Here is a 56,833-nt window from a genome sequence, read left to right as displayed (position 1 = left end):
GACCGTACGACGACCGACCGTACGACCCCGTCCGGCCGTTTCGCCGTGCCGGGCGCAACGTCACACCGCATCATCTGGGTGCGGTACGACGGTGGGAGGGGTTCATGCAGCTGTGGCCGGGGTCGCCCCATCCACTCGGCGCGACGTGGGACGGCGGCGGCACCAACTTCGCCCTCTTCTCCGAGCCGGCCGACATGATCGAGCTGTGCCTGTTCGACGAGGACGGAGTCGAGACCCGGGTGCCGTTGCCCGAGCGCGACGGGTTCGTCTGGCACGGCTACCTCCCGCGGGTGCGGCCCGGCACCCGCTACGGATACCGCGTCCACGGCCCCTACGATCCGGCGGCCGGGCTGCGGTGCAACCCGGCGAAGCTCCTGCTCGACCCGTACGCCATGGCGGTCGACGGCGAGATCACCTGGGACGAGGCGATGTTCGCGTACCGCTTCGGCGACCCCGACTCGCGCAACGACGCGGACTCCGCCCCGTTCGCGATGCGCTCGGTGGTCGCCGACCCGTACTTCGACTGGCAGGACGACCGTCCGCTGCGCATCCCGTACCACGAGACGGTGCTCTACGAGGCGCACGTCCGCGGGTTGACCATGACCAACCCGAAGGTGCCGCGCGACGTGCGGGGCACCTACGCGGGCATCGCGCACCCCGCGACGGTCGAGCACCTGCGCGGTCTCGGTGTCACCGCGCTCGAGCTCATGCCGGTGCACCAGTTCGTGCACGACTCGACCCTCGCCGACCGCGGCCTGCGCAACTACTGGGGTTACAACACCATCGGCTTCTTCGCCCCGCACAACGGCTACGCCGGCTTCGGCACCCGCGGCGAACAGGTGCAGGAGTTCAAGTCGATGGTCCGCACGCTGCACCGGGCGGGCATCGAGGTCATCCTCGACGTCGTCTACAACCACACCGCCGAGGGCAACCACCTCGGGCCGACGCTGTCGTTCCGCGGCATCGACAACCTCGCCTACTACCGCGTGGTACCGGGCGACCCGCGGCACTACTACGACACCACCGGCACCGGCAACAGCCTCAACGCCCGCCACCACGAGTCCCTGCGGCTGATCATGGACTCGCTGCGGTACTGGGTGACCGAGATGCACGTCGACGGCTTCCGCTTCGACCTGGCCTCCAGCTTGGCCAGGGAGTTCCACGAGGTGGACCGGCTCGCCGCGTTCTTCGACCTGGTCAACCAGGACCCGGTGGTGAGCCGCGTCAAGCTCATCGCCGAGCCGTGGGACGTCGGGGAGGGCGGGTACCAGGTCGGCGGCTTCCCACCGCTGTGGACGGAGTGGAACGGCCGCTACCGCGACACCGTGCGCGACTTCTGGCGCGGCGAGCCAGGCATGCTCCCGGAGCTCGCGAGCCGGTTCTCCGGGTCCTCGGACCTCTACGAGGCCGACGGCCGACGGCCCCACGCCTCGATCAACTTCGTCACCGCGCACGACGGCTTCACCCTCGCCGACCTGGTCTCCTACCACGAGAAGCGCAACGAGGCCAACGGCGAGGACAACCGCGACGGGGAGAGCCACAACCGGTCGTGGAACTGCGGCGCGGAGGGCCCGACCGACGACAGCGACGTCAACGTCCTGCGGGAACGCCAGAAGCGCAACCTGCTCACGACGCTGCTGCTGTCGCAGGGCGTCCCGATGATCTCCCACGGCGACGAGCTGGGGCGCACCCAGGGCGGCAACAACAACGCCTACTGCCAGGACTCGCCGCTGTCCTGGATCGACTGGGAGGCCGCCCGCGAGCACGAGGTGCTCACCGAGTTCGTCGCCGGGCTCGCACGGCTGCGCGCCGAGCATCCGGTGTTCCGCAGGCGCCGCTTCTTCCAGGGCCGCCCCATCCACGGCTCCGACGTCGCCGACGTCGCGTGGCTGCGGCCCGACGCGACCCCGATGTCCGACGCCGACTGGCACTCGCGCAGCAGCCTCGCGATCTTCCTCAACGGCCACGGCATCCCCGATCGCGACGACGTCGGCAGGACGATCGTCGACGACTCGTTCCTGCTGCTGGTCAACGCCGCGCCCCAGCACACGACGTTCACGCTGCCCGACGAGACCTACGGCAGGACGTGGCGGATCGTCGTCGACACCGCGGACCCGCTGCTGGCCACCGCGCGCCGGAGGCGGCCCGCGCCCGGGGCCCGGCTGCGTCTGCAGCCCTGGTCGACGACGGTCCTGCTGTCGCGGTACTGAGCGCGCCGTTCGCGGTACCGAGCGTGCTGCCGCGGTACCGGGCAGGGCGCGGTGTCGCGGCCGGCCGGCGGGGGTAGCCCGGGCACGTGGGCACCGATCTCGACGCACTGCGCGACGCCGTCACCCGCTGCACCGACTGCGAGCTCCACGCCGACGCGACGCACGCCGTGTTCGGCGCCGGACCGGCGTCGGCGTGGCTGATGCTCGTGGGGGAGCAGCCCGGTGACCGCGAGGACCGGGAGGGCGCACCGTTCGTCGGCCCGGCGGGCCGGTTGCTCGACACCGCGCTCGAGCGCGCCGGCGTCGACCGCGACGAGGTGTACGTGACCAACGTCGTCAAGCACTTCCGGTTCGAGCGCGAGGGCAAGCGGCGCCTCCACAAGACCCCCGCGGTGCGGCACGTGCGGGCCTGCCGGCACTGGTTCGACGACGAGCTGGCGGTCGTGGGGCCGCGTGTCGTGGTCACGCTGGGGGCGACGGCGGCGAAGGCGCTGGTCGGCCCGGACGTCCGGATCAGCGAGGAGCGCGGCGAGGTGCGGGAGTGGCAGGGCCGGTCGCTGGTGCCGACGATCCATCCGTCCGCGATCCTGCGCGGTTCACCCGAGGCCCGCGACGCCGCGCTCGACGCGTTCGTCGCGGACCTCGGGGTCGCCGCCGGTCTGCGGTCCTGACGGACCGTCAGCCGCGCGGCTCGTCGTCCGGGTCGGCCTCCTCGCGCAGCTGGTCGAGCACGTCGGCCTGGTCGGCCTCCGACAGCCGGTCGACGTCGGGCGGGACGACGATGCCGGCACCGCGGGGATCGGCACCGCGGGGATCGGCACCGGTCTCGGGGTCGGCAGCCTGCTCGACGACCTCGCGCTGCTGCTCGGCGGCGTCGGCCTCGGGGCGTTCTGCGCTGGTCACGGTTCCTCCCGTGCGGTCGGGGACGCTGACCGTCCCCGGCTACCCGCGGGCGCCCCTGGTCACGCCCGGGTCAGCGGGTCGCCGAGACGTTCCAGGTCAACCGGCCCGCGGTGCAGGACGTCGCCGGGATGGTGTGCACGATCTGGCCGGCCACGCTGCTCGCGGTCCACACGGTGTCGACGACGGTCGCGGCGCGCGCCGACAGCGTCAGCGTGAACGTCGCCGCGATCTGCTCGTCGTTGCAGGTGTACCCGTAGGGCGACACGAGCGCGCCGGTCGCGGTCCAGACCCCGCCGGTCCCGGCGGTGAGCGGGACCGCGCCGTCCCACTGGCCGTCGGGGGCGCGCACGGTGCAGGCCGAGCGGGTGCACTCGGAGATGATCACGGGGACCTCGAGCGTCGGGGTCTTCGAGCAGTCCGAGAGGTCGCACGCGGTCTGCGGTCCCTTCAGGACGAAGGCACCCTCCGGCGAGGCGGTCGCGGGAACGGCGTCGACGTCGTCGGGGCCCAGCGAGCCGGCCGGGCGGCGGAACGCGGCGTCGGCCGGGTCGGTCAGCCCGAACTCGCGGATGTTCTGCCCTGCGCCGGTGACCGCGACGGTCGCGCCGAGGTCGAAACCGGGCCAGGCCCCCGCGGGCGGCGTCGTGCCGGGCCGGAGCGCCTCCGGTGCGGTCAGCGGATTGCCCGACGCGCACCGCACGCGTGGGACGCCGTAGCCGTCGACCAGCACGGCGGTGCCGGCCTGCAGCACGGCCTGCGCGTCCTGCTCGGAGCCGTCGGACCAGCCGTGCTCGTGGACGCGGGTGTCGGCGCGCAGCAGCACCGGTGTCAGCTCGCGGACGAACGTGGCGAGGTCGCCGCTGGAGAGCACCGTGGGGGAGCGGCTCCAGCGCAGGCCGGGGTCGCTGCGCAGCGCCGAGACCCAGGCGGTGGCGAGGTCGGGACGCCCGCCGAGGAAGTCGGCGAGGCGGTCGCGGTCGCACGACGCGCTGCCCTTGACCCCGCGGTAGAGCCCGTCGGTGGCGCCGGGAACGGCGTCGCGGTTCGCGATCCCGCGCGGCAGCGACGAGGCGGTCACCGACCCGGGCGGTCCGGTCGTCGTCGCGAAGTCGGAGGTGAAGGCGCCCAACGTGCCGGGGCCGGAAGCGGCGTGCAGGACGAGCCCGTCGGACCGGGAGCCCAGCCACCACCACACCCCGCCGCCCGCGAGCAGCGCGACGACGCCGACCAGCGCCGCGACGAGCGGCCAGCGGCGGCGTGGCCGGTCGGCGGGTGGGCCGGTACCCCGGGGCGGCGCGGTCCCGGAGCCGCCCGGCGGCGGCGGTGCGGGCGCGGCGAACGCGGGCTGCGGGGTCCACCCGGTGTCGGCGGGAGGCGGTGGCGCGCTCCGGTTCCCGCCCGCCGCCGACGGCGGCTGCGGCGGGTTCGTCGCGGCCGTCCCGATCCCGGGCGGGCTCGGCCCGGGCGGGGTCGACCCGGGCGGCAGGGTCGTCGCGGGCGGACCGATCAGGGTCGGGGCCGGCGCCGGTCCGGCGTGCACGCCGGCAGGCCGCGGGGTGGCGAGCCCGCGCGCCGTGGCGACGGCCTCGGCCATGGACTGCGGCCGCGCGGCCGGGTCGACGGCGGCCATCCTGGTCAGCAACGCCGTTAGCTCGGGCGGGACGCCGGGCAGGATCGGCGTCGGCAGCGGACCGCGCAGGATGCGGGCGACCATCGGGGCCGGCCCGACGTCGGAGTCGTCACGGAACGGCGCCCGTCCGCACAGCAGCTCCCACACCGTCGTCGCGAGGGAGTAGACGTCGGAGACGACCGTCGGACGGGCGTTGTTGAGCACCTCGGGTGCCACGTGGTCGAGGCTGTATCCGCCCGCGACCGTCTGCGACCTGGCACTGACGGTGCCGCGGGCGACGCCGAAGTCGGTCAGCGCGGGCGACCCGTAGTCGGTGATCATGATGTTGGCGGGCTTGACGTCGCAGTGCAGCACGCCCTGGGCGTGTGCCGCGACGAGCGCCTCGCCGATGCGGATCAGCACGTCGAGCGCGTCGGCGGCCGGCATCGGCCCGTGCTCGCGCAGCGCCGCCGCGTAGGAACCGCGCGCACACAGCTGCAACGCCAGCCACGGGCTGTGGTCGACCACGCCCGCGTCGTAGAGCGCAACGATGTGCGGGTGCTGCGACAGCGCGGCCATCGCCTGCCGTTCGCGCTCGAACCGGCCACGGGCGTCGTCGTCGCGCAGGTCGACCTCGAGGAGCTTGAGGGCCACCGGCCGCCCGGTGGACAGTTGCGTGGCCTCCCACACCACGCTCGACGCGCCGCGCCCGACGACGCGGCGCAGCACGTACCCCGGTGGGACAGCGCCACCCCACGCGCCCGTCCCGTTCACCCCGGTTCCTCCTCGGCCGACGGCGTCGTCCCGTCTCCAGCGATGGCGTCGCGGTCGCGGGCCATCCGTTACGCGCAGTATTCCTATCGGCGCCCGATCCCCGAACCGGGCCCCCTGTCACCCGGCGAGACGACCCGCGCACGGTCGTCGTCCTGACACACTGCGTGGATGGCGAAGCCGACGGCGACCTCGAGCGAGGCGGAAGCTCCCCGCAAGCGCGTGCCGCGCAAGGCCTACGAGGGCGAGCTGCTGCGACTGCAGGGCGAGCTCGTGCAGCTGCAGGAATGGGTCCGCGACACCGGGTCGCGCATCGTGGTCGTCTTCGAGGGCCGCGACGCGGCGGGCAAGGGCGGTGCGATCAAGCGGGTCACCGAGCACCTCAACCCCCGCGTCGCGCGGATCGTCGCGCTGCCCGCGCCGACGGAGCGCCAGCGCACGCAGTGGTACTTCCAGCGCTACGTCGAGCACCTGCCCGCCGCGGGCGAGATCGTCCTGCTCGACCGCAGCTGGTACAACCGCGCCGGCGTCGAGCGCGTGATGGGCTTCTGCACGCCGGAGGAGTACCAGCGCTTCCTGCGGCAGTGCCCGATCTTCGAGAACCTGCTCGTCGAGGACGGGATCGTGCTGCGCAAGTACTGGTTCTCGGTGAGCGACCACGAGCAGGCCCGCCGCTTCGCCGAGCGCGCGTCCGACCCGCTGAAGCAGTGGAAGCTCTCCCCGATGGACCTCGAGTCGATCACCCGCTGGGACGCCTACTCCCAGGCGAAGGACGACATGCTGATCCACACCGACACCGAGATCGCGCCGTGGTGGGTCGTCGAGGCCGAGGACAAGCGGGCGGCGCGGCTCAACATGATCCACCACCTGCTGTCGTCGATCCCGTGGGAGCCGCGGGCACGTCCGCGGCTGGCGCTGCCCGATCGGCCGGCGTCGTCGGGCTACCAGCGGCCGCCGCGCGAGATCCAGCGCAGCGTGCCCGACCATGCCGCGACGCTGAGCTGACGCGCTCCGGGCGACTCAGCTCCAGATCGTCACGTAGACCGGCGGGCGGAACCGGGCGGGCGCGAGACCCTCGCCCGGCGCCCGCAGCAGCTTCATCGCCTCCGGGGTGCTGAGGAAGTGGCGCAACGACGACGCGGCCGCGGAGCGCCGGTCGACCGGCAGCGTCGACACGTGCCACACGACGTCGAGCGGGGTCCCGGGCAGCTCGACGACGGCGAGCTCGCGCCGCCGGACGTGGTGCACCGCGAGGTGCGCGATGCCGGGGGCCACACCCGCGCCGCGGGCGGCGGCGTCCCAGGCGGCGGTCTGCGTCGGGAACACCGACAGGCTCGACTCGGGGATGCGGGCGGCACGCAGCAGCCGGCCGACGTCGCTGTCCGGGTCGGTCGCCGACGTCTCGACGAGCCACGGCCAGCGCGTGGGCGGGCCGGTGAACCGGGCGTCGGGCGCGGCGAGCACGACCAGCCGGGCGCGGAAGATCGGCTCGCTGACCAGTCCCATCGACCGCTCGCCGCCCAGGTGCGGGCCGAGCGCGACGTCGGCGAGCCGCTGCGAGACGAGGGCCCCCATCTCGGCCGTCGTCGCGACGCCCGAGCTGATCTCGATCGTCCCCGACGACCGGGCGCCGAACGTCTCGCCGAGCGGACCGGCGACGAACTCCACGATCGGGCTGGGCGCCACCAGCCGCAGCTGCTCGGGCGCACCCTTGGCCGAGCGCACCGCCGACTCCGCCTCCGCGCCGAGTGCCACCATCTGCGCCGCGATCGCGAGCAGTCGGGTGCCGCCCGCCGTCATCGTCATGCCGTTGCCGCTGCGCACCAGTAGCGGGTCGCCGAGGTACTTGCGCAACGCGGCCAGGGCCTGGGAGACGGCGGGCTCGCTGACCGACAGTGCGTTGGCGGCCGCCTTGACCGACCCCAAGCGCGCCACGAGCACGAACGCGCTCAGCTGCGTCAGCGTCATGCCGGGCATTCTCGACCATCGGAGGCCGCGATCGGGGCCCCGTTAAGCGATCACTTAGGAGTACATCTCGCGCGGACGGTCGGTGCGCGAGATGCACGTGGCGGTCGTGCGGACCGCAGCCGAACGCGCTGGCACGCATCTCGGCCGTCCGCGACCCCGCGACAGAGAGCCCTGCAGGCGAGAAGCCGCCGCGATTTAAGCGAACGCTTAGCCGAGGGTGTCGCGCAGACGCCCCCGCCGCGAGACTCTGCCGAACGGCGGAGGGTGCTGCGGTGGCGCGCCGACCGGGCCACCATGAACCCTGAACCGCCGCAGGAGGAGGACGACGATGTCCGAGCGCGAGACACGTACCGATGACGCTCTGACCGTGCTGCGCGGAATCTGGTCGGCCACCGGCCAGACCAGCGCCGAGCTGGAGGAACGGTTCGGCCGCAGCCCCGGCAAGGTCTGCAAGAACATGAAGAACATCGGGTTCGGCGGAATGCCCGGCGACCCGATCGACGGCGACACCAACACCCCCGTCGACGAGGACGTCCGCGCCGCCTGGCGTCGCCGCCTCGCACGCGACGGCAAGCTGCATCCACGCGGCCGCAGCGTCGGCGAGACCCTCAACTCCTGTGAGCGGCAGTAGTCGCTATGGCGGCCATTTCCACTCACGAGCCCACTGTTGCGAGGAGATCGTTCCGTTGACCCGTCCCGGCTCGGTTGCCGAGCTCACCGATGCATTGCGCGCCACCGGCTATCTCGCCGACCGCGGCCTGGCCACCGCCGTCCACGTCGCCCTCGGCCTCGACCGGCCCGTCCTGCTGGAGGGCGAGGTCGGCGTCGGCAAGACGGAGCTGGCCAAGGCGCTCGCAGACGTGTTGGGGCGCACGCTGATCCGGCTGCAGTGCCACGAGGGGATCGACGCCGCGCAGGCCCTCTACGAGTGGGACCACGCCCGCCAGCTCATGCACATCCGCGCGCTGCAGGAAACGAACTCCTCGCCCGACGACGCCGTCGACGCCTTGTTCGGCCCGAAGTTCCTCCAGGAACGCCCGCTGCTCGCCGCCGTCCGCGCCGGTGCCGGAGCGGTGCTGCTCGTCGACGAGATCGACCGCGCCGACGACGAGTTCGAGGCGTTCCTGCTGGAGCTGCTGTCGGACTTCCAGGTGACGATCCCCGAGATCGGGACCGTCGTCGCTGATACGCCGCCGTTGGTGCTACTCACGTCGAACCGCACCCGCGAGCTGCACGACGCCCTCAAGCGCCGCTGCCTCTACCACTGGATCGGCTACCCGTCCGCCGCCCGCGAGGTCGCGATCGTCCGGTCGCGCCGGCCCGAGGTGTCCGAGGCGCTCGCCGAGTCGGTCGTCGCGGCCGTGCACCGGCTGCGCGCCATGGACCTCGCCAAGCCCCCCGGCGTCGCCGAGACCATCGACTGGGCCCGCACCCTCGACTTCCTGGGCGACGACCTCGACGCCGCCACCGCCGACCTCACCCTCGGCTCGGTCGTGAAGGACCACGACGACGAGGAGCTCGTCCGCACCCGGCTCGACGAGCTCACCCGCGGCTGAGATGGCCGATCTCGTCGGGCTCCTGGTCCGGTTCGCCCGCACCCTGCGCGCCGAGGGTGTCGCCATCGGGCCCGGCGACGTCCTCACCTACTGCGCATCCGTCGCCACCCTCGATCCCACCGACCTCGTCGACCTCTACTGGGGCGGACGGATCGCGCTCGTCACCCGGCACGAGGACGTCGAGACCTACGACCGGATCTTCGAGGAGTTCTTCCTCGGCACCGGGGTCGACGCCGGCTCCCTCCTGGAGCTGCTGCTGCGCGCCGAACCCGAGGCGGAGACGACGCTGGAGACCGTCGCGCCCGACCCCGGCGACGACGAGCGCCCCGACGAGGAGACGACGCTCGGGCTCATGGCGTCCGACGTCGAGACCCTCTCGTCGCGGGCATTTGCCGAATGCACCGACGACGAGTTGGAGACGTTGCGGCGCATCATGTCCGGCATCCGGCTCCGACCCCCGATGCGCCGCACCCGACGCACCCGCCCCGCCCGCCGCGGCCGGCGTCCCGACCTCCGCGCCACGGTCCGTCGCTCCCTGCGCACCCACGGCGAGCTCGTCGAGCTGCGCTACCGGCGCCGCCGCGTCCGGCCCCGCCCGCTCGTGCTGATCCTCGACATCTCCGGCTCCATGGCCGACTACTCCCGCGCCATGCTGCAGTTCGCGCACTCCGCCCAGCGCGGCGCCCGGTTCCGTGTCGAGGTGTTCTGCTTCGGCACCCGGCTCACCCACCTGACGCCGTCGCTGCGCACCCGCAGCCCGGACGAGGCGCTCGCGCGCGCCGCGGACCTCGTCGTCGACTGGGAGGGCGGGACCCGCATCGGGCAGGCGATCGACGAGTTCGTCCGACGCTGGGGGCGCCGCGGGATGGCGCGGGGCGGGATCGTCGTCGTGTGTTCCGACGGGCTCGACCGCGGTGATCCCGAGCTGCTCGAGTCGGCCATGCAGAAGCTCGCGCGGCTCTGCCACCGCGTGGTGTGGACCAACCCGCACGTCGTCGCCGGAGGCAGAGGGGTGCCGCGGACCGTCGGCATGCTCGTTGCCGAGCCGTACGTCGACGTGCTGCTGTCGGGGCGTGACCTCGGGAGTCTCGACGAGCTGGCGGCGCTGCTGCCGGAGCTGGGATAGGAGCGGGCGATGCGCTGGAGTGTGGGACTCGAGGCCCAGGGCGACCGGTTGGTCACCCACGACGAGATCGTCGAGCTCGCCGACGCCGTCGCCCCGCACGGCGGCATCGCCTCGGGCATCGGCACCGACCGTTACGGCGCGCAGATCATCGTCGACGCGTCGTCGCACGACGAGGCCGTCGAACGCGGGACCGCGACCTTCCGTGCGGCCGCCGCCACCGCCGGGCTACCGGAGTTCCCGATCGTCCGTGCGGAGGCGGTGAGCGAGGCGGACGACGACCTGGCCTGGGAGGCATGATCCGTCTCGGCTCGTTGGCGGGCTATGCCTTCTCCGGCCCGCGGCTGCTCGCCGGCTGGGCCCCGCCCGCGGAGCCGGGCGTCTACGCGATCCTCTACAAGCCCGAACCCGAGCGGGAGCGATACGCCGTCGTCTACGTCGGCCATGCCGACGACCTCACCGCCGAGGGCCTGCCCCTGCGCCACCCCCGCGCCCACTGCTGGACCCAGCGCGCCGGCGGAAAATGGCGCCTGCACGTCGCCACGTTGTCGATCCCGGGTGGCACCCGCGGCCACCGCGAGATGGTCGCCGAGGAACTGATCTCGATGTACACCCCCCACTGCAACGCCGAACGCTACGACGGCTCCTGGCGCGAGGAGTGGATCCTGTGACCTGAAGCCTGTGCGCGGCGATAGTCGCTACAGCGACCAGCGCCGCGCACGACCGCCTGTCCACATGCGGTCGCGTGCTCCACAGATCCCCCGACCGATCCCCGGAGGAGGCGATCCGCAGCCGATCGTCGTCGTATGACGATCATCGACACCCCCTCGTGGCCGGCGCTGCTCGAACGCCAGCACGGCATGGCCTCACTCGCACAGCTCCGGGATTGCGGCGTCAGCTGGAGCGCAGTCGTCGCTCGGACGAAGGCGGGTCGTTGGCGCCGCCACCTTCCCCGCGTCTACGCGACCTTCACCGGTCCGCCCCCTCGCGAGGCGAGAGTCAGCGGCGCGTTGCTGTACGGCGGGGCGAGGGCCGTGCTCAGCCATCGCACCGCTGCGGAGGAGTGGGGGCTGCTCCGCCATGAGGACGGGCCGATCCACCTCACGGTCCCGTACGGCACCTCGGCCGTCTCACAGCCCGGGCTCGTCGTAGTCCACCGCTCCCGCGCCTTCGGCCACATCGTGGTCGCCTCCGACCCACCGCGAACGAGCCTGGGCGACACGGTGATCGACCTCGCGGCGGCCGAGGGGGACGTGATGGAGGCGCGCCGGACCCTCGTCGCGCTGCTGACCACCGGTCGGGTCGGACCGGACCATCTCCGACAGCGCCTCCTCGAACGTCCGCCTCGGCGCCATCGCCGTGTGCTCGCCGATGCGGTCGCGTTGGTGCGCGACGGGGTCCACTCCGCCCTCGAGGAGCTGTACGCCTCCGATGTCGAGGCGGCACACGGGCTTCCCGCCGGCCGTCGGCAGACGCCGACGTCGGTCGACGGGTTCACGCTCTACGAGGATGTGACCTACGACCATGCCGGTGCCGACGTCACGATCCGCCTCGACGGTCGGACGCACCTCGCCGACGGGACGGCGTTCCGCGATCGCCGCCGCGACAACGCTGCGGAGCTGGCAGGCCGGGCCCGGCTCGTCTACGGCTGGAAGGACCTGTCGAGCGATCCGTGCGCGGCCGCCCGGGAGGTGGCGACGGTCCTGATCCGTCGTGGCTGGCCCGGGCGGCCGACGCGGTGCGCACGCTGCGCGTGAGGGTCGTGAGTGGCGATGGTCGCCATGGCGACCATCGCCACTCACAGGGTTTTCAGGCCCACCCCGTCGAAGAGGCGTGAGCGGCGGTGGCCCGAGGCGGGGACCGCCACCTCCGGGCGGGTCGGGTTGGGGGACGCCTTGCGCACGATCTGCTCCGCGAAGCCGTAGAGCAGGGGGAGGGCGCCGGCGACGGTGCCGCCCGAGCGGTTGATGTGCTCGACGCCCGGGCCGATGAGGGCGGCGTCCCGGTTGACCTGCTGGACGCTCTCCTCGCAGGTCTCCAGGTTCGTCGCGATCCCGGTGAGCAGCGTGCCCACCCAGAACAGGTAGAACGCCAGCCCCGCGATGAGCAGCGCGATCACCACGACGGTCAGGACGATCATCGTGACGCTCCGTTCGTAGCGGCGGCGGGGGTCGGGATCGACGGCAGCACCCGGCCCAGGAATAGGTGGTGCTGCAGGCCCTCGGCGAGGACGCGGTCGACGGCGTCGCCGGTGGGGTCGATCAGCGCGGTCGACGCCGTGTTGGCCGTGACCTGCTCCAGCGTCGACCTGATCTGACCGACACGGCGGTCGATGGTCTTCACCAGCTGCACGAGCACCTGCAGCAGGACTGCGACGACGATGACGACGACGAACCCGGCGATGATCGCGATCCACCAGGCGGTGGTGTCCGACATGTCAGCCTCCCAGCCTGGCGCGCCCGCGGGCGAGGCCCGCGGTGATGGTGTCGGCGAAGTCGATCGTCTCCGCCAGTGCGGCGAGCGGGCGGGTGTTGACCTCCGCCTTCTGCAGTCCCTCGTTGATCGACTGTGCCTGGCGGCCGATCCGCGCCGCGAGTACCAGGATCGGCACCACCAGCGCGACGACGACCAGCACGACGACGATGCCGATCGCGAACCCCACGATCCATCCTGTGCTCATCGGTCACACCCCCGCACAGAAGTCGCGGACCGGCTTCAGGTTCGCGTTCACCGAGGTCAGCCGTTCGGGGACGGGCGCGGTCGAGGCGACGATCGCACCGACCCCGCCGTCGAGGGCAGCCAGGGTCCGTGAGACGTGCCGCAGGTGCAGGATCACCCGCAGCAGCCCGATCCCGGCGATGGCGATGATGAGGGCGGCGATGACGATCGTCGCCCAGGCGGCGGCGGGCATCAGTGGGCACCTTCCTTCGGAGGCAGGAGGACCGCCACGCTGCCCGCATAGCGGACCGCGCCTGCGGACACCTGGGCGACGGTCGCGTCGGTCGTCGCGAGCATCGAGGGGACGGGGTCGAGCGCGCCGGCGAGCTCCACGCCGCCGGCGAGGATGTCGTCGGCCGCCCAGCGGATGCGCTCGACGGCGGCGAGCACCCGGTTGAGCAGGGCGATCACCACCGGGAGCACCACGAGCAGCAGGACGGCGTTGCCGATCCACCACAGCACCATGTCTTGTCGCCTCCTACGCGGGTCGGGTACTCGGGCCGAAGAAGCGGCGGACCACCCGTTTGAGCGCCATCAGCGCCGCGGACAGGCCGATCCGGAACCCGCTCGCGGGAGCGGCCCGGGTGATGGTGACCGTGCCGCCGCGTGATCGGGCCTCGGCATTGGCGGCGATGCAGTCGGTGAAGGCGCCCAGCAGGACGCTGGTGACGTCGGAGATCATGCCGCGCCCGTACTGGGCGGCGGCGCCGGAGATCTGCAGGTCCTGCACCACGTGCATCGACGTCGCACCCGCACCGGCCGGCGCCAGCGAGGCGGTCACCGACATCTCCGCGGTGCCCCGGCCGCGGGCCTCGGAGCCGGCCGCGTGCAGCACCATCGTGTGTGTCGACGGGTCGGACGAACGGATCTGCGCGACCCCGGTGAACCGCAGCGACACCGGACCCATGCTGACCTTCACCCCGCCGGTGAACGAGCCGTCGGGCTGCTCGCCGGTGAGCTCCGCGCCGGGCAGGCAGGGAGCCAGCGCGGGGACGTCCTGCAGGAACTCCCAGACGTCGTCGAGCGGTGCGGCGAGCCGGAAGTCGTTCTCGATGAGCATCGCTCACTCCGTCCGGAAGGGAGGGGCGCCGGACACGTCCTGGCCCGTGTGGGCGGCGTGCCAGACTCGGTCGGGCAGCAGCGGCATGTCGATGTTGCGCACACCCGTGGGCCGCAACGCGTCCATGACGGCGTTGACGTAGGCCGCCGGCCCGCCGACCGCCGCGCACTCACCGACGCCCTTGGCGCCGATCGGGTGGTGCGGCGACGGCGTGACGACCTCGTGCAGCTCGAAGCCCGGGGTCTCCCACGCTGTCGGCAGCAGGTAGTCCATGTAGTTGGCGCCCACCAGGTTTCCGTCGACGTCGTAGGTCTGGAACTGCATGTTCGAGATGGCGTAGGCCTCGGTGAGCCCGCCCATGATCTGGCCCTCGACGATCATCGGGTTGATCCGGACGCCGCAGTCGTCGACTCCGACGAACCGCAGCACGTCCCACACCCCGGTCTCGGGATCGACCTCGACCGTCGCGATGTAGCACGCGAACGGCCAGGTCAGGTTGGGTGGGTCGTAGTAGGCGTTGTTCTCCAGGCCGGGCTCCATGCCGTCGGGCATGTTGGAGTACGCGGCCATCGCGCACTCCTGGATCGTGACGCCGCGGCTCTCGGCGCCGCGTACGAAGAACCGGCCGAGCTCCCACTCGACGTCCTCCTCCGACACCTCCAGCAGGTGCGCGGCGAGCTTGCGCGCCTTGGCCCGGATCTTGCGAGCCACCATCGCGGTGGCCGCGCCGGCGACAGGGGTCGACCGGGAGGCGTAGGTGCCCATGCCGAACGGCGTGTGGTCGGTGTCGCCGTGCTCGACGACGATGTCGGTCGCCGGGATGCCGAGCTCGTGGGTGACGATCTGGGCGAACGTCGTCTCGTGGCCCTGGCCCTGTGTCTGCGCGCCGATCTTGAGCACGGCCTTGCCCGTCGGGTGCACCCGCAGCTCTGCGGAGTCGAACATCTTGATGCCGAGGATGTCGTACTCGCGGCTGTTGCCGGCTCCGAGCGGCTCGGTCATCGTCGAGATCCCGATGCCCAGCAGCCGGCCCTGCTTGCGGGCCTCGGCCTGCTCGACGAGGAAGTCGTCGTAGCCGATCGCGTCGAGCCCGACCTGCAGGCACTTGAGGTACTGCCCGGAGTCGGTGAGGAACCCGAACGGCGTCCGGTACGGGAACTGGTCGTCGCGGACGAGGTTACGGCGCCGGAACTCCGCCTGGTCCATGCCCAGGTCGTCGGCGGCGGCCTGCATCATCCGTTCCTGGAAGAACATCGCCTCGGTGACGCGGAACGAGCACCGGTAGGCGACGCCGCCCGGCGCCTTGTTCGTGTACATGCCCTGCGCCGTGATGTGCCCGACGGGCACGTCGTAGCAGGCGAACGACGAGTGCACGAGCCCGATCTTGAACTTGGTGGGCTGGGCGTCGGCGTAGAAGGCCCCCTGGTCGGTGGTGGCGTGGTAGCGGACGGCGAGGATCTTGCCGTCGTTCGTGAGTGCCATCTCCGAGTCGAGGTACATGTCGCGGCCGAACCCGGTCGATGACAGGTTGCCGGTGTTGTCCTCGATCCACTTGACCGGTTTCGCGGTGAGGATCGAACAGAGGATCGCGCACACGTAGCCGGGGTAGACGGGCACCTTGTTGCCGAACCCGCCACCGACGTCGGGGGAGATGATCCGGATCAGGTGCTCGGGCAGCTCGGCGATCAGCGCGACGGCCGCCCGCACGATGTGCGGGGCCTGGCTGGTCAGGTAGACGGTGAGTTTGCCGGTGGCGTTGTTGAAGTCCGCGACCGCGCCGCAGTTCTCGATCGGCGAGGGGTGGCTGCGCGGGTAGTGCAGGCGGAGTTTCGAGACGACGTCGGCCTGCGCGAACGCGGCGTCGGTCCCGTCCTTGTCACCCACCTCCCACTGGTAGGCGACGTTGTCGGCCTGGCCCGCCTTGTCGTCGCGGATCAGCGGTGCGCCCGGCGCGACGGCCTGCTCCGGGTTGACGATCGGGGGCAGGGCCTCGTACTCGACGACGATGGCGTCGCACGCGTCCTTGGCGATGTAGGGGTCCTCGGCGACGACGCACGCGACCTCCTGGCCCTGGAAGCGCACCTTGTCGGTGGCGAGGACGGCCTGGGTGTCGTAGGACAGCGTCGGCATCCAGGCCAGGTTGCGCTGCGCGGCCATCTCGCCGGTCAGCACCAGCTTGACACCCGGGATCGCCCACGCGGCACTGGTGTCGATCGACTTGATCCGGGCGTGCGCGAGGGGGCTGCGCAGGATCTCCATGTGCAGCATGCCCGGCAACGTCACGTCCTCGACGTAGTTGCCGCGGCCACGGATGAACCGGGCGTCCTCGACACGGGGCCGGCTCGACCCGAGCCCTCCGATCTTGACCTCGTCGAGCGCCTGGGAGCCGGTCGCCGGCTCAGCTGTCGCCGTCACTGGGCCTCCTTCTCGGCCGCCCACCGGACGGCCTTCACGATGTTCTGGTAGCCGGTGCAGCGGCACAGGTTGCCGGACAGACCCCAGCGGATCTCGTCCTCGGACGGGTCGGGGTTGCGATTCAGCAGGGCGCGGGCGGCCAGCATCATGCCGGGGGTGCAGAACCCGCACTGCAGCCCGTGTTCGGCGACGAAGCCCTCCTGCACCGGGTCGAGCTCGCTCGGCGTGCCCAGACCCTCGACGGTCGTGACCTCGTGGCCGTCGGCCTGGACGGCGAGCATCGTGCAGGACTTCACGGGCGCACCGTCGTAGAGGACGGTGCACGCGCCGCAGTTGGTGGTGTCGCACCCGACGTGGGTGCCGGTGAGGGCGAGGCCCTGGCGCAGCAGGTGCGCGAGCAGCAGCCGCGGCTCGACCTCCGCGACGCGGCGTTCGCCGTTGACGGTCACGGTGATGCGCCGGGTGGGCGCCCCGGTGTCGGATGCGGTGTCGACCGGTTCGGTGGCGGTCACGGGACTCCTCCTCAGGCCGCTGCGCCCGCGGGCGCGCGTTCGGCGGTCAGGATGCGGCGCACGAACGTCGCCACGACGTGGCGCTTGTAGTCGGCGGTGCCGCGGTGGTCGGTGCGGGGCCGGGCGACGGCGGCCGCGAGCTCGGCGGCTCGCTCGACGACGTCGGGCTCCAGCGACGACCCCAGGAGCGCCTGCTGGGCGTCGACCGCGGCGATCGTCGCGGGGCCGACGCCGGTGAGCGCGATGCCCGCGCGCACGACCCGTCCCCCGTCGGACTCGAGCGCGACGGCGACGCCCGCTGTGGCGAAGTCCCCGACGCGGCGCTCCAGCTTCAGGTACGAGCCCGACCGCGTGCCCTGAGCCGCGGGCACGACCGCCTCGACAGCGATCTCGTCCTGCTCCAGGGCGTTCTGGAACGTGCCGACGACGAACTCGCCGACCGGGATGGTGCGCAGTCCCCGCGGACTCGCCGCGACGACCGCGCCGTCGAGCGCGAGCATCACCGACGCCCAGTCGCCCTGGGGATCGGCGTGGCACAGCGACCCGACGAGCGTCCCGCGGGTGCGGACGATCGGGTCGGCGACGAGCGGTGCCGCGGCGGCCATCGTCGGCTGCGCGCCCGGCAGGATCGCCGAGTGCTCCAGGTCGACGTGGCGACACAGCGCGCCCACCCGCAGCCCGCCGCCCGGGACCTCCTGGTGGTAGGCCAGGCCCTGCACGCCGTTGATGTCGACGAGGACGCCCGGCGCGGCGAAGCGCAGTTTCATCATCGGGACGAGGCTCTGGCCGCCGGCCAGGATCTTGGCCTCGTCACCGTGCTCGGCGAGCAGCGCGAGCGCCTCGTCGAGGGTGCGGGGCGCTTCGTAACGGAACCGTGACGGATACATCAGGAATCCTCCAGCAGGTGCCGCGGGGCCGACTCCGGCGGCCGCGGCGGCTCGACGATCGCGACGGGGAGCGGCTCGTCGTCGGGGTCGGGACGAGGTTCCTGGTGGGGCGGCCACGGCCCGGCGACGGGCTTGCCCGCCGTGCGCAGCCAGCCGACCATGCCGGGGAACGCCCAGATCGTCGGGCTGCCGCTGTCCTTCGGCGCGTGCTCGAAGAGCTCGAACATCCGCCCGGTTCTCCCGCCGGGACTGCTCGGCGGAGGATCGTTGGTCATCATCGACTCACATTCCTCTTGGTCGCGGGCACGTGTGGGACATCACGGCCGCGTGGTGCCGGAATGCTCCACCTGTCGCAATGGAGGTGCACCCCTGCCCTAAGCGAAGCCTTAAGTGGGGTTTGGACGTATCGGCGCGGGGCGGCCACGATGGGGCGGACCACGACGGTCGGGAGAGGAGGTCGGTGGTGCAGGTACCGGCGTTCTTCGAGTACCAGCGTGCGACGAGCGTCGAGCACGTCGTCACGTTGCTCGAACGGTTCGGGCCCGAGGCCCGGATCGTGGCGGGCGGGCACAGCCTGATCCCGATGATGAAGCTGCGGCTCGCCCAGCCGGAGCTGCTCGTCGACGTCAACGACCTGCACGAGCTGGCGGGGATCACCGTCGACGGCTCGGTGGACGCCGGGCATCTGCGGATCGGTGCGCTGACCCGCCACGCCGAGCTGCTCGCCAGCTCCGTCGCGGGCGAGCACTTTCCGATCCTGCACGACGCCGAGCGGGTCATCGCCGATCCCGTTGTGCGCAACCGCGGCACGATCGGCGGCTCGGTGTGCCAGGCCGACCCGTCGGAGGACCTGTCCGGGGTGTTCACGGCGTTGCGCGCCGTCGCGGTGATCCGGGGGGCCGACGGCGATCGGACCGTCCCGATGCGGGAGTTCTTCCACGGTCCCTACGAGACCGCGGTGCGGCCCGCGGAGATCCTCGTCGAGCTGCGGGTGCCGCTGCGGACGGGCGCCGGCAGCGCCTACGTCAAGGTCGACCGGCGCGCGGGGGACTGGGCTGTCGCTGCGGCCGGGGCCGTCGTCTCGCTGGGGCCCGGCGGTGTCGTCGACGAGGTCGGCATCGGACTCACGGCCGTCGGCGACGCCGACTTCACCGCCGTCGAGGCCGAGGACCTGCTACGCGGCCGGGTCGCCGACGAGGACGCCTTCGCCGCGGCGGGGGCCGTCGCGGCAGAGCACTGCCGGCCGACGGCCGACCAGCGCGGGCCCGTCGACTACAAGCGCCACCTCGCGGGCGAGCTCACCGTCCGCGCACTGCGCGACGCTGTGGCCCGCGCCCGTCGCGGCAGGTCCGCCGGGTGAGGGTGGGGGTGACCGTGAACGGGGTGGAGCACGTGCGTGACGTCGAGCCGCGGCTGCTGCTCGTGCACCTGCTGCGTGACGAGCTGCGCCTCACCGGGACGCACTGGGGCTGCGACACGTCCAACTGCGGGGCCTGCACCGTCTGGATGGACGGGCTTCCGGTGAAGTCGTGCACCGTGCTGGCGGTGATGGCCGACGGCCGCAGCGTCCGCACCGTCGAGGACCTCGAAGGGCCGTTCGGGCTCGACCAGGTGCAGCAGTCGTTCATGGACTGCCACGGCCTGCAGTGCGGCTTCTGCACCCCCGGGATGCTCATGACCGCGCGCAAGCTGCTCGACGACAACCCCGACCCCACCGACACCGAGATCCGCGAGGCCATCTCCGGCCAGATCTGCCGGTGCACGGGCTACCGCAACATCGTCGCGGCCATCCGGCACGCCGCCGACGCCGAAGCCGCCGGCCGGGGGGACACGTGACCGGCACCCTCGACGCGTGCGCGGGGCCAGGCTTCGGCCCGGTCCCGCGCAAGGAGGACGGACGCTTCGTCCGCGGCCGCGGACGGTTCGTCGACGACATCGCACTGCCCGGCATGCTGCACGGCGCGGTCCTGCGGAGCCCCTACGCGCACGCGCGGATCCGGTCGGTCGACGTCACCGCGGCCGAGTCGCACCCGAAGGTCCGCGCCGTGATCACCGGCGAGACCCTCGCTGCGCGGGGCATGGCGTGGATGCCGACGTTCTCCCACGACGTCGCCGCCGTCCTGGCCACCGACAAGGTCCGCTACCAGGGCCAGGAGGTGGCGTTCGTCGTCGCCGAGGACCGCTACGCCGCCCGCGACGCCCTCGCGCTGATCGACGTCGACTACGAGCCGCTGCCACCGGTGGTGGACGCGCGCCTCGCCCTCGCCCTCGACGCCCCCGTGATCCGGGACGACCTCGCGGACCGGACCGACAATCACGTCTTCGACTGGGAGACCGGCGACCCGGATGCCACCGCGGCGCTGTTCGCCCGGGCCGCGCACGTCTCGGAGTGCGACCTCGTCTACCCCCGCGTGCATCCGGCGCCGCTGGAGACGTGCGGGACCGTGGCCGACTTCGACCGCATCTCCGGCAAGCTCACCGTCCACGCCACCGCGCAGGCCCCGCACGCCCACCGGATGCTCTACGCCCGGATCGCCGGGATCCCCGAGCACCACATCCGGATCATCGCCCCGGACATCGGCGGCGGTTTCGGCAACAAGGTCGGCATGTACCCCGGCTACCTGTGCGCCGTCGTCGGCTCGATCATGACCGGGGCGCCGGTGAAGTGGGTCGAGGACCGCTCCGAGAACCTGATGAGCACGTCGTTCGCGCGTGACTTCCACATGCACGGCGAGATCGCCGCCGACGCCGACGGCCACATTCTCGCCCTCCGCGTGTCCGTGCTCGCCGACCACGGCGCCTTCAACGCGACGGCCCAGCCGTCGAAGTTCCCGGCCGGGTTCTTCGGCGTCTTCACCGGCTCCTACGACATCGCCGCCGCGCACTGCCGGGTCACCGGCGTCTACACCAACAAGGCGCCCGGGGGAGTGGCCTACGCCTGCTCGTTCCGCGTCACCGAGGCCGTCTACCTGGTCGAACGCCTTGTCGACGTCCTCGCCCGCGACACCGGCCGCGACCCCGCCGAGCTGCGGATGGCCAACCTGCTCACCCCCGACCGGTTCCCGTTCCGCAGCGCGACCGGCTGGGAGTACGACTCCGGCGACTACCCGCGGGCACTGCGTACGGCGCTGGACATGGTCGACTACTCCGCGGTCCGCGCGGAACAGAAAGAGCGGCGCACCGAGTTCGAGCGCACCGGCCGCGGCCCGCTCACCGGCATCGGGATGAGCGTGTTCACCGAGGCCGTCGGGGCCGGACCGCGGCGGCTCATGGACATCATGGGCCTCGGCATGGCCGACGGCGCCGAGCTGCGCGTGCACCCCACCGGCAGTGCCGTGCTCCGGCTGTCGTGCATGAGCCAGGGCCAGGGCCACGAGACGACGTTCGCCCAGATCGTCTCCCACGAGCTCGGCCTGCCCGTCGACGCCGTCGAGGTGATCCAGGGCGACACCGACAACACCCCCTTCGGCCTGGGCACCTACGGCTCCCGGTCGACGCCCGTCTCCGGGGCTGCGGCGTCGGTCGCGGCGGGCAAGGTCCGCGAACAGGCCCGGCAGGTCGCGTCGGTCCTGCTGGAGGTGGCGGCCGACGACCTGAGCTGGGACGTCGGCACCGGCGGAGCCGAGGGCGGGAGCTTCTCCGTCAACGGCGTGCCAGGGGTGTCGGTGAGCCTGCGCGAGATCGCCATGGCCGCCCACGGCGGGCTCGACCTGCCCGACGGCATCGAGGGCCAGCTCGCGGCCTCCACCGTCTACAACCCGCCCAACCTCACGTTCCCCTTCGGCGCCTACGTCTGCGTCGTCGACGTCGACCCCGGCACCGGAGAGGTCGACGTGCGGCGGTTCGTCGCCGTCGACGACTGCGGCGTCCGGATCAACCCGATGATCGTCGAGGGACAGATCCACGGCGGCCTCGCCGACGGTATCGGCATGGCGCTCATGGAGCTCGTCGCGTTCGACGACGGCGGCAACCACCTCTCCGCGTCGTTCATGGACTACCTGCTGCCCACGGCCATGGAGTGCCCGCCGTGGGAGCTGGCCGCGACGGTCACCCCGTCGCCGCATCACCCCCTGGGCGCCAAGGGCGTCGGCGAGTCGGCGACCGTCGGGTCACCGCCCGCCGTTGTCAACGCCGTCCTCGACGCCATCGGCGTCCGCCACGCGGACATGCCTCTGACCCCCGCCCACGTCTGGCGCGCCCTGCAGGGCCGCCCGATCCGGCCCGACATCGCGATCAGGTGAGGCGATCATGACCACCACGGAGATCCGCGCGCACGCCGACCGGCTCCACCGCGACCGCGTTCCCTACGTCCTGGCGACGGTCGTCCGCGCCGAACGTCCCACCAGTGCCAAGCCGGGCGACAGCGCGCTCGTGCTGCCCGACGGCTCGATCGACGGGTTCGTCGGCGGGGTGTGCGCGGAGTCGACGGTGCGGCTGGAAGGCCTGCGGCTACTGGCGTCGGGGGAGTCGGAGCTGCTGCGGGTCACGCCGTCGGCGTCGGAAGCCGTTGCGCCCGAGGGGGTGCGGGTCGTCGAGAACCCGTGCCTGTCGGGCGGGACGTTGGAGATCTTCCTCGAGGCCGTCATCCCGCCGGTGCTGGTGCGGGTGTTCGGGGACTCGCCGATCGCGCGGGCCATCGCCCAGGTCGGGACGGCGCTCGACCTCGACGTGCAGAACGACATCGACGCACTCCGCGCCGTCGCTCCCGACACCACCGCGGTCGTCGTCGCCGCGCACGGCCGGGACGAGGTGCCCGTCCTGCGGACGGCGCTCGACGCGCAGGTGCCCTACGTCGCGCTGGTCGCGAGCCCGAAGCGGTCGGCCGCCGTGCTCACGGAGCTCGATGCCACCGACGACGAGCGCGCCCGCATCCACGCCCCCGCCGGACTCGACATCGGGGCGCGGACCCCGCACGAGATCGCACTGTCGATCTACGCCGAGATCGTGGCCCGCCGCCCGCGCGCCTCGTCGTCCGATGAGACTGCCGCGACCGCGCGCGTCGCGCCGGCCGAAGCTCTCGATCCGGTGTGCGGGATGACGGTCGCGGTCAGCCCGGCGAGCCTGTCCTTGGCGCACAAGGGCGTCGACTGGTACTTCTGCGGCTCCGGCTGCCGCGAGGCCTTCCGCGACGCTCCCGAGCGCTACCTCGCCTCGGTCGGCGCCTGACTCACCTCGACGCACCCCGAGGCAGCCCACCGACAACCGCGCGCAACCTCACGGTCGTTCCCGGGTGCCGGAACAGCAGTGAGGTTGCGCGCGGATTGGTTGTCAGGCCGCGGGGCGGTGGGGGATCGCGGACGCCAGGGCGAGGACGGTGCGACGCTCGTCCAGTGCACCGGGGGAGCCGCTGCTCAGCAGGGCGGCAGGCGGCGGCCGCACGCCTCCTCGAGCTGCTCCAGGTCGAGGGCCTCGGGGACCAGGGGGCTCGGGCCGTCGCGGCGGGTGCAGAGACCGTCGAGCACGATCCGCAGGTAGCGCCGCCACAGCTGCGGGTCGGCAGCCTCGGTGAACGTCGCGACCTGGGTGAGCATCACCTGCAGCGGGGCGAAGTCGGTGAGCGCGAAGTCGGGGCGCAGGACACCTGCCTCGACCGCACGGCACACACCCTGCTGCACGAGCGGCAGCAGCTCGGCGCGCCGCTCGCGGAAGCTCTCGTGGTCGCCGACCGCCCCGAAGATCACGTCCTTGAGGCCGCGGTCCTCGATCTGCATGGCGGTCAGCGACTCGAGCGCTGCGCACAGCCCCTCCCACGGGTCGGGGTGCGCGACGGCCTCCTTGATGGTGGCCACGACCTGGTCGAGACGTTCCTCGAACAGGGCCGTGACCAGCGCCGTCTTGTCGGGGAACCGTCGGTAGACGGTGCCGGTGCCGACGCCCGCGTGGCGGGCGATCTCGTCGAGACCGGCCTCCAGGCCGCGGCGCGCGAAGACCTCGCGCGCCGCGGCCAGGACCCGTTGCCGGTTGCGCTCGGCGTCCGCGCGCAGCGGCTTCTCGGAATGTTCGGTGGTCGTCATCGACTGCCGTTCCGGATCAGCGTCACGAGGTCAGTGCATCATGACCGGCGCGCCGGTGTCGGTCGCGTCGTCCTCCTCGAGCGGTTCCGGCTTGCGCTTGGGCAGCAGCACGAGGGCGACGACGAACGCGACGGCGACGAACGCGAGCGCCCACCAGAACGTCTGGCCGAACGCCGTGGCCTGGATCCCGAGGATCTGGGCCTGCACCTCGGGCGGCAGCGCGGCGAGCCCGGCGGGCGAGGAGCCCGCGCCGGCGGCCGGGCCGAAGGCCTCGGTGAGCTTGTTCGTCGCGATGACGTACAGGATGACCGTCATCAGCGCGGTGCCGATCGAGGCGCCGACCTGCTGGGTGATGTTCAGCGTCGTGCTCGCGTTGGCGATCGAGCGGCGGCGCAGCGTCTGCAGGGCGCCGGTGAACGTCGGCATCATCGTGAAGCCCATGCCGACACCCATCACGAACAGGGCGATGCCCAGGTGCCAGTACGACGTGTCGGCCTGCAGCCCCGTCAGCCACCAGAACGAGCCGCCGATGATCGCCAGGCCGACCGGGACGATGCGGCCGACACCGGTGCGGTCGGCCAGCTGGCCGGCGATCGGCATCGCGAGCATGGCGCCGATGCCCTGCGGCGCGAGCAGCAGGCCGGTGTCGAGCGCGGTCTCGAGGCGGACCGTCTGCAGGTAGATGGGCAGCAGCAGCATGCCGCCGAACACTGCGATGATCATCAGAATCATCGTGACGATCGAGGCCGAGAACACCTTGTTGGCGAACAGCCGCAGGTCGATCAGCGGCTGCGGGGTGCGCAGGGCGTGCCACACGAAGCCGACGAGCAGGACCGCGCCGACGGCCATCGGAGCGATGACCTGCGCGTGGCCGAAGCCGTGCTGCGAGCCGTACTCCGCGAAGCCGTAGATCAGCAGCGCGAGGCCGGGGGAGAGCAGCGCCAGCCCCAGGAGGTCGAGCTTGCCGGCGATGCCCTTGCCGTCGCGCGGCAGGATCCGCGCGGCCAGCAGCAGCCCGATGACACCGATCGGCAGGTTGATGAAGAAGATCCAGCGCCACGAGAAGCTGTCGACGAGCCAGCCGCCGAGGATCGGGCCGCAGATCGGGCCGAGCAGCATCGGCACGCCGATGATCGACATCACGCGGCCGACGCGGTGCGGGCCGGCGGCGCGGGTCAGGATCGTCATGCCGACGGGCATGAGCATGCCGCCGCCCAGACCCTGCAGGACGCGGAAGACCAGCAGCGACGTGATGTCCCACGCGAGGCCGGCGAGCACGGAGCCCGTGACGAACAGCGCGATCGAGATCATGTAGATCCGCTTGGTGCCGAACCGGTCGCCGGCCCAGGCCGTGAGCGGGATGACGGTGGCCAGCGCCAGGGTGTAGCCGGTGGCGATCCACTGGATCGTGGTCAGCTCGACGCCGAAGTCGCGCTGCAGCGTCGGGATGGCGACGCTGACCACGGTGACGTCGAGGATCGACATGATCGCGCCGATCACGACGACGGCGGCGATGGCGAGCACCCCGCGGTCGAGCTTGTCCGAACCCGCCTCCGGGGCGGCCGCGGGAGCCGCGGGAGTCGGGTCCTCGGGCAGTGCGCTCTGCCCGGAGTCAGGGGTGGTCGACATGGTCTCCTCTTAAGCGGAAGGACTCTCTCCGGATGGACCGTAGCGGGATCGGGTGATGCGCGGCCAACCGGTTTTCGGTGGCCTCGATCACGCTTCGACGATGCAGCCGTCGCGAGCGGGTACAGGATCGGGCTCGGGTGAGCCGGACGTGGCCGGCCGGTCACGCAGGGCGACTGCGGCGACGACGGCGATCAGCGCGGCGACGACGGCGGCGACGCCCGAGGTCAGCTGCAGTCCGGCCACGAACGAGGCACGCGCCGTCGCGAGCAGCGCCTCGGCCGTCGGTCCCGGCAGCCCGCCTGCCACGGCGACGGCGCCGCCGAGGGTGTCGCGGGCCGCGGCGGCGGCGTCGGCGGGCAGCCCCACCGGCAGCCCCGACGCCACGCCCGCACGGTAGAGGGCGGCACCGACACTTCCGAGGGCCGCGATGCCCAGCGCGCCGCCGAGCTCTGCCGCCGTCTCCGAGACCCCCGACGCCGCACCGGCCTTCTCCGCGGGCGCCGACCCGACGACCAGCTCCGTCGTCAGGCCGAAGACCGGACCCATGCCGACCGCCACGACCACCGAGGCCACGACGAGCACCGTCAGGCCGTGGTCGACGGCGACGAGGGTGAGCAGGCCCAGGCCCACGGCGGCACCCGCCAGGCCGACCGCGACGACCGTCGCGGGCCGGAACCGGGCGACGACGCGCGGCCCCGCCTGCGATGCGATCACGAACGCGACCGCCGACGGCAGCGACCACAGTCCCGCCACCAGCGGCGACAGCCCGACGACGAGCTGTAGGTACTGCCCGACGAACAGGAAGTAGCCGACCATCACGAAGATCGCCGTGAAGTTGACGACGAGGGCGCTGCGGAACGTGCGGATGCCGAACAACCGCACGTCGATCATCGGGTCGGCGAGGCGGCGCTGCCGCCGCGTCCACAGCACCCCGACGACCACGCCGCCGACGACCGCCGCCGCCGAGGTCACCGTCGCGCCGTCCTGGACGAGCTGCTTGACCCCGTAGACGACCGCGAGCAGCGCGGTGACCGACATGCCGACACTGAGCAGGTCCAGCCGGCCGGCGCCCGGGTCGCGGTACTCGGGCAGCACCTTCGGGCCGAGCACGAGCAGCGCGCCCATCACCGGAAGGGCCAGCAGGAACACCGCGCCCCACCAGAACCGCTCCAGCACGAGGCCGCCCAGTACCGGGCCGACGGCGCTGCCCGCGGAGAACGCGCCGATCCAGATGCCGACGGCCCGCGAGCGCTGCCGCGGGTCGGGGAACATCGCGAAGATCAGCGACAGCGTCGACGGCGCCACCGTCGCGCCCGTGAGGCCCAGCAGCGCGCGGCTGACGATCAGCATCTCCGGTGTCGTCGAGAACGCGGCGAGGACCGAGACGGCGCCGAACGCGGCGGCGCCGACGAGCAGCAGCCGGCGCCGGCCGATCCGGTCGCCGAGGGTGCCCATCGTGACGAGCGCACCGGCCACCATGAAGCCGTAGACGTCGATGATCCACAGCAGCTGGGTGCTGCTGGGGCGCAGGTCCTCGCTCAGCCGGGGCACCGCGAGGTGCAGCACGGTGAGGTCCATGACGTAGAGCAGGCAGGCCAGCGACAGCACCGCCAGGCCGATCCACTCGCGCCGGCCGGCGCGGCGCGGCGCTGTCGGGGCGTCCGGGGTGGTGTGCATGGCGGGGGTCCTTCGGAGCGGGCGACGGTGTCACCGGCTCTGACGCCCCCCGCCCCCGCAACTCATCGCCCCGGCCGGCACCGGTTCGCCGGCGCCCCGCGGTCAGTGGCCCCGCGCGGTGCGGCGCAACGTCAGCAGCTGCTCGTGGAAGCCGCCGATGCGGCGCTCCCGGTCGACGAGGTGCACCTCGAGGATCCAGTGGCACCGCCGGCCGGACCTGTCGGTGCGCCGCATGGGGTTCGGGTTGCCCGGAGCGATGTAGCTCTCGATCCGCGCACCGTCGACGAGCTCGTGCGGGAACTCGCCGACGAGGTGCCCGCTGTGCGCGCCGCCGAACTCCCAGCCGGCCTCGGTGGCCAGTTGGCAGACGTGCGCGTACAGCTCGGCCCCGGTGACGTCGGGACGGTCGTCGAACCACGCGGCCGCGGCGTCGAAGATCCGCGGGAGGTCGTCGCGCAGGCGGTGCTTCACGGGGTCGTCGCCGAGGACGTAGGTGCGGCCGAAGTCGGCCTCCCACTCGGCGAAGATCGGCCCGAGGTCGAGGAAGACGATGTCGTCGTCGGTGAGGGTGCGGTCCGGCGGGTTCGCCCGGTAGGGCGCCAACGTGTTCGGGCCCGAGCGCACGACGCGCTTGTGCCAGTGCCTGCCGACGCCGAACAGGTCGGCGGCGAGGTCGCGCACCCGGTCGCTCACGGCGGACTCCGCCACGCCGGGCTCGATCAGGCCGCGGCGGGCGACCTCGTCGAACAGCTGCTCGGCCTTGTCCTCCGCGGCGACCAGCTCGGCCGCGCGGACGTCCTCGTCGATCCCGCTCACGCCCCGGGTCTAGGGACGCGGGCCCGGTCCGCGGCTCACGCGGGCAGGTCCAGCAGGCCCGCGACGACGCCGTCGAGCTGCTGTGCCGTGACGTGCGGGGGCAGCACGGTGTCGGGTACCCGGCCCTCCAGGCGCAGCGCCAGCCCGCCGAGCAGGCCCGCTGACATCGCGCCGTGCACGTCCCACGAGTGCACCGCGACCAGCGCCGTCGCCGCGGGGTCCGAGCCGACCTGCGCGCACGCCCACTCGTACACCCGGGCGGGCGGCTTGAACGAGCCCAGCACCTCGCAGGAGTGCACCCCGGCGAGCAGGTCGCGGGCCCCGGCCGCGGTCAGCGCGCTCTCGGCCGCCGCGGCCGAGCCGTGGGTGAACGCGTGGGCGGGGACGCCGGCGTCGGCGAGCAGCCGCAGCGCGGGCAGCAGGTCGGGCTGGGCGGGCAGCGTCGCGAAGCCGTCGAGGACGTGCCCGACCTGCGCGTCGGTGAGATCGACCCCGGAGGTGCGGCGCAACATGTCCGCGGCGACCGCGCGGAACGGGGGCGCCCCGCCGGCGAGGGTCATCGCCATGCCCTGGTGGATCAGCCGCGCGAAGAAGAGGTCGACGTCCGAGGCCGGACGGCCGATCGCGGCGAACCGTTCCGCCAGTCCCTCGAGCTGCAGGCACGTCTCGAAGACGTCGAAGAGCACGAGCTCGGGGCGGCGCGCGGGTGCGGGTGAGGAGGTCATGCCCCGATCCTGCACCGCGCGCCGTCCACGGGTCGTGCGGTACCGCCGCGGTGCACGGGAGCGCTCCCATCACCGCGTGCGGACGCAGGCGCGCGCCGCGCCCGGCGGCGAGCATCGGGGGATGGAGCAACGATCGCAGGTCGTCCTCGTCACCGGCGCCGCGCGCGGGATCGGCCTCGCGCTCGCGCGCGGCTTCCTCGCGGCGGGCGACGCCGTCGTCGCGGCCGACCGGGACTGGGCCGGGGCGCCGGGGGCGGCGGCCGAGCTGGAGTCGGCGGGGAACGCGCTGGTCACCGGGATCGACATCACCGACGCCGTGACCGTCGACGCCGCCGTCGGTGCCGCGCTGGACCGGTACGGCCGGCTGGACGTGTGCGTCAACAACGTCGCGCTGCGCCAGCGCGACCTGTTCCCACCCGCCGGGCTGGCCGGTGTGCTGGAGGCCGCCGACGCCGACTGGGAGGCCATGTGGCGGGTGAACGTCATGGGCACCCTGACGGTGACCCGCCGTGCGGTCGCGGCGATCCGCGCGGGCGGTCGCGGGGGAGCGGTCGTCATGGTCTCGGCGGGCGGCGCGGCGACGACGCGGCAGCCCGACGGCAGCTGGCGGGCGGCCTCGGAGGTGCCGCGCAACCAGCCCTACGAGGCGTCGAAGGCGGCCGTCGACAGCATGGCGTTCACCCTCGCCGCGGACCTCGCGCCCGACCGGATCGCGGTCAACGTCGTCTTCCCGGGCCCGACGCGCACGACCGGGTCCGACGAGATGGCCACCGCCCGCGCGGCGACGGGGTTCGTCAACGAACCGATGCTGCGTCCCGAGCACGTCGTGCCGGCAACCGTGCACCTGGCTGCGTCCCGTCCGCCCAGCGGCGTCACCGGCTGCGCCGTGCTGGCCCCGGACTGGAACGCGCGCAACGGCTTCGGCGACGAGACCCGCTGGCTCGCCGCCGAGCCCGCCCGGGGTGACCGCAGCTAGACGACGCCCGCGGCCTTCAGCTGCGCGATCCGCTCGTCGGACATCCCGCCGAACGAGCGCAGCAGCATCTCGGTGTGCTCGCCCACCCGTGGCGCGACCCCGCGCGCGTCGGCCGGCGTGAGGCCCAGCTTGATCGGCGTGCCGAGCATCCGCAGCTCGCCGAGCCCCGGGTACTCCACGTCGACGATCATGTCGCGGGCCGCGGTGTGCGGGTCGGCGACGATCTCGTCGACGGTCTTGATCGCCGACAGCGGGACGTGGTCGGCGGCCATCTCCTCGAGCTCGGCCTTCGTCCGCCCGGCGAACCAGCCCCGCAGCAGCGGGTGCACGCGCTCCTCGTAGACCGTCGCGTCGAACCGCTTGGCCATGGTGTCGATCTCGGGGTCGTCCGCGAGCTCGGGCTGCCCGAACATCGCGCAGGTCAGCCGCCAGAACTTGTCGGTGTAGCCGCCGAAGAAGACGTACCCGTCGGCACACGGGTAGAGCTCGTAGGGCCGGACGAAGGGGTGCGCGTTGCCCAGCGGCGAGGCGATCTTCTTCTCGACGGTGTAGGACACCACCGAGCTCTCCGTCAGCGTCATGACCGAGTCCTGCTGGGAGACGTCGACGAGCTGGCCCTCACCGGTGTGCTCGGCGTGTCGCAGCGCGGCGAGGGTGCCGATCACGGCGTACATCGTCGCGGCCATGTCGCCGATGATCGTGCCGACCCGCACCGGCGGGCGGTCCGGGTAGCCGTTCTGCGCCCACAGCCCGCCGGTCGCCTGCGCGCTGTTGTCGTAGGCGGGCCGGCGCCGGTAGGGACCGGTCTGCCCGTAGCCGGAGATGGCGGTGTAGACCAGCCGCGGGTTGACCGCACGCAGGTTCGCCTCGCCGACACCGAGCTTGTCCATCACGCCCGCGCGGAAGTTCTCGACGAGGACGTCGGAGCGGGCGACGAGCTCGCGCAGCACCTCCTTGCCCTCCTCCGAGGACAGGTCGAGGGTCAGTCCGAGCTTGTGCCGGTTGTACTGCGCGAAGTAGGCGCTGAACCGGGAGTCCTCGTCGTCGGCGTTGCCGACGAACGGCGGGAAGTCCCGCGCGTAGTCGGGCTCCTTGGGGTTCTCGATCTTGATGACGGTGGCGCCGAGATCGGCCAGGATCATCGAGCAGAACGGACCCGCGACGACGCGCGTGATGTCGAGCACCACGACTCCCGACAACGGCCGGCGGCTGTTCGCCGAATCCGGATCGGTTGCGCTGCTGTCCATCCTGCCTCCGCTCAGCTCGTGATTTCCGACCTGACGACCGGGTCACCGTACGGGCGGGCGCGGAGCCGGGAGTATGGGTGATCCGCCCATAGCTCCACGCCTTCAGGTGGGTCCTCTGTGTCGCGGCGCACAGATGTGTGTCAGATTGAGGGCGGAACCACCGACCGCGCGGAGGCGACGTTGCCACTCTCGGGGACCGTCCGGCAGGCCGACCCGACGCAGCCCAGGCTGCCCGAACCGATCACCGGCCGCGACATCGCGGCCCGCCAACGGATGTCCGTCGACGGCGTACTGGCGCTGCTGCGCACGATCCGCGCCGACGCGGGCCCGGCCCGCGGCGTCGCGGGCCTGCTCGCCCACGAGGACCTGCGGGCCGACGTGCTGGCCCTGCTCGAGGACGAGGTCCTGCGGGTGCAGGCCACGGTCACCCGGCTGGCCCGGCGCGAGCACGAGCTCTCGGCCCTCTTCTCCTCCGCACGCGAGCTCGCCGAGGAGCGCGAACCCGCGCTGCTGCTGCGCCGGCTGGTGCAGCGGGCGTTCGACCTCATCGGCACCGACGTCGCCTACGTGGCCTCGTTCGAGCAGCCGAGCGGCGTGCTGATGATCCGCGAGGCGGTCGGTTCGGTGACGCCGGAGCTGATGGGCGTGCGCGTGCCGCCGGGCAAGGGCCTGGCGATGAAGGTCGCGCAGAGCCGCGCGGCGTTCCGCAGCACCCGCTACATGACCGATCACGGCATCGAGCACGACGACGAGGTCGACGCGGTGATCGCCGGCGAGGGCATCGTCTCGATGGTCGGGGTGCCGATGCTCGCGGGCGACGAGGTCCTGGGCGTGCTCGTCGCGGCGAACCGCTCGCTGCGCACGTTCACCACCGAGGAGATCGCGCTGCTGTCGGCCTTCGCCGACCACGCGTCGGTGGTGCTGCAGACGGCGCGGCGGCTCGACGAGGCCGTCGCCTCCGCCGCCGCGGCCGAGAGCGCCTGCGCGGAGCTGACCCGCCAGACCGCCGCGATGGAGCGCACCGCGGCCGTCCACTCCGAGCTGACCGCCGCGGTGCTGCGCGGTGGCAGCGCCGAGGAGGTCGCCGGGATCCTCGGTGGGGTGCTGCGCCGGCGCGTGCGCATCCTCGACCGCCGTGGCACCCCGCTGGCCGACTCCGCGGGCGCGGCCGTCGTCGACGAACCGGCCGAGGACGGCGACCGGCCGGGCTTCCCGGGTCCGATCGCCGCGGCGCTGCGGGAGAGCAGGCGGACCGGCCAGTGCGTCCCCGTGCACGAGCCCGGTTCGGGGCTCGCCGTCGCCGTCGTGGCGGGGGAGTCGCTGATGGGCGCGATCCTCGTCGACGACGGCGAGATCGCGCTGACCCCGGCCGACCGGCGGACCGTCGAACGGGCCAGCCAGATCGTCGCACTGCTGACGCTGCGCCAGGAGGCCGTGGCCGACGCCGAGGAACGGGTGCGCGGGGAGCTGGTGTCCGACCTGCTCGGCGCCCGCTCGGTCTACCGGCACGAGCTGCTGCTGCGGGCCCGCTCGCGCGGCATCCGGATCGACGACCTGCGCACGCCCGTCGTCGTCACCGTCGATCCCGAGTACCGCCGGGCCGCCCTGCGGGCGGCCCACGACATCGCCCCGGCGGCCCTCGCGGGCGAGCACGAGGGCAGCGTCGTCGTCCTGCTCCCCGACAACCCGTCCGAGGCGGCGGAGCTGGTCCGGGCCCGGATCGCGGCGACGCTGGGCGCCCCGGTGCTCGTCGTCGCGGGGCCCGCAGGCTCGCCCGAGTCGCTCGCCGACCGCTTCGACCTCGCCCGGCGCTGCGCGCGGCTGCTGGTGGGGCTGGGCCGCACCGACACCGCCGCCACGACCGACGGCTACGCGCCCTACCTGGCGCTGTTCGGGTCCGGCCGCGAGGACCTCGGCGCCTTCATAGAGCAGACGCTGGGGCCCGTCATCGCCTGGGACGCCGAGCGCGGCACCGAGCTCATCGCGACGCTGCTCGGCTTCATCGAGGCGAACGCGAGCCCGACGCGGACCGCGCGCAACCTCGGCCTGCACACGAACACCGTGCTGCAGCGGCTCGACCGGATCACGACGCTGCTCGGCGAGGCGTGGCGTGACCCCGAACCACTCTTCCGGATCTCCATCGCGGCGCGGCTCCACCAGCTCTCCGGCGCTGTGTGAACGACGATTCCCCTGGTGGGGGCGCACCATGGGGAATGAGCCCACTCATTCCGGCTCATCTGTGGTGGATCGGCCCATGGCCGGGTCGGACGCCGTCGCCATATGGTCCGGCTCACACGGCGTTCTGCCTGGCACGTGTCGTCTCTGCCGGGCCGGGGCTGCCGACGACAGAAGAGAACGACGACTCACCACGGAGTCGACAGGGTCGTACGACAACAGGAGGACGACGTGACAGACGGACCCACTCCGGCCCCCGGGCTCAGCGTCGAGCGCGAGGACGTCTCCGAGGAGGAGCTCCGTGAGCTGGGGGTCGACACCTCCGGGGCGCCCGCCTCGGACTTCAAGCGGTATCCCGTGCTCTCCGAGGGCGGCTGGTACATCGTCATCAAGAACCAGAAGACGATGGAGACCGTCCACAAGGAGAAGTGGACCCTGCTGGGCCCGGTCAAGCTGGTGACCGACGGCCTCCACATCGCCTGACGGCCACGACGAGAAGGAGCGACATCTCATGAGCATGATCGGAGTGGACGTCGGCGGTACCTTCACCGACGTCGTGGCCATCGAGGACGGCCAGATCAAGACCGTCAAGGTCTCGACCGACGTTCGCAACACCCACCTCGCGGTGCTCGAGGGCGCCCGCGAGGCCGGTGTCGAGAACGCCACCGTGTTCAACCACGCGAGCACCCACGGCCTCAACGCCGTCATCACCCGGCGGCTGCCCAAGATCGCCTTCCTGACGACGCTGGGCCACCGCGACATCCTCGACATCGGCTCGAGCTACCGGCCGCTGGACGCGCTGACCGACGCGAGCTGGCGCCGCGGCTTCGGTGACGCCATGCGCCCGCTCGTTCCCCGCTACCTGCGGCGCGGCATCCGCGAGCGGCTCAAGACCGACGGCAGCGCCCTGATCCCGCTCGACGAGGCACACGCCCGCGAGGAGCTCGCGGTCCTGCGCAAGTGCGGTGTCCAGGGCGTCTCGATCTGCCTGATCAACGCCTACGTCAACCCCGCCCACGAGCAGCGGCTGCGCGAGATCGTCCACGAGGAGCTCGGCGCCGACATCCCGGTGTCGATCTCCAGTGAGACCTCGCCGCTGGCCAAGGAGTGGGCACGCGCGTCGACCACGACGATCGACGTGTTCATGAAGCTCATCTACCACGACTACACCAAGAAGCTCGGCGACGGCCTGCGCGAGCAGGGCTTCACCGGCGACTTCAACTACGCCAACTGCGCCGCGCAGCTGCTCAACGCCGACATCGCGATGGAGCAGCCGTTCGAGATCGTGTTCGCGGGCCCCGCGGCGGGCACGATGGCCAGCGCGCACTTCGGCAAGCTGATCGACCGCGGCAACCTGCTCTGTGTCGACCTCGGCGGCACGTCCTGCGACATCTCCATGGTGTCGGGCGGCGACCCGTACGTGAACACGACGTTCCTGCTCGAGCACGACCTGATCGTCAACGCCCTCTCCAACGAGGTCGAGTCGATCGGTGCGGGCGGCGGCTCGCTCGTGACGATCTCGCCCAGCGGCGAGGTCCTGGTCGGCCCCGGTTCGGCCGGCGCGGACCCGGGCCCGGCGTGCTACGGCAAGGGCGGCACCCAGCCCGCGACGACCGACACCCTGATCATGATGGGTGTCATCGACCCGAAGACGTTCGCCGGTGGCCGGATGTCGCTGGACCCGGCGCTGTCGGAGCGGGCGTTCCACGACCTCGACGCCCCCCAGCTGTCGCTGCACCAGCGGGTCAACTACGCGTTCAACATCGGCATCAACAACATCGCCGAGGGCGTCACCAACATCGCGATCAAGCACGGCATCGACCCGCGCGACTACAGCCTCGTCGCGTTCGGTGCCGCCGGCCCGATGCTGCTGCCCGCCTGCCTCGACCTCGTGCACGCCCGCGACGTCATCGTGCCGCCGCACCCGGGCCTGTTCTCCGCGCTCGGCCTGGTCTCCTCCGACCAGGTCTACGGCGACAGCCGCAGCTCCTACGTGATGCTGACCCACGAGGCGGCCGACTCGATCAACACGATCTACGCGCAGATGGAGGCCAAGCTGCGCGAGCGCTTCGACGACACTGCGGCCAACGTCGAGTTCGTGCGCTCCATGGACGCCCGCCTCGCGGGTCAGACCTGGGAGACCCCGTTCGTCTCCGTGCCCTCCGGCGAGATCACCGCCGAGAAGGTCGACGAGATGATCGAGACCTTCCACCAGGTCTACGAGTCTCGTGCCGGCAACCGCTTCGACGGTCTGCCGGTGCAGGCGGTCACCTACCGGGTGGAGGCCGTCATCAAGGTCGACAAGGTCGACTACCCGCGGCTGGAGAAGGGCGACGGCGCGCTGCTCAAGCCCGAGTCCACGTTCGAGCTGCGGTACCTGACCGACGAGCCGGTCACCGCCGGGCGCTACCAGCGGGAGACGTTCAAGGCCGGCGACCGTATCGAGGGCCCCGCCGTGATCCACGAGGCGCTCTCCACGACGTTCATGCTGCCCGGCCAGGTTGCCGAGGTCGGCGAGTACGGCGAGCTGCGGATCACCAGGGCCTGAGGGAGGACCAGATGACCGATCTTGGAGTGGGAAAGACCCCGATCAAGGACCTCACCGACGCGGAGTTCGAGGCGCGGTACAACTGCGACCGCTACACCGCGACGGTGCTGTCGAACCGCATGCGCTACATCGTCGAGCACATGTGCACGAACCTGCTGCACCACGCGTTCTCGCTGATCCTGCGCGACTGGTACGACTTCGCCGCGACGATCTCGGGCCCGGCGTCGATGAACTACCCCATGTCGACGGTGTCGAACTCCCTGGTGCTGTTCTCCGGCGCCATGGAGCACGCCGTGCGCAACGCGGTGGAAGAGTACGGCCCGGAGAACCTCAAGCCGGGCGACGTGCTCATGGTCAACGACCCGTACCGGGCCGGTAACCACGTCAACGACATCTGCTTCATCCGGCCCGTCTTCCACAACGACGAGCTCGTCACGTTCATCGCCCTGCGGGCCCACCAGCTCGACATGGGCGGCATCGTGCCGGCCGGTTTCTCGGCGACGAAGAAGGACGTCTACGAGACGGGCCTGGTCATCCCGCCGATGCTGGCCTACGAGAACGACCAGCCGGTGCAGCACTCGTTCCACCTGATCTTCAACAACGCCCGGTACTGCGCGCTGCTGCTGCCGGACATGATCACGATCTACCAGAACCTGCTGCTCGGCGAGCGGCTGATGAAGGAGAGCCTCGAGCGCTACGGCGCCGACGCCTGGCTCGGCGCGATCAACTACAGCGTCGACGTGCCGGCCGAGTCGATGGCCTCGGCCATCAAGGCCCTGCCGGACGGCGTGTACGAGGGCAGCGACCTCGTCGACGCGGACGGCATCGACGACACGCTCGAGTACGAGATCAAGGTCAAGATCACCAAGGCGGGCGAGCGCCTGGAGGTCGACTTCTCGGGCACGTCGCAGCAGGCGCGTACGTCGATCAACGCGGGCGTGTTCGACACGCTCACCGCGGTCGGGGTCGCACTCAAGTACGTGCTCGACCCGAAGACGGCGTTCAACTCCGGCGCCTACCGCAACGTCGACGTCGTGCTACCCGCCGGCACCATCTGTTCGGCGACACCGCCGGACGGGCCGGTCTTCCTCTACTGGGAGGCCGCGCAGCCGGTGCTGTTGGCCATCTTCAAGGCGCTCGAGCCGGCTGTCGGTGAGAACGCGGTCGGCGGCGACTACGGCTCGCTGTCGATTCACAACGGCCACGGCGTGCTGCCCGACGGGACCCCGTGGGTCACGGTCGCGCAGTGTGGTGGCGAGCACGGGCCGTGGGGCGCCACCAAGACCGGTGACGCCGACTCCTACGGCGGCTTCTACATGGCCAACAACCTCGACCCGGCCACCGAGGCCATCGAGTCCGAGCTGCCGATCGTGGTGCTGCGCAAGGAGTACGTGCCCGACACCGCGGGTGTCGGCTACAACCGCGGTGGTGCGTCCGTGCTGCGCGACAGCATGTACCTCACCGAGGCGCACCACACCTCGAGCCCGGTGCACACCAAGCGCTCCTCGGGCGCGGGCGTGCACGGCGGCAAGGACGGCCGCAACGGCGCCACCTGGCTGTTCTCGGCCGAGGGCGGGTTCGACGTGGCCCAGCGCAAGGACCTGATCCCGGTGCTGGACCCGGAGGCCTACCGTCAGTCGACGCCCGTCTCCGGCATGCTCGACCCGGACACCAAGGCGATCGACGTCGAGAAGGGCGAGTACTTCTGGTTCGGGGCGAACCCGTTGTGGCACACCAAGCCCAACGACGTGTTCCGCTACATCACCTGCGGCGGCGGTGGCTGGGGCAACCCGTACACCCGCGAGCCGGAGCGGGTGCTGGTCGACGTCCGTGACGAGTACATCTCGATCGAGGCCGCCGCGCGCGACTTCGGCGTGATCATCACGGGCGACCCCCAGAAGGACCCGGAGGGTCTGCAGATCGACCAGCAGGCGACCGAGGCGCGCCGGGCCGAGCTCCGCGCGGCGGGTATGGCCTGACGGTCGGCACGGACGACGCCGGGATGGGTGCCGACGCAGCCACCCGTCCCGGCGTCTCCCCGGACGGCGACGCCGGGACGCACGACTCCGCTCGCGGGGCCGTCCGTCCCGGCGTCCGTCTTCTCCCGCCTGCAGTGCCCGGGCATGCCGGACGGGCCCGGACCCGGTGGGGCTCAGCGCTTGTCGGGGATCCCGTCGTAGGTGCGCCACGTCGGCGCCACGAGCCACCCGGCGTCGACGGGCAGGTTCACCCCGGTGATCGCGGAGGCCTCGTCGGAGGCGAGGAAGCACACCGCCTTGGCGATCTCGTCGGCGTCGACCATCCGGCCGAGTGCCGACTCGCCCGCGAGGTTCGAGGGGTCGCGCTCGCCGCGCTCGATCCGCTCCCGCAGCAGCGGGGTGAGCGTGTAGCCGGGGGCGACGGAGTTGACCCGGATCCCGGAGCGGCCCCACTCGGCGGCGAGGTCGGCCGTCATCGCGATCACGCCGGCCTTGGCCGGGGTGTAGGCGTGCAGCGGCATCGAGCGCATACCGGCGACCGAGGCGATCGTGACGATGCTGCCCTGGCCGCGCACGGCCATCCGGCGCCCGAACTCGACGGCGCACAGCCAGGTGCCGCGCAGGTCGACGCGGAAGACCTCGTCCCAGTCGGCGACGTCGTAGTCCTCGGGCGGCGTCGGGCGCTGGGTGATGCCGGCCGAGGTCACGAGGACGTCGACGGCGCCGATCTCGCGCTCGATCTGCTCGGCGACGGCCGCGACGTCGGGCGCCGAGCCCACGTCGAGCGCCACGGCGTGTCCGCCGAGGTCGTCGGCCACCGCCGTCGCGCGTGCCGGGTCGAGGTCGGCGATCACGACGGCGGCGCCGCGCTCGACGGCGAGCCGGGCCACGGCTTCGCCGATGCCGCTCGCGCCGCCGGTGACGACGGCGACGCGGCCGGAGAGGTCGGAACTCATCGGGGCCTCCTTTTACTTCGGACGTCGGACTGCTTCGGACGTCGAACGACGGCGGCCGCGGCCCTCGCATCGCCCGCGAGGGTCCTCGACCGGGGCCGGTCGCCACAGGTAGGTTTTGTCGAACGAACGGTACAGGAAACGACTCGACGAGGAGTGCCCGACGGTGTTCGATCTCGCCCGCGTCCTCGACCACCACGTCGCCCGCGATCCCGGCCGCGAGGTGCTGGTCCACGGCGACCGACGCATCGGCGCAGCGGAGCTGGCCGCGCGCGTGGACGCGGTCGCCGCCGGCCTGGCCGCCCTCGGTGTACGGACCGGCGAGGTCGTCGCCCTGTTGACCTACAACCACGTCGAGTTCCTCGAGACGGTGCTGGCCGCGGGCCGGCTCGGCGCCGTCGTGCTGCCCCTGAACTACCGGCTCGCCCCCGACGAGTGGCGCTACATCCTCGACAACGCGGGCACCGTGGTGCTGGTCACCGAGGAGGAGTTCCGCGGACGGATCGACGAGCTCGCCCCGGCGTTGCCGACCATCCGTCATCGGGTGCTGCTCGGCGCGGGGGCGCCCGAGGGCTGGATCGCCTACGAGGCACTCGTCGCCGACGGTGCCGGCGCGCCGCCGGTCCCGCCGGGGATCGTCGACGACGAGCACACCCTGGCCCGGCTGATGTACACGTCCGGCACGACGTCACGGCCCAAGGGCGTGCGGATCACCCACGGCAACGTCGCCTGGAAGAACCTGGGGCTCATCGTCGAGCTCGGGCTCTCTGCCGACGACACCGTGCTGGTCTGCGGCCCGCTCTACCACTGCGGTGGCCTCGACCTGCCGGGCCTGGCCGCGTTCCACATGGGCGCGCGGCTGGTGCTGATGCGCTCGTTCGACGCCGCCGGGGTGCTCGACGCGATCGAGCGCGAGAAGGTCGGCATCGTCTGGCTCGCGCCCGCGATGATGAACGCGGTGCTGCAGGTGCCCGATCTCGCCGACCGGGACACGACGTCGGTGCGCTGCATCATCGGCGGCGGCGAGAAGATGCCCGAGCCGGTGGTGCGCCGCATCCTCGAGGCGTTCCCCAACACCTGGTTCGCCGATGCCTACGGGCTCACCGAGACCGTCTCCGGCGACACCGTCCTCGACCGCGAGCACAGCCTGTCCAAGATCGGGTCGGTCGGCAGGCCGATCCCGCACGTCGAGGTGCGCATCGTCGACGAGCAGGGTGCCGAGGTGCCCGCGGGCGAGCTCGGCGAGATCGCGCTGCGCGGACCCAAGGTGTTCGACGGCTACTGGCGCGACGAGGAGGCGACGGCCAGGGCGATCCGCGACGGCTGGTTCCACACCGGCGACATCGGCCGGCTCGACGCCGACGGCTTCCTCTACGTCGAGGACCGACTCAAGGACATGATCATCTCCGGTGGCGAGAACATCGCGACCCCCGAGGTCGAACGCGTCCTCTACGAGCACCCGGCGGTGCTGGAGGCGGCCGTCGTCGCGATGCCGCACGAGCGCTGGGGCGAGGTGCCGCGCGCGGTCGTCGTGCTCAAGCCGGGGGAGCGGGCCGACGCCGAGGACATCCGCGCGTTCTGCCGGGACCGGCTGGCCAAGTTCAAGGTGCCCGTCGCGGTCGACTTCCTCGACGCGCTGCCGCGGACCCCGTCGGGCAAGGTGCTCAAGCGGGAGCTGCGGTGACCGGCGCGAGCGTCGGCAGGTCCGGGTGCTCGGCGCGGTACCGGGCCGTCTCCTCCTCGATCGTCGAGGGGTCGTACCCGGGGGCGGCGAAGCCGCGGAACAACGTGGCGCAGTACTGCTCGGACAGGTCCTGCACGCTCCACCGTCCCGACGGGCGGACCCATTGGTAGGTGTGGTTGTGCATGTTGAGGAACTGCAGCATGCCCAGGTCGACGTCCATCTCCCGGAACTCGCCCGCGGCGACGGCGGCGGACAGCAGCTCGGTGACGACGCCCTCGAACGCGTGCCGCTGCGCGACGAGCGTGGCCTGGTTCTCCGCCGACAGCTGCCGGTAGTCGTGCTCGTAGACCCAGATGTGGTTGAGCCGCAGCACGATCTGCTCGAGCAGCAGCTCCGAGAGCAGGCGCAGCCGGACGACCGGCCGGACGTCGAGTGCGGCGATCGCGTGCGAGGCCTCCAGCAGCGGCACGAGCACGGCCGACTGGATCTCGACGAGCAGCTGCTCCTTCGAGCCGATGTAGTAGTACAGCGCGCCGCGGGCGAGACCGACGGCGTCGCAGATCTCGGTGATGCCGGTCGCGGCGTAGCCACGGCGGGCGAACAGCTCGGCGGCGGTGTCGATGATCTCCCGGCGCCGCGGCTCGAAGGCAGAGCCGTGGCCTGGTGGTCGGGGCATCTCTCCTCGCTACCGGTCCGCGCGGACCTTCGGCGGGCAGGGGGGTGCCCGCTCGGACACCGGCGATCCTACGCGGCCCGCGCGGGCGGCCCGACCGCACGCGTGGCACGGCCCGGCGGATGCTCCGACCGGACCACACCCGACGGACAGGTTCCGGCTCGCCCGGGACGGACGAACAGAGAGGTGGCACAGCCATGGCGGAGAACGGGATCAGCGGCGCGGTCGACCTGACCGGTCAGGTCGCGGTCGTGACCGGCGGCGCCCGCGGGATCGGCCAGGCCACGGCGCTGGCGTTGGCGCGCGAGGGAGCCGACGTCGTCGTCGGCGACATGCTCGACACCGAGGAGACCGTCCGGCGCGTCGCGGCACTGGGCAGGCGCGCCACCGGGCTGCGCACCGACATCACCAGCTCCGCGGACGCCGCCGCGCTGGTGGCGGCGGCGACCGAGGGCTTCGGCCGCGTGGACGTGCTGGTGACGTGCGCGGGCGTCTACGGCGAGGGCGCGCTCGACGTCGACGCCGAGGAGTTCGACCGGGTCTACGCCGTCAACACCAAGGGCACCTACCTCGCCATCCAGGCCGCGTGGCCCGCGCTGGAGGACGGCGGCGGCAAGATCGTCTGCATCGGGTCGATCGCGGGCAAGATCGGCGGCGTGCTGGCCGGTCCGCAGTACGCCGCGAGCAAGGGTGCGGTGCACGCCATGGTGCGGTGGTTCGCCAAGTACGGCGCGGGACGCGGGGTGCTGGTCAACGGCGTCGCGCCGGGTGCCGTCGCCACCGAGATGATCAAGGGCCGTGGCTACCGCGAGGAGGACTGGCCGCTGGGCCGCTTCGCCGAGCCGGAGGACATCGCCGAGGCCGTGGTCTACCTCGCGGCCCAGGGCTCGAACTTCATGACCGGCAAGGTGCTGTCGGTCGACGGCGGCCTGCTGCTGCAGGACTGAGCGCCCCGATGTCCTCCTCGATCTCCGAGGTGACGCGCGTCGTGCTCGTCACCGGCGCGGCCGGGGGCCTCGGCGCCGCCGTCGCGCGACGGCTCGCCGAGCCCGGCACGGCCCTCGTGCTGTGCGACCTCGATCCCGCCGGCCTGGAGACGGTCGCGGGCTCGCTCGACGGGACGCCCGTGCGCACGCAGGTCGTCGACGTCGGCGACGCGGCGCAGGTCGACGCGGCCGTCGCCACGGCGGTCGAGGAGTTCGGCGGGCTGCACGTGATGGTCAACAACGCCGGCGTCATCGCGCCCAACGCCCGCCTCCACAACCTCACCGCCGCGGACTGGGACCTGCAGCTGCGGGTCAACCTGATGGGCGTCGTACACGGCACGACCGCGGCGATCCGCGTGATGCGGAAGGCGGGCGGCGGTTCGATCATCAACACCGCGTCGGTCGCGGGCCTCACCGCCTGGGCCTACGCGGCGCCCTACTGCGCGACGAAGGCCGCCGTCGTGCACCTGACGAAGGTCGCCGCGGTCGAGTACGCGAAGGAACGGATCCGGGTCAACTGCGTGTGTCCGGGGACGTTCGAGTCCGGCATGTCGGCGAAGATCCCGCGCGAGGCCATGGCGGCGATGGAGGCGAAGCACCCGCTGGGCTTCGGCACCCCGGAGGACCTCGCGGGCGCCTTCGCCTACCTCGCCGGCGACGAGTCGCGCTGGACGACCGGGGCTGCGATCGTCGTCGACGGCGGCTACGCGGCTCCCTGACCCCCGTGAGTGGCGATGGTCGCCGGAGCGACCATCGCCACTCACGACCTGATCGAGGAAAGGCGCGACACCATGAGCATCGAGTTCGACGTCGACGGCGCCGTCGCGACGATCACCATCAACCGTCCCGAGGCCCGCAACAGCCTCGATCCCGAGCACAACGACCTGCTCGCGCAGGCCTACCGCCGCTTCCAGGACGACGACGCGCTGCGCTGTGCGGTCCTCACCGGCGTCGGCAACTCCTTCAGCGCCGGTGCCGACCTCAAGAAGCTGATCCCCGTCGTGCGCGACACGGTGCTCGACGACACCGCCGAGCCGTGGGTGCTCGGGGGTATGACGATGACGGCCGAGGCCGGCAAGCCGATGATCGCCGCGGTCAACGGGCACGCCCTCGCCGGCGGGTTGGAGCTGGCGCTGGCCTGCGACATCCGGATCTGCGTCCCGCAGGCGACGTTCGGCCTCGCCGAGGTGCGCTGGGCGATCATCCCCGGGGCCGGCGGGACGCAGCGGCTCCCGCGGGCGGTGCCGGTGGGCGTCGCGACGGAGATGATCCTGACCGGCGACCCGATCGACGCCGAGGCGGCGCTGCGCCACGGCCTGGTCAACCGCATCGTCGAACCCGACGGACTGCTCGCGGAGGCGACGCGCGTCGCGAAGGTGATCGCGTCGCGGGGGCCCGTCGCGGTGCGCGCGGCGAAGGAGGCGATCCAGACCGGGCTGCGCGAGGGTCTCGGGGCCGGGCTGCTCGCCGAGCAGCGGCTGCTGGCCGCCTGCATGCGCACCGAGGACGCCGCCGAGGGCCCGCGGGCGTTCGCCGAGAAACGTGAGCCCGTCTACAAGGGCAGGTGAACGGTGGCGGTGCGGCCGTCGGGCCCCTACCCTGTTTCGTAGACCGGTCGTTACACGAAACTCGGCCCCGTGGGGCCGGGTCGGATGACGGAGACACGATGACGGAGACACGAGGGGACGGTCGGGGGTTCCGGATGACCGCCGACGACGCGACCCTGCGCGAGGCGCTCGAGTCGGCGAACATCCCGACCCTGCTGCTGGTGCTGGCCCACCTCACCGGTGACCGGAGCTGGCTCGCCGAGCCGTACCTGCCGTCGCGCTCGATCGCCACCGACGACAACGACACCGCCGGCTTCACCGAGGAGCTGCAGGCCCACGTCCGCGCCGAGGCCTTCGCGTTCCTGCGCGCCTGGCGCGACGGGGAGGTCGAGCTCGCCGGGCCGCCACCGGTCGACGACGTCGCCGACCGCGTCGGCATCTCCTGCGGTGAGACCGTGCCCCCGGAGTACAACGTCTCGATGGCCGAGGAGGCCGGGTTCGTCGACCGCGACGCCCACTGGACCGCCGCCCCGCCCCGGCGGCGCGAGGACCTGCGGGTCGTCGTCATCGGGGCGGGGGAGGGCGGCATCTGCACCGCCGTCAAGCTCGGCGAGCTGGGCATCCCGTACACCGTCGTCGAGCGCCACGACGCCGTCGGTGGCATCTGGCTGGAGAACAGCTACCCGGGTGCGGGCGTCGACACGGCCAGCGCGCTGTACTCCTACTCGTGGGCGCAGAAGCCCGACTGGTCGCGCTACTTCGCCAAGCAGCCCGAGATCCTCGGCTACCTGCAGGAGGTGGCCCGCGACCACGGTGTACTGCCGCACGTGCGGTTCGGCACCGAGGTCGTCGCCGCGCGCTGGGACGACACCGAGCGGGTCTGGCGGGTCGGCATCCGCCCGGCCGACGACCCCGACGCCACGCCGACCGAGCTCGTCGCCGACGTGCTGATCAGCGCCGTCGGGCAGCTCAACCGGCCCGCCTACCCGCCGATCCCCGGCCTGGACTCGTTCGCCGGGCCGATGTTCCACTCGGCGCGCTGGGACCATTCCGTCGACCTCACCGACAAGCGGGTCGGGATCGTCGGCACGGGCGCGAGCGCGATGCAGATCGTCCCGGCCGTCGTCGGCGGCCCCGCGCACCTCACGGTCTTCCAGCGCTCGGCGCAGTGGGCCATCCCGAACACCAACTACCACCGGGTCCTGACCCCGCAGACGCGGGTGCTCATGGAGCAGGTGCCCTGGTACGCGGCGTGGTACCGGCTCCGGCTGATGTGGATCTACCAGGACAAGCTGCACCCGACGCTGCGCCGCGACCCCGACTGGGAGCACCCCGAGCGCTCGGTCAACGCGATCAACGACCGGCACCGCCGCTTCTTCGCCGAGCACCTCATGTCCGAGATCGCCGGACACGAGGACCGGCTGCTCGACAAGGTCATGCCGACCTACCCGCCCTACGGCAAGCGGATGCTGATCGACAACGGCTGGTTCGCCGCGCTGCGCCGCGACGACGTCGACCTCGTCACCGACGCGATCGCGCAGGTCGACGAGAAGGGCGTCGAGCTCGCCGACGGCTCCCGCGTCGACCTCGACGTCCTCGTCATGGCCACGGGGTTCCAGAGCCGCCGGATGCTCTCCCCGATGGACATCCGCGGCCGGTCCGGCCGCTCGCTGCGGGAGATCTGGGGCGACGACGACGCCCGCGCCCACCTGGGCATCACGGTGCCGGACTTCCCGAACCTGTTCATGGTCTACGGCCCGAACACCAACCTCGGGCACGGCGGCAGCGTCATCTTCCACACCGAGTGCCAGGTCGGCTACATCTCCCGGATGCTGGTGACGATGCTCGAACGCGACATCGGCACCGTCGAGGTGCGGCCCGAGGTGTGCGACGAGTACAACCGCCGCGTCGACGAGGCGCACGCCGAGCTCGTCTGGACCCACCCGGGCATGACGAACTGGTACCGCAACGCCGAGGGGCGCATCGTCACCAACTCGCCCTGGCGGCTGGTCGACTACTGGGCGATGACCCGCGAGCCGGATCTCTCCGAGTTCGTGACGACACCCCTGCCCGAGCACGCCGCGACCTGACCGCTCACGACCCGCTCGTCGACGGAAATGTCCGTTCCGTGACCTGCTGTGCCGGCGCGGCCACCTCGGCGCGGTCATTCCCTTCCCGATGCGCGTCGGACGGGTGCAGGGTGGGTATCCGCTGACGCCGAACGCGAGGACGGGGAGGACAGCGTGCCGGAGATGACGGTGGTCGCAGTGGGCATGGACCCGGCCGGGACGCAGCCCGTCCTGCTCCTGCGGGAGGTGACCGGGGCGCGCCGGCAGCTCCCGGTGCTGATCGGGTTGCCCGAGGCGGCGGCGATCGAGCTGCAACGTCAGGGGGTCGACCCGCCGCGACCGCAGACCCACGACCTGATCCGGCATGTCGTCGACGCGTTCGGGCGGCGGCTCGAACGGGTCCGGATCACCGAGCTGCGCGACGGCATCTACCACGCGGAGCTGCAGTTCGACCGGGAGACGCGGGTGTCGTCGCGGCTGACCGACGCCGTCGCCCTCGCGGTCCGCGACGGACTGCCCATCGAGGCCACCGAGGACGTGCTCGAGGCGGGCGCCGCCCCGGTCCAGCTGCTCGACCTGACCGGCGCCGACCCCGACGACGAGGACGTCGCCGACGATCCGGCCGCGCCCGCAGGGCCCGACCTCGATCCGGCGGAGAAGGCCGAGGTCGAGGAGTTCCGGCGGATGCTCGACTCGGTCTCGCCGGAGGACTTCGGCCCGTCGGGCGAGGATCCGGCGGGCGGCGAGAAGGACTAACCGGAGCGCTCCGGCTGCTTCTGCGGCTCGCTCGTCGTCAGCGGGACGGCCGAGCCCCGGACCAGGCCCAGCTGCACGGCGGGCCGGCCGAACACCGCGTCGAGCACCCAGTCCACGGCCACCCGGGTGCGGTTGCCCGGCATCGAGAGCAGGTGGTAGCCGCGGGTGACCGCGGTCGCCGGCAGCCCGGAGAGCGGGATCCCCAACGGGTTGGCGGCGGCGTCGCGGCCGCCCAGCTCGACGACGAACCCCAGGTCGTGGTGCTTGTAGCTCCGGGCCTCGCCGACGCCCAGCGAGGCGGCGACGTTGCGCGCGGCCAGCGCGCCCTGGCGTTGCGCGTGCTGGGCGGTCATGGCGGTGAGCTCGCCGGGACGCGTCCGGTCGGGAACCGCGGCGATGTCCCCGCAGGCCGTCACGTCGGGGTGTCCGGGCACGACGAGCCGGTCGTCGACGACGAGCCTGCCCTTGTCGGTCTCGAGGCCCAGCCCGGCGACGAGCGGGTCCGGCCGCACCCCCACGCACCAGACGAGCGTGCGGCTCGCGACGTCCTCACCGCCCGTCAGCCGGACGCCCCGGGCGTGGGCCTCCTCGACGGAGGTCTCCGTGCGGATCTCGATGCCGCGCTCGCGCAGCACGCGGTCGGTCGAACGGGAGAGCCGCTCGTCCAGGCCCGGCAGCACACGTGGGGCGACGTCGACGAGCAGCCAGCGCACCCGCTGTCCCCGCAACGCCTTGTGCGCCCGGCGCAGCTGCTCGGTGAACAGGACGCCCTGCGCGGCGACCTCGGTACCGGTGTAGCCCGCGCCGACCACGACGAACGTGCACCGGGCGTCGCGGGTGGCCGGGTCGGTGGTCACCGCGGCGAGGTCGATCTGGCGGACGAGGTGGTCGCGCAGGTAGACCGCCTCGGCGATGCCGCGGAACCCGTGCGCGTGCTCGGCGACGCCGGGGATCGGCAGCAGGGCGTTGACGCTGCCCGCCGCGATCACGAGCCGGTCCCACGACGTCTCCCCGCGGCCGCCCTCGGGATCGACCCACCCGACGGTGCGCCCGTCGAGGTCGATCGCGTCGACCTTGCCGAGGACCACGTCGGCCTTGGGGAGGGCGGTCGACAGCGGCACCGACACCCTCCTGGGGTCCAGGACCCCCGTCGCGACCTCGGGCAGCAGCGGGAGGTAGAGGAAGTAGTCGGTCGAGCTGACGACGACGACCTCCGCGTCGGGCAGCCGTGCGGTCAGCCCCTTCGCGGCCGCGAAGCCGGCGAACCCGCCGCCGATCACCACGATCCGCGGCCGTCCGCCCGTGCCGCAGCCGCCGGACCCTGTCGTCACCGGCCCGTTCCCGGGCCGGCCGTTCCTCGACATGTCGACGTCCGGCGTGCCGTTCCCCGTTGCGCCCACTGCATCCCCCGCGCTCGTCGTCGGACCGCCGTCGGACCGGAGGCCGTCGGGGCCGCGCGGTCCGCGCCGATGATTCTCCGGCGCCTACCCGTGCGTCGAGGGGTCGAAAAGCGGACGGCGGATCCGACCGGAGGATCCGGCCGGGAGGCGGCCGCGCGGGAGAGGGCGGGTGTCAGTGCCCGCAGCCGCGCCCGGCGCCGGTGACCTCGTCGCCGATGCCCAGGCCGAGCGGGTCGGTGTCCCGGCCGTCGGCCGTCGGCAGCCAGCGCCCGTCGACGCACTCGTAGGCCACGCCCGGGCCGTCGGTGACGAGCGTGCGCAGGGCGGCGAGGAGCCGGTCGACGTCTGCTGCCGTCGTGCCCAGGCCCAGGCTCGCCCGGACCGCACCCTCGGCCCAGCCGGTGAGGCGGGCCAGCAGCGGGTGCGCGCAGAACTTGCCGTCGCGCACCGAGATCCCGTGCTCGGCGGACAGGTAGGCGGCGACGAGGGCCGCCGGGTAGCCGTCGACGGTCAGGCTGTGCACGCCGACCCGGTCGGGCGCGTCGTGCCAGATCCGCAGGGTCCGGACGCCGGGGATGTCGGCGAGGCCGGCGTCGAGCCGCTCGGAGAGGGCACGCTCGTGGGCGGGAGCGGCCTCGTCGATCACGGCGTCCAGCGCCTCGCACGCGGTGGCGAGCGCGACGGCACCGGGGACGTTCGGGGTCCCGGCCTCGTGCCGGTGCGGGGCGGCGGTCCAGGTGACCTCGGCGGGGGAGCCGTCGCCGACGGCGTCGACCCGCACGACGGCGCCGCCACCCGCCAGGTAGGGCGTCGCGACGTCGAGCCAGTCGCGGCGGCCGACCAGGGCGCCGGTGCCGTAGGGCGCGTAGAGCTTGTGGCCGGAGAGCGCGACGTAGTCGATGCCCGTCGCCGCGATGTCGACCCGGCGGTGCGGGGCCAGCTGAGCCGCGTCGACGACGAGGCGGGCCCCGTGGGAGTGGGCGAGGTCGGCGATCTCGGCGAGCGGCAGCACCTCGCCGGTCACGTTCGACGCCCCGGTGATCGCGACGAGTGCCGTGGGCCGGGCCTCGAGAGCGGCCCGCAGCTGGGCGAGGGTCGCGTCGACGGTGGCCGCCGCGCGCAGCACCCGGTGCTCGCCGCCGCGCCAGGCCAGCAGGTTCGCGTGGTGCTCGACGTCGAGGCACAGGACCGCGCCGGGCACCGCCCCGGCCAGCAGGTTCAGCGCGTCGGTGGTGTTGCGGGTGAAGACGACGACGTCGTCGGAGCGGGCGCCGACGAACCGGCCGACGGTCGTGCGGGCCCATTCGAGCGCAGCGGTGCAGACGGTCGACGCGTAGCCGGCGCCGCGGTGCACGCTCGCGTGGTACGGGAGCAGCGCGGCGACCCGGTCGGCCACCGAGCGCAGGGCCGGGGCGCTCGCGGCGAGGTCCAGGTTGGCGTGCGCGACGGTCGTGCCGTCGACGAGCGGGACCGGCAGCCCGGTGCCCACGAGGGCCGGGAGACAGCTGGCTGCGGGGGCCGGGAGAGCGTGCGCCGCGACGTCGGCGGGGACGGTGGGCGCGGTGGGGCGGGCGGCCTGGAGCACAACGGACACGACGGACCTCCGGTCCAACAGGGACCCGGGGCGTGTCGGCGGGTCCGCGCTTGCCGACGCGCGTTCCGCGACGGCCTGGTCGTCACCCGGAGCACCCCGCCGCGGAGGAGGGTTGCCGGCCAGCGAGCCGGGGCTTGACGCTGGCGCTCTTGACCTGAGCGAGACCGTACGGGGCGGGCCGACGGGTGCGCAACCGTGGCGGCGGTCACATTCCGGGCGGTGTGAGTCGGGTCAGCGGCTCGCCGCGGGGCTGAGCGTGCGGGCCGTCGGCGCGTCGGCGGAGAGGTCGGCGACCATGCGCCCCAGGGCGGGCGCGACGGCGAACCCGTGTCCGGAGAAGCCGGCGGCGACCACGAGCGGACCGGTTCGGTCGACGAGGAACCCGGCGTCCGGTGTGGACACGAATGTGCACGAGCGCGGCGCCGGGTCGGTGGCGTCGAGGCCCGGCAGGTAGTGCTCGACGTAGCGCTGCAGCCGCGAGAGCTGCGCGGGCTCCGGCCGCGGATCGCGCACGTCGGGTTGCCAGTCGGGGCCCGTCCCACGGAACGCGACCTTGACCCCGATCCCGGGCACCCCGATCCCGTACACCGAGGCCGGCCACCCCTGCGCGGGTCCGATGTGGTGGATCAGGGTGGGCCACCGGACGTCGCCGACCACACACGGCGTCGCGCCGACGGGACGGAAGATCGTCGGCTGCTCCTCGGTGACGCGCAGCGCCGGCAAGGCCACGAGGTCGCCGATCAGCCCGGCGGTCCAGGCGCCCGCGGCGAGCACGACCCGGCGGGCCCGGATGGTCCCGCCGGGGATCGTGATCTCGGCCAGGTCGTCGTCCAGCACGTCGACCCGTTCGACGGGCGTCGAGTGCCGCACCGTGGCACCACGCCCGATGGCCGCGGCCGTCAGCGCGGCGACGGCCTGGTCGGCGCGCAGCCGGCCTGCCGAGTCCGGCTGGTGGAGCACGGGCCCGTCGAACCGCAGCCCCGGCCACAGCCGCGAGGCCTCGGCCGGCTCGAGCCACTGGTGTCGGATGCCGTGCGCGGCAAGCGATGCGGCCACGGCCGCGGTGCGCACGGGGTCGCCGTGGTCGATCCCGCCGGTGAGGTGCAGCAGCGCCGCGCCCGTCTCGTGCTCCAGCTCGCGCCACCGGTGCAGCGACTCGACCGCCAGCTCCACCTGAGCGGGCGAGGTGTGGCTCTGCCGGTAGATCCGGGTCGCGCCGTGCGAGGTGACGCGAGGGTGGCCCAGCTCGTCCTTCTCCAGGACGAGCACGTCGTGCCCGCGCCTGGCCAGCTGCCAGGCGGCGGCGGCGCCGATGACACCGCCCCCGATGACGACCACCTCCACCGACGCCGCCCGCCGTCCCGGCTGGGTTCGCGCATCGGGTGCAGGGGTCATGTGGCCCTCCGGGCGGTCGACGGGACGTGCTGGAGCGGACAGTCGTCGGCCGCGCTGTGCCCTGGTGCGCCTGCAGCGCACCGTGGGACCGTCGGGAGGAGGGCGGATGAACCGCGGTGGTCCGTCCGGGGACCCCGCGACGGGCCGCCCCGACTCAACCTGCCCGGTCCGACTGTGTCAAGCGTCGCAGCCCGGGTGGGGCACGTGTCCGGTCGCGGAGCGGCCATGGCGGGACGTCGTCGGGCACGGTGTCGTACGGTCGGGCATCCCGAAGAAGGAGCAGCCCACCGTGTCCGCAGCCGTCCCTGCCGCATCGACGTCGGCCGCCCAGCGTTCCGACACCGGCGTCCCCGCGTGGTTCACCGACGCCGTCGCGACCGAGGCGGAGCCCGGCGAGGTGCGGGTCGACGGTGTCGACGTCCGCTACCGGGCCTGGGGCCCGCCCGGCGACGGGTTGGTGCTGGTGCACGGCGGCGCCGCGCACGCGCGCTGGTGGGACCACATCGGACCGCTGCTCGCCCGGCCCGACGGCAGGCGCGTCGTCGCGGTCGACCTCTCCGGGCACGGCGACTCGGGCCGCCGCTCCGCCGGGTACGCGCTCTCGAGCTGGGCCGACGAGGTCATGGCCGTCGCCGAGGCCTCCGGCACCGGTCCGATGCCCGTCGTGATCGGGCACAGCATGGGCGGCATGGTCGCGCTGGTCGCGGCGCAGCGGCACGGCGAGCAGCTGGCGGGCGCGGTCGTCGTCGACACCCCGGTGCGCGAGCAGACGCCCGAGGAGACCGCGGCGCGGGAGCGGCGGGCGTTCGGCCCGCTGCGCGTCTACCCGACCCGGGAGGACGCGCTGAGCCACTTCCGGCTGGTGCCCGACCAGGACAGCGAGCTGCCCTACGTCGTGCGGCATATCGCCGAGCACTCGCTGCGCCCGGTCGAGGGCGGCTGGAGCTGGAAGTTCGACCCGGCCATGTTCGCGCGCACCGCGATGGCGCCCGGCGACCTCGCCGTCCCGGGCTGCCGGGTGGCGCTGTTCCGGGCCGAGCACGGGCTGGTCCCGGCCGACATGGGCGAGATGATCGTCGACCGGCTCGGCCGCGGCGTCCCGCTCATCGAGATCCCGACGGCCGCGCACCACGTCATGGTCGACGAGCCGATCGCCCTGGTCACCGGCCTGCGCGCGCTGCTGGCCGGCTGGCGGCACTCGCGGGCGCACCGCCAGCCCTGACCGGCCCGGTCGGGCCCCGGTCGGGCCCCCGTCGGGCCTCGGTCACCGGGGCGTCGTCTGACGGTGCCGCACGGATCGTCACGGGATCCCGCGCGCCGGTCCCTGGCCCCGGCACCGGGGACGGCGGCACGCTCGCAGCGCGCCGCCGCGGTCGCGGCAGGCGCGGTCCCCGAGGAGGCGACATGCGCAGCGGTGCGCCGGAGGTCGACGACGACCTGACCTACGAGGTCGCGACGGACGGGCTCGAGTTCCCCGAAGGCCCCATCGCGATGGACGACGGCTCGGTCGTGGTCGTCGAGATCAAGGGCGGACGGCTCACCCGGGTCGCGCCGGACGGCACCCGGACGACCGTCGCCGAGTGCGGGGGCGGCCCGAACGGCGCGGCGGTCGGCCCCGACGGCGCGTTCTACGTCTGCAACAACGGCGGGTCGACCTGGACGACCCGCAACGGGCGCGCGGTGCCCGGTGTGCAGGGCGAGGACTACGTCGGCGGCTCGATCCAGCGCGTCACCGCCGACGGCGAGGTCACCGACCTCTACACCCACGTCGACGGCCACCGGCTGCGCGGCCCGAACGACATCGTCTTCGACGACCAGGGCGGCTTCTGGTTCACCGACATGGGCAAGATCCGCCCGCGCGAGCTCGACCACGGCGGGCTCTACTACGCCACGGCCGACGGCTCGTCGATCGTCGAGGCCGTCTACCCGATGATGCAGGCCAACGGCGTGGGGCTCGCCCCGGACGGGCGGACCGTCTACGTCGCCGAGACGACGCCGGGCCGGCTGTGGGCCTTCGACCTGGACGGGCCCGGTCGCATCCGCCGCGATCCGGCGACCCGCAACGGCGGCAGGCTGCTGTACGGGTTCCCCGGGATGCGGTGGCTCGACTCGCTTGCCGTCGACGCCGACGGCAACGTGTGTGTCGCGACGCTGCAGGCCGGGGAGATCAACGTCGTCTCGCCGGGCGGCGAGCTGCTCGCGACGCGTGTCCCGCCCGGTGGGGACACCGCCATCACCAACATCTGCTTCGGCGGTCCCGACCTGCGGACGGCGTGGATCACCGCGTCGGGCACCGGCGTGCTGTGGCGCACGACGTGGGACCGCCCGGGCCTGCGGCCGGCCTACAGCGCCTGAGCGAGGGCAGCCCCGCCCGCGCCGCACGCAGCGACAGGGAATCCGGCACGGATCCCGCTGCCCGGCGCGGCGCGGGCGTCCACGCTGGGCCGATGGGGTCGATGGAGGGCAAGTCGGGTCTGGTCACGGGTGCGGCGAGCGGGATCGGCCGGGCCACCGCCGTGCGTGCGGCCGCCGAGGGCGCGTCGGTGCTGGTGTCGGACCTCGAGTCCGCGCGCGAGGGCGGCGAGGAGACCGTCGCGATCATCCGCAAGGCCGGCGGCACGGCCGAGTTCCAGGTCTGCGACGTGGCGCAACCGGCCGACCACGACGCGCTCGTCGCCGGGGTCCTCGAACGCTGGGGCCGGCTCGACTTCGCGCACAACAACGCGGGCGTCGGCGGGGGCGGGAAGCTGCTGGCCGACATCGCCGACGAGGAGTTCGACCGGGTCATCGCGATCAACCTGCGCGGGGTCTTCCTCGGCATGAAGCGCCAGATCCGGGCGATGCTCGCAGGCGGCGGTGGGTCGATCGTGAACACCGCGTCGAACGCCGGGCTGCGCGGGGTGCGGCGGCTCGCGCCGTACACCGCCGCGAAGCACGGGCTGGTCGGCCTGACGAAGAACGCCGCCGTCGAGTACGCCGAGGACCTGATCCGGGTCAACGCGGTCGCCCCCGGGACGATCATGACCGGCTTCGCCCGGGGGGCGAGCCCCGAGCGGCTCGCGCAGATCATGAAGCCGCAGGCGTTGCAGCGCATCGGCGAGCCCGAGGAGGTCGCCGCCGCCGTCGTCTGGCTGATGTCCGACGACGCCTCCTTCGTCACCGGCGTCACGCTGCCCGTCGACGCGGGGTCGGTCGCGGGCTGGTGACCCGTCCGCCGGGTTCGCACGGATCGTCAGGGGAGCTCGCGCCCCCTCGGTGGTCCGGTCCGGCGGCCCGGCCGCACGCTGTGTGACGCAGGCGACTCCTGCACGCGGACGGATCGACGGACGCCCGCGCCGGACCGACGCTCGATGGGGAGTGGCGATGCCCGTGCGTGCCCGGACGTCCAGAACGATCGCGGTGGTGGCCGCGCTGTGCGCGGCGCTCGTCGCGACGGCCTGCGGGTCGGCGAGCCCGCCGGCCGAAGGGCCGCAGCGGGTGCACCTCGTCGACCCCTACGGCGGCGACCCGGCGAAGGAGGGCGACCCGCAGCGCGGCGGGACCCTCGTCATCGGCAACGACCGGGAGATCATCAGCTTCGACCCGACGCGGCAGAACGCCAACCTCGCCGCGCTCGGCGTCTACGACTCGCTGCTCAAGCTGATGCCCGACGGGTCCGCCCAGCCGTACCTCGCGAAGTCGATGAGCACGTCGGACGACGGCACGACCTGGACGCTGGGTCTGCGCGAGGGCGTGCGGTTCTCCGACGGGACACCGCTGGACGCGAACGCCGTCGTCGTCAACACCCAGCGGCACATCGACAAGGCCGCCTCGCCCGCGCACGTCTACGCCATGCAGATCGCGTCGATGACCGCCGTCGACCCGCTCACGGTCCGCTTCACGCTCAAGGCCCCGCTCGGGGACTTCCCGACCGTGTTCGCCCAGCCGCTCAGCTCGGGCACCCTCGGCATGATCATCTCGCCGGCCGCGCTGACGCGGTACGGCGACGACATCGGCAACCACCCCGTCGGGGCCGGGCCTTTCGTGCTGAAGACCTGGGTGCGCGACAACAAGATGGAGCTGGTCCGCAACCCGGACTACTGGCAGCAGGGCAAGCCCTACCTCGACGGCGTCGAGATCCGGCCGCTGCCCGACACCGACAGCCGCTACACGACGATGACCAACGGCGACGTCGACATGATCAACGGCGGCTTCAACCAGGAGCTCGTGCGCGCCTTCACCAACCCGGACCTGCGCGTCTACTACGGGCCCGGCAGCGGCGGCGTGCTGAACTACTTCAACGTCACGAAGGCGCCGTTCGACGACCCACGAATGCGTGCGGCGGCCGTCGCCGCGATGGACCCGCAGGCCCTGGGCGCCAGCTTCTTCTCCAACCAGCTCGTCGCCGCCGACAGCCTGTTCGACGGCTCCACGAGGTGGCACACCCCGGCGGCGTCCGACGCCTACCCGCGCTACGACCAGGCCCGCGCGAAGGACCTCGTGGCGCAGTACGTCGCGAGCGGCGGCGACCCGACGTTCAGCTACTTCACCGACCGGTCCTCGGTGCCGCTCGGGGAGTTCGTGCAGGCGTCGATGGCCGCGATCGGGGTCACGGTGCACGTGCAGTACTTCGACCTCGCGCAGTTCGCCGGCAACGTCCTGCAGGCGGGCGACTTCCAGATGGCCAGCGGCCTGTCCGCGTTCGACCACCCGTTCCCCGGGGCGGGCCGGATCGTGCAGACCGGCGGCTCGGTCAACTACGGCAAGTACTCCAACCCGCAGGTAGACACGCTGCTGGCCGACGCCGCAGCCACCACCGACCCCGACCGGCGGGCGTCGGACTACCAGCAGGTCGAGCTCGCGGTGAACAAGGACCTGCCGATCCAGTGGCTCTCGCGCAGCTACCTGTCGACGATCACCAAGCCCTCGGTCAAGGGCGTCGACCGCTACGTCACGCGGGACCTGTACTTCGCGGGCATGTGGAAGGAGCAGTCGTGAGGTTCTCCGAGTTCGGGACGGGCCTGCAGTTCCCGGAGGGGCCCGTCGTGATGCCCGACGGGTCGGTCGTCGTCGTCGAGATCAAGCGCGGCACACTGACCCGGATCGCGCCCGACGGGACGCTGTCGGTCGTCGCCGAGTGCGGTGGCGGGCCCAACGGGGCGGCCCTGGGCCCGGACGGCGCGTTCTACGTCTGCAACAACGGCGGGTTCTCCTGGAGCGAGCGCGACGGTCTCACCGCTCCCGGCCCGCAGCCGGCGGGCTACATCGGCGGCCGTATCCAGCGCGTCACCCCCGACGGCGAGGTCACCGACCTCTACACCCACGTCGACGGTGTCGGGCTGCGCGGGCCCAACGACATCGTGTTCGACGACGGCGGCGGGTTCTGGTTCACCGACATGGGCAAGCAGCGGCCACGCGACATCGACCACGGCGGCCTCTACTACGGGCGTGCCGACGGCTCGTGGGTCACCGAGGTCGTCTTCCCGCTGGTGTCGGCCAACGGGGTGGGCCTCTCCCCGGACGGCCGGTACGTGCACGTCTCGGAGACCGTGTCGGGGCGGCTGTGGTCGTGGGAGATCGAGAGCCCCGGGAAGGTGAAGGCCGACCCGTCGTCGCGGGCCCGGCACGGCGGGCGGCTGCTCCACGGCTCCGCGGAGTACCAGTGGTTCGACTCGCTCGCCGTCGAGGCGGGCGGCAACGTCTGCGTCGCGACGCTGTACACGGGCCTGATCAGCGTCGTCTCGCCGGAGGGCGGCCTGGTCGAGGAGGTCCCGATCCCGGGGGAGGACATCTTCGTCACCAACATCTGCTTCGGTGGCGACGACATGCGGACGGCGTACGTGACCTCGTCGGGGCGCGGCGTGCTGTACCGGACGACGTGGCCGCGGCCGGGGCTGGCGCTGCCGTACGGCTGACCCTGTTCCGGCCCGCCTGTCCGCACGCAACCCCACGGTCGTGCCGGCGCACGTGGGCGGCTGTGGGGTTGCGCGCCGTCGTCCGGGTGCGACCTGACGGTCGTGCTCACCGCCGGCGGCGGCCGTCAGGGTGCGACGACTGCGCGGGATCGCACGTCTTCGTGCGCGGCGGCCATTCCGCGGCACGCCAGCGGCTGCCGACGATGGACCCATGTCGACCGCCGCTCCCGACCCCGTCGAGCTCTACCGGCAGATGGTGCGCATCCGCGAGTTCGAGGAGCGGGTGAAGAGCTCGTTCGCCGACCATCCCGGTGTCATCCGCGGGCACACGCATCTCGCCGACGGCGCCGAGGCGTCGATCGTG

At 72.7% G+C, this 56,833-nt stretch carries 54 protein-coding genes and 1 riboswitch; of the genes, 30 read left to right on the top strand and 24 right to left on the bottom strand.

What is annotated here, in order from left to right:
* The first annotated feature begins 104 nt into the window (after positions 1–104).
* Positions 105–2,210, top strand: a complete 2,106-nt coding sequence (glgX, locus tag PSD17_RS08465; RefSeq protein WP_013674761.1) for a glycogen debranching protein GlgX — start codon at positions 105–107, stop codon at positions 2,208–2,210.
* An 86-nt stretch (positions 2,211–2,296) separates the two neighbouring features.
* Positions 2,297–2,881: a UdgX family uracil-DNA binding protein gene (locus PSD17_RS08460; RefSeq protein ID WP_013674762.1), complete on the top strand. Its 585-nt coding sequence runs from the start codon at positions 2,297–2,299 to the stop codon at positions 2,879–2,881.
* 7 nt (positions 2,882–2,888) lie between these two features.
* On the opposite strand, the gene PSD17_RS08455 is transcribed toward PSD17_RS08460, so the two are convergent.
* Both PSD17_RS08455 and PSD17_RS08450 read right to left on the bottom strand, forming a co-directional pair.
* On the bottom strand, positions 2,889–3,113 hold the full coding sequence (locus PSD17_RS08455; RefSeq protein ID WP_013674763.1) for a hypothetical protein: 225 nt from the start codon (positions 3,111–3,113) through the stop codon (positions 2,889–2,891).
* A 70-nt stretch (positions 3,114–3,183) separates the two neighbouring features.
* Complete coding sequence (locus PSD17_RS08450; protein WP_013674764.1) at positions 3,184–5,496, bottom strand: serine/threonine-protein kinase; 2,313 nt, start codon at positions 5,494–5,496, stop codon at positions 3,184–3,186.
* A 168-nt stretch (positions 5,497–5,664) separates the two neighbouring features.
* On the opposite strand from PSD17_RS08450, the gene ppk2 reads away from it, so the two are divergent.
* On the top strand, positions 5,665–6,498 hold the full coding sequence (gene ppk2, locus PSD17_RS08445) for a polyphosphate kinase 2 (protein ID WP_013674765.1): 834 nt from the start codon (positions 5,665–5,667) through the stop codon (positions 6,496–6,498).
* 15 nt (positions 6,499–6,513) lie between these two features.
* Here ppk2 and PSD17_RS08440 read toward each other — a convergent pair whose 3' ends face one another.
* Positions 6,514–7,461: a LysR family transcriptional regulator gene (locus PSD17_RS08440; RefSeq protein WP_339122320.1), complete on the bottom strand. Its 948-nt coding sequence runs from the start codon at positions 7,459–7,461 to the stop codon at positions 6,514–6,516.
* A 328-nt stretch (positions 7,462–7,789) separates the two neighbouring features.
* Here PSD17_RS08440 and PSD17_RS08435 point away from each other — a divergent pair, with 328 nt between their 5' ends.
* From PSD17_RS08435 to PSD17_RS08410, 6 genes are all read left to right on the top strand, one after another.
* Positions 7,790–8,092: a hypothetical protein gene (locus PSD17_RS08435; protein WP_013674767.1), complete on the top strand. Its 303-nt coding sequence runs from the start codon at positions 7,790–7,792 to the stop codon at positions 8,090–8,092.
* Positions 8,093–8,147: 55 nt separating this feature from the next.
* Positions 8,148–9,017, top strand: coding sequence for an AAA family ATPase (locus tag PSD17_RS08430; RefSeq protein ID WP_013674768.1), 870 nt, complete (start codon positions 8,148–8,150; stop codon positions 9,015–9,017).
* A gap of 1 nt (position 9,018) precedes the next feature.
* Complete coding sequence (locus PSD17_RS08425; protein ID WP_013674769.1) at positions 9,019–10,143, top strand: vWA domain-containing protein; 1,125 nt, start codon at positions 9,019–9,021, stop codon at positions 10,141–10,143.
* Positions 10,144–10,152: 9 nt separating this feature from the next.
* On the top strand, positions 10,153–10,440 hold the full coding sequence (locus PSD17_RS08420; protein ID WP_013674770.1) for a hypothetical protein: 288 nt from the start codon (positions 10,153–10,155) through the stop codon (positions 10,438–10,440).
* Complete coding sequence (locus tag PSD17_RS08415; RefSeq protein ID WP_013674771.1) at positions 10,437–10,811, top strand: hypothetical protein; 375 nt, start codon at positions 10,437–10,439, stop codon at positions 10,809–10,811. Before PSD17_RS08420 ends, PSD17_RS08415 begins: the two co-directional genes overlap by 4 nt.
* 135 nt (positions 10,812–10,946) lie before the next feature.
* Positions 10,947–11,897: a hypothetical protein gene (locus PSD17_RS08410; RefSeq protein ID WP_013674772.1), complete on the top strand. Its 951-nt coding sequence runs from the start codon at positions 10,947–10,949 to the stop codon at positions 11,895–11,897.
* Between the two features lie 41 nt (positions 11,898–11,938).
* On the opposite strand, the gene PSD17_RS08405 is transcribed toward PSD17_RS08410, so the two are convergent.
* The 10 genes from PSD17_RS08405 to PSD17_RS08360 are packed head-to-tail and all read right to left on the bottom strand — an operon-like array spanning position 11,939 to position 17,959.
* The gene (locus PSD17_RS08405; protein WP_013674773.1) at positions 11,939–12,280 is read right to left on the bottom strand and encodes a hypothetical protein; all 342 of its coding nucleotides are present in this window, start codon (positions 12,278–12,280) and stop codon (positions 11,939–11,941) included.
* Complete coding sequence (locus tag PSD17_RS08400; protein ID WP_013674774.1) at positions 12,277–12,576, bottom strand: hypothetical protein; 300 nt, start codon at positions 12,574–12,576, stop codon at positions 12,277–12,279. The genes PSD17_RS08405 and PSD17_RS08400 overlap by 4 nt, the downstream gene beginning before the upstream one ends.
* 1 nt (position 12,577) lies before the next feature.
* Entirely contained in the window at positions 12,578–12,820 is a 243-nt protein-coding gene (locus PSD17_RS08395; protein WP_041759617.1) for a hypothetical protein, read from the bottom strand.
* 3 nt (positions 12,821–12,823) lie between these two features.
* Positions 12,824–13,051: a hypothetical protein gene (locus PSD17_RS08390; protein WP_013674776.1), complete on the bottom strand. Its 228-nt coding sequence runs from the start codon at positions 13,049–13,051 to the stop codon at positions 12,824–12,826.
* On the bottom strand, positions 13,051–13,323 hold the full coding sequence (locus PSD17_RS08385) for a hypothetical protein (protein ID WP_013674777.1): 273 nt from the start codon (positions 13,321–13,323) through the stop codon (positions 13,051–13,053). Before PSD17_RS08385 ends, PSD17_RS08390 begins: the two co-directional genes overlap by 1 nt.
* Positions 13,324–13,336: 13 nt before the next feature.
* Positions 13,337–13,918, bottom strand: coding sequence for an SRPBCC family protein (locus PSD17_RS08380; RefSeq protein WP_013674778.1), 582 nt, complete (start codon positions 13,916–13,918; stop codon positions 13,337–13,339).
* Positions 13,919–13,921: 3 nt separating this feature from the next.
* Positions 13,922–16,333 carry an aerobic carbon-monoxide dehydrogenase large subunit gene (locus tag PSD17_RS08375; protein WP_013674779.1) on the bottom strand — a complete coding sequence of 804 codons (2,412 nt, stop codon included), beginning with the start codon at positions 16,331–16,333 and terminating at the stop codon, positions 13,922–13,924.
* Entirely contained in the window at positions 16,330–16,845 is a 516-nt protein-coding gene (locus tag PSD17_RS08370; protein WP_339122319.1) for a (2Fe-2S)-binding protein, read from the bottom strand. Before PSD17_RS08370 ends, PSD17_RS08375 begins: the two co-directional genes overlap by 4 nt.
* Before the next feature lie 11 nt (positions 16,846–16,856).
* Positions 16,857–17,732, bottom strand: a complete 876-nt coding sequence (locus PSD17_RS08365; protein ID WP_013674781.1) for an FAD binding domain-containing protein — start codon at positions 17,730–17,732, stop codon at positions 16,857–16,859.
* The gene (locus PSD17_RS08360; RefSeq protein ID WP_041759619.1) at positions 17,732–17,959 is read right to left on the bottom strand and encodes a hypothetical protein; all 228 of its coding nucleotides are present in this window, start codon (positions 17,957–17,959) and stop codon (positions 17,732–17,734) included. The genes PSD17_RS08365 and PSD17_RS08360 overlap by 1 nt, the downstream gene beginning before the upstream one ends.
* 236 nt (positions 17,960–18,195) lie before the next feature.
* Between PSD17_RS08360 and PSD17_RS08355 the strand changes: the two genes are divergently transcribed.
* Genes PSD17_RS08355 through PSD17_RS08340 form a run of 4 tightly spaced genes read left to right on the top strand, consistent with a single transcriptional unit; the run spans position 18,196 to position 22,898 of the window.
* Positions 18,196–19,092: an FAD binding domain-containing protein gene (locus PSD17_RS08355; RefSeq protein WP_013674783.1), complete on the top strand. Its 897-nt coding sequence runs from the start codon at positions 18,196–18,198 to the stop codon at positions 19,090–19,092.
* Positions 19,089–19,568 carry a (2Fe-2S)-binding protein gene (locus PSD17_RS08350; RefSeq protein WP_041759621.1) on the top strand — a complete coding sequence of 160 codons (480 nt, stop codon included), beginning with the start codon at positions 19,089–19,091 and terminating at the stop codon, positions 19,566–19,568. The genes PSD17_RS08355 and PSD17_RS08350 overlap by 4 nt, the downstream gene beginning before the upstream one ends.
* Positions 19,565–21,973 carry an aerobic carbon-monoxide dehydrogenase large subunit gene (locus PSD17_RS08345; RefSeq protein WP_339122318.1) on the top strand — a complete coding sequence of 803 codons (2,409 nt, stop codon included), beginning with the start codon at positions 19,565–19,567 and terminating at the stop codon, positions 21,971–21,973. Before PSD17_RS08350 ends, PSD17_RS08345 begins: the two co-directional genes overlap by 4 nt.
* Before the next feature lie 7 nt (positions 21,974–21,980).
* The gene (locus tag PSD17_RS08340; RefSeq protein WP_339122317.1) at positions 21,981–22,898 is read left to right on the top strand and encodes an XdhC family protein; all 918 of its coding nucleotides are present in this window, start codon (positions 21,981–21,983) and stop codon (positions 22,896–22,898) included.
* Positions 22,899–23,083: 185 nt separating this feature from the next.
* On the opposite strand, the gene PSD17_RS08335 is transcribed toward PSD17_RS08340, so the two are convergent.
* The 5 genes from PSD17_RS08335 to PSD17_RS08315 form a co-directional block, all read right to left on the bottom strand.
* Positions 23,084–23,746, bottom strand: a complete 663-nt coding sequence (locus PSD17_RS08335; protein ID WP_339122316.1) for a TetR/AcrR family transcriptional regulator — start codon at positions 23,744–23,746, stop codon at positions 23,084–23,086.
* 30 nt (positions 23,747–23,776) lie between these two features.
* Entirely contained in the window at positions 23,777–25,375 is a 1,599-nt protein-coding gene (locus PSD17_RS08330) for a DHA2 family efflux MFS transporter permease subunit (RefSeq protein ID WP_339122315.1), read from the bottom strand.
* A gap of 87 nt (positions 25,376–25,462) precedes the next feature.
* Positions 25,463–27,052 (bottom strand): MFS transporter, encoded by a 1,590-nt coding sequence (locus PSD17_RS08325; RefSeq protein ID WP_339122314.1) that lies wholly within the window; start codon positions 27,050–27,052, stop codon positions 25,463–25,465.
* A 102-nt stretch (positions 27,053–27,154) separates the two neighbouring features.
* Entirely contained in the window at positions 27,155–27,868 is a 714-nt protein-coding gene (locus tag PSD17_RS08320) for a M24 family metallopeptidase (RefSeq protein WP_339122313.1), read from the bottom strand.
* A gap of 35 nt (positions 27,869–27,903) precedes the next feature.
* The gene (locus PSD17_RS08315; RefSeq protein ID WP_013674791.1) at positions 27,904–28,593 is read right to left on the bottom strand and encodes an HAD family hydrolase; all 690 of its coding nucleotides are present in this window, start codon (positions 28,591–28,593) and stop codon (positions 27,904–27,906) included.
* Positions 28,594–28,714: 121 nt separating this feature from the next.
* On the opposite strand from PSD17_RS08315, the gene PSD17_RS08310 reads away from it, so the two are divergent.
* Complete coding sequence (locus PSD17_RS08310) at positions 28,715–29,569, top strand: SDR family NAD(P)-dependent oxidoreductase (protein ID WP_339122312.1); 855 nt, start codon at positions 28,715–28,717, stop codon at positions 29,567–29,569.
* Here the strand turns inward: PSD17_RS08310 and PSD17_RS08305 are convergent.
* The gene (locus tag PSD17_RS08305; protein ID WP_013674792.1) at positions 29,566–30,816 is read right to left on the bottom strand and encodes a CaiB/BaiF CoA transferase family protein; all 1,251 of its coding nucleotides are present in this window, start codon (positions 30,814–30,816) and stop codon (positions 29,566–29,568) included. The two genes, PSD17_RS08310 and PSD17_RS08305, sit on opposite strands and share 4 nt — an antisense overlap.
* A gap of 180 nt (positions 30,817–30,996) precedes the next feature.
* On the opposite strand from PSD17_RS08305, the gene PSD17_RS08300 reads away from it, so the two are divergent.
* From PSD17_RS08300 to PSD17_RS08285, 4 genes are all read left to right on the top strand, one after another.
* Entirely contained in the window at positions 30,997–32,994 is a 1,998-nt protein-coding gene (locus PSD17_RS08300) for a helix-turn-helix domain-containing protein (protein ID WP_339122311.1), read from the top strand.
* 228 nt (positions 32,995–33,222) lie between these two features.
* Positions 33,223–33,474: a hypothetical protein gene (locus tag PSD17_RS08295; protein WP_013674794.1), complete on the top strand. Its 252-nt coding sequence runs from the start codon at positions 33,223–33,225 to the stop codon at positions 33,472–33,474.
* Positions 33,475–33,502: 28 nt separating this feature from the next.
* On the top strand, positions 33,503–35,539 hold the full coding sequence (locus tag PSD17_RS08290) for a hydantoinase/oxoprolinase family protein (protein WP_013674795.1): 2,037 nt from the start codon (positions 33,503–33,505) through the stop codon (positions 35,537–35,539).
* Positions 35,540–35,550: 11 nt separating this feature from the next.
* A complete protein-coding gene (locus PSD17_RS08285; RefSeq protein ID WP_013674796.1) occupies positions 35,551–37,518 on the top strand; it encodes a hydantoinase B/oxoprolinase family protein in 1,968 nt (655 codons plus the stop codon).
* 173 nt (positions 37,519–37,691) lie between these two features.
* Here the strand turns inward: PSD17_RS08285 and PSD17_RS08280 are convergent, their stop codons facing one another.
* Positions 37,692–38,474: an SDR family NAD(P)-dependent oxidoreductase gene (locus tag PSD17_RS08280; protein ID WP_013674797.1), complete on the bottom strand. Its 783-nt coding sequence runs from the start codon at positions 38,472–38,474 to the stop codon at positions 37,692–37,694.
* Positions 38,475–38,637: 163 nt separating this feature from the next.
* Here PSD17_RS08280 and PSD17_RS08275 point away from each other — a divergent pair, with 163 nt between their 5' ends.
* Complete coding sequence (locus tag PSD17_RS08275) at positions 38,638–40,155, top strand: acyl-CoA synthetase (protein WP_013674798.1); 1,518 nt, start codon at positions 38,638–38,640, stop codon at positions 40,153–40,155.
* Here the strand turns inward: PSD17_RS08275 and PSD17_RS08270 are convergent.
* Complete coding sequence (locus PSD17_RS08270; protein WP_013674799.1) at positions 40,136–40,831, bottom strand: TetR/AcrR family transcriptional regulator; 696 nt, start codon at positions 40,829–40,831, stop codon at positions 40,136–40,138. The genes PSD17_RS08275 and PSD17_RS08270 overlap by 20 nt on opposite strands.
* Positions 40,832–41,025: 194 nt before the next feature.
* Between PSD17_RS08270 and PSD17_RS08265 the strand changes: the two genes are divergently transcribed.
* From PSD17_RS08265 to PSD17_RS08245, 5 genes are all read left to right on the top strand, one after another.
* Positions 41,026–41,775 (top strand): SDR family NAD(P)-dependent oxidoreductase, encoded by a 750-nt coding sequence (locus PSD17_RS08265; protein WP_013674800.1) that lies wholly within the window; start codon positions 41,026–41,028, stop codon positions 41,773–41,775.
* Positions 41,776–41,783: 8 nt separating this feature from the next.
* Positions 41,784–42,533, top strand: coding sequence for an SDR family NAD(P)-dependent oxidoreductase (locus PSD17_RS08260; protein WP_013674801.1), 750 nt, complete (start codon positions 41,784–41,786; stop codon positions 42,531–42,533).
* 72 nt (positions 42,534–42,605) lie between these two features.
* Positions 42,606–43,382, top strand: coding sequence for an enoyl-CoA hydratase/isomerase family protein (locus PSD17_RS08255; RefSeq protein WP_339122310.1), 777 nt, complete (start codon positions 42,606–42,608; stop codon positions 43,380–43,382).
* Positions 43,383–43,480: 98 nt separating this feature from the next.
* Entirely contained in the window at positions 43,481–45,451 is a 1,971-nt protein-coding gene (locus PSD17_RS08250) for a flavin-containing monooxygenase (protein ID WP_013674803.1), read from the top strand.
* A gap of 162 nt (positions 45,452–45,613) precedes the next feature.
* Entirely contained in the window at positions 45,614–46,186 is a 573-nt protein-coding gene (locus PSD17_RS08245) for a bifunctional nuclease family protein (RefSeq protein ID WP_445260997.1), read from the top strand.
* On the opposite strand, the gene PSD17_RS08240 is transcribed toward PSD17_RS08245, so the two are convergent.
* From PSD17_RS08240 to PSD17_RS08230, 3 genes are all read right to left on the bottom strand, one after another.
* The gene (locus tag PSD17_RS08240; protein ID WP_339122308.1) at positions 46,183–47,550 is read right to left on the bottom strand and encodes an NAD(P)/FAD-dependent oxidoreductase; all 1,368 of its coding nucleotides are present in this window, start codon (positions 47,548–47,550) and stop codon (positions 46,183–46,185) included. The genes PSD17_RS08245 and PSD17_RS08240 overlap by 4 nt on opposite strands.
* 208 nt (positions 47,551–47,758) lie before the next feature.
* Positions 47,759–49,180: an aminotransferase class V-fold PLP-dependent enzyme gene (locus PSD17_RS08235; RefSeq protein ID WP_013674806.1), complete on the bottom strand. Its 1,422-nt coding sequence runs from the start codon at positions 49,178–49,180 to the stop codon at positions 47,759–47,761.
* Between the two features lie 41 nt (positions 49,181–49,221).
* Positions 49,222–49,335: riboswitch (SAM riboswitch) on the bottom strand.
* 76 nt (positions 49,336–49,411) lie between these two features.
* The gene (locus PSD17_RS08230) at positions 49,412–50,575 is read right to left on the bottom strand and encodes an FAD-dependent oxidoreductase (protein WP_339122307.1); all 1,164 of its coding nucleotides are present in this window, start codon (positions 50,573–50,575) and stop codon (positions 49,412–49,414) included.
* 289 nt (positions 50,576–50,864) lie between these two features.
* Between PSD17_RS08230 and PSD17_RS08225 the strand changes: the two genes are divergently transcribed.
* The 6 genes from PSD17_RS08225 to PSD17_RS35330 form a co-directional block, all read left to right on the top strand.
* A complete protein-coding gene (locus tag PSD17_RS08225; protein WP_339122306.1) occupies positions 50,865–51,797 on the top strand; it encodes an alpha/beta fold hydrolase in 933 nt (310 codons plus the stop codon).
* Positions 51,798–51,979: 182 nt separating this feature from the next.
* Entirely contained in the window at positions 51,980–52,930 is a 951-nt protein-coding gene (locus tag PSD17_RS08220) for an SMP-30/gluconolactonase/LRE family protein (protein ID WP_013674809.1), read from the top strand.
* A gap of 92 nt (positions 52,931–53,022) precedes the next feature.
* Positions 53,023–53,781 (top strand): SDR family NAD(P)-dependent oxidoreductase, encoded by a 759-nt coding sequence (locus tag PSD17_RS08215; RefSeq protein WP_013674810.1) that lies wholly within the window; start codon positions 53,023–53,025, stop codon positions 53,779–53,781.
* 157 nt (positions 53,782–53,938) lie between these two features.
* Positions 53,939–55,552 carry an ABC transporter substrate-binding protein gene (locus PSD17_RS08210; RefSeq protein WP_339122305.1) on the top strand — a complete coding sequence of 538 codons (1,614 nt, stop codon included), beginning with the start codon at positions 53,939–53,941 and terminating at the stop codon, positions 55,550–55,552.
* Positions 55,549–56,469: an SMP-30/gluconolactonase/LRE family protein gene (locus PSD17_RS08205; RefSeq protein ID WP_013674812.1), complete on the top strand. Its 921-nt coding sequence runs from the start codon at positions 55,549–55,551 to the stop codon at positions 56,467–56,469. The genes PSD17_RS08210 and PSD17_RS08205 overlap by 4 nt, the downstream gene beginning before the upstream one ends.
* A 211-nt stretch (positions 56,470–56,680) precedes the next feature.
* Positions 56,681–56,833, top strand: a 153-nt coding sequence (locus PSD17_RS35330) for a hypothetical protein (protein ID WP_445260998.1), incomplete at its 3' end; no start/stop codon positions are given.

Source organism: Pseudonocardia sp. D17 (assembly GCF_036984265.1).
GTDB classification, from domain to species: Bacteria; Actinomycetota; Actinomycetes; order Mycobacteriales; family Pseudonocardiaceae; genus Pseudonocardia; species Pseudonocardia benzenivorans.
This window is presented reverse-complemented; position numbering and strand designations above follow the sequence as displayed.

Excerpts from the sequence above, each read along its gene's own strand:
- PSD17_RS08335 (WP_339122316.1), bottom strand. The coding sequence starts at position 23,746 with ATGACGACCACCGAACATTCCGAGAAGCCGCTGCGCGCGGACGCCGAG.
- PSD17_RS08260 (WP_013674801.1), top strand. The coding sequence starts at position 41,784 with ATGTCCTCCTCGATCTCCGAGGTGACGCGCGTCGTGCTCGTCACCGGC.
- PSD17_RS08285 (WP_013674796.1), top strand. The coding sequence starts at position 35,551 with ATGACCGATCTTGGAGTGGGAAAGACCCCGATCAAGGACCTCACCGAC.
- PSD17_RS08330 (WP_339122315.1), bottom strand. The coding sequence starts at position 25,375 with ATGTCGACCACCCCTGACTCCGGGCAGAGCGCACTGCCCGAGGACCCG.
- PSD17_RS08410 (WP_013674772.1), top strand. The coding sequence starts at position 10,947 with ATGACGATCATCGACACCCCCTCGTGGCCGGCGCTGCTCGAACGCCAG.
- ppk2 (WP_013674765.1), top strand. The coding sequence starts at position 5,665 with ATGGCGAAGCCGACGGCGACCTCGAGCGAGGCGGAAGCTCCCCGCAAG.
- PSD17_RS08365 (WP_013674781.1), bottom strand. The coding sequence starts at position 17,732 with ATGTATCCGTCACGGTTCCGTTACGAAGCGCCCCGCACCCTCGACGAG.
- PSD17_RS08220 (WP_013674809.1), top strand. The coding sequence starts at position 51,980 with ATGCGCAGCGGTGCGCCGGAGGTCGACGACGACCTGACCTACGAGGTC.
- PSD17_RS08305 (WP_013674792.1), bottom strand. The coding sequence starts at position 30,816 with ATGGACAGCAGCGCAACCGATCCGGATTCGGCGAACAGCCGCCGGCCG.
- PSD17_RS08255 (WP_339122310.1), top strand. The coding sequence starts at position 42,606 with ATGAGCATCGAGTTCGACGTCGACGGCGCCGTCGCGACGATCACCATC.
- PSD17_RS08325 (WP_339122314.1), bottom strand. The coding sequence starts at position 27,052 with ATGCACACCACCCCGGACGCCCCGACAGCGCCGCGCCGCGCCGGCCGG.
- PSD17_RS08440 (WP_339122320.1), bottom strand. The coding sequence starts at position 7,461 with ATGACGCTGACGCAGCTGAGCGCGTTCGTGCTCGTGGCGCGCTTGGGG.
- PSD17_RS08290 (WP_013674795.1), top strand. The coding sequence starts at position 33,503 with ATGAGCATGATCGGAGTGGACGTCGGCGGTACCTTCACCGACGTCGTG.
- PSD17_RS08215 (WP_013674810.1), top strand. The coding sequence starts at position 53,023 with ATGGGGTCGATGGAGGGCAAGTCGGGTCTGGTCACGGGTGCGGCGAGC.
- PSD17_RS08250 (WP_013674803.1), top strand. The coding sequence starts at position 43,481 with ATGACGGAGACACGAGGGGACGGTCGGGGGTTCCGGATGACCGCCGAC.
- PSD17_RS08425 (WP_013674769.1), top strand. The coding sequence starts at position 9,019 with ATGGCCGATCTCGTCGGGCTCCTGGTCCGGTTCGCCCGCACCCTGCGC.
- PSD17_RS08210 (WP_339122305.1), top strand. The coding sequence starts at position 53,939 with ATGCCCGTGCGTGCCCGGACGTCCAGAACGATCGCGGTGGTGGCCGCG.
- PSD17_RS08420 (WP_013674770.1), top strand. The coding sequence starts at position 10,153 with ATGCGCTGGAGTGTGGGACTCGAGGCCCAGGGCGACCGGTTGGTCACC.
- PSD17_RS08405 (WP_013674773.1), bottom strand. The coding sequence starts at position 12,280 with ATGATCGTCCTGACCGTCGTGGTGATCGCGCTGCTCATCGCGGGGCTG.
- PSD17_RS08315 (WP_013674791.1), bottom strand. The coding sequence starts at position 28,593 with ATGACCTCCTCACCCGCACCCGCGCGCCGCCCCGAGCTCGTGCTCTTC.
- PSD17_RS08340 (WP_339122317.1), top strand. The coding sequence starts at position 21,981 with ATGACCACCACGGAGATCCGCGCGCACGCCGACCGGCTCCACCGCGAC.
- PSD17_RS08310 (WP_339122312.1), top strand. The coding sequence starts at position 28,715 with ATGGAGCAACGATCGCAGGTCGTCCTCGTCACCGGCGCCGCGCGCGGG.
- PSD17_RS08400 (WP_013674774.1), bottom strand. The coding sequence starts at position 12,576 with ATGTCGGACACCACCGCCTGGTGGATCGCGATCATCGCCGGGTTCGTC.
- PSD17_RS08385 (WP_013674777.1), bottom strand. The coding sequence starts at position 13,323 with ATGGTGCTGTGGTGGATCGGCAACGCCGTCCTGCTGCTCGTGGTGCTC.
- PSD17_RS08390 (WP_013674776.1), bottom strand. The coding sequence starts at position 13,051 with ATGCCCGCCGCCGCCTGGGCGACGATCGTCATCGCCGCCCTCATCATC.
- PSD17_RS08265 (WP_013674800.1), top strand. The coding sequence starts at position 41,026 with ATGGCGGAGAACGGGATCAGCGGCGCGGTCGACCTGACCGGTCAGGTC.
- PSD17_RS08360 (WP_041759619.1), bottom strand. The coding sequence starts at position 17,959 with ATGTTCGAGCTCTTCGAGCACGCGCCGAAGGACAGCGGCAGCCCGACG.
- PSD17_RS08230 (WP_339122307.1), bottom strand. The coding sequence starts at position 50,575 with ATGACCCCTGCACCCGATGCGCGAACCCAGCCGGGACGGCGGGCGGCG.
- PSD17_RS08280 (WP_013674797.1), bottom strand. The coding sequence starts at position 38,474 with ATGAGTTCCGACCTCTCCGGCCGCGTCGCCGTCGTCACCGGCGGCGCG.
- PSD17_RS08435 (WP_013674767.1), top strand. The coding sequence starts at position 7,790 with ATGTCCGAGCGCGAGACACGTACCGATGACGCTCTGACCGTGCTGCGC.
- PSD17_RS08240 (WP_339122308.1), bottom strand. The coding sequence starts at position 47,550 with ATGTCGAGGAACGGCCGGCCCGGGAACGGGCCGGTGACGACAGGGTCC.
- glgX (WP_013674761.1), top strand. The coding sequence starts at position 105 with ATGCAGCTGTGGCCGGGGTCGCCCCATCCACTCGGCGCGACGTGGGAC.
- PSD17_RS08415 (WP_013674771.1), top strand. The coding sequence starts at position 10,437 with ATGATCCGTCTCGGCTCGTTGGCGGGCTATGCCTTCTCCGGCCCGCGG.
- PSD17_RS08380 (WP_013674778.1), bottom strand. The coding sequence starts at position 13,918 with ATGCTCATCGAGAACGACTTCCGGCTCGCCGCACCGCTCGACGACGTC.
- PSD17_RS08395 (WP_041759617.1), bottom strand. The coding sequence starts at position 12,820 with ATGAGCACAGGATGGATCGTGGGGTTCGCGATCGGCATCGTCGTCGTG.
- PSD17_RS08245 (WP_445260997.1), top strand. The coding sequence starts at position 45,614 with ATGACGGTGGTCGCAGTGGGCATGGACCCGGCCGGGACGCAGCCCGTC.
- PSD17_RS08270 (WP_013674799.1), bottom strand. The coding sequence starts at position 40,831 with ATGCCCCGACCACCAGGCCACGGCTCTGCCTTCGAGCCGCGGCGCCGG.